General features: G+C 61.5%; 44 protein-coding genes, 4 tRNA genes and 3 rRNA genes (2 of these 51 cut by a window edge). 28 read left to right on the top strand and 23 right to left on the bottom strand.

Annotated elements, in window-relative coordinates:
- Nucleotides 1–799 carry the 5' portion of a tRNA 5-hydroxyuridine modification protein YegQ gene (gene yegQ / locus ACP7B7_RS02730; RefSeq protein WP_308923726.1) on the bottom strand. The gene continues 557 nt to the left of window position 1, outside the view, so 799 of the gene's 1,356 nt are visible here — the first part of the coding sequence; its start codon is at nucleotides 797–799; its stop codon lies beyond the left edge, outside the window.
- Nucleotides 800–974: 175 nt separating this feature from the next.
- On the opposite strand from yegQ, the gene ACP7B7_RS02725 reads away from it, so the two are divergent.
- From ACP7B7_RS02725 to ACP7B7_RS02710, 4 genes are all read left to right on the top strand, one after another.
- Nucleotides 975–1,463: a sigma-70 family RNA polymerase sigma factor gene (locus tag ACP7B7_RS02725; protein ID WP_308923727.1), complete on the top strand. Its 489-nt coding sequence runs from the start codon at nucleotides 975–977 to the stop codon at nucleotides 1,461–1,463.
- Nucleotides 1,454–2,422, top strand: coding sequence for a FecR domain-containing protein (locus tag ACP7B7_RS02720; protein WP_308923728.1), 969 nt, complete (start codon nucleotides 1,454–1,456; stop codon nucleotides 2,420–2,422). The genes ACP7B7_RS02725 and ACP7B7_RS02720 overlap by 10 nt, the downstream gene beginning before the upstream one ends.
- A gap of 76 nt (nucleotides 2,423–2,498) precedes the next feature.
- A complete protein-coding gene (locus ACP7B7_RS02715; protein ID WP_308923729.1) occupies nucleotides 2,499–5,339 on the top strand; it encodes a TonB-dependent receptor plug domain-containing protein in 2,841 nt (946 codons plus the stop codon).
- A gap of 1 nt (nucleotide 5,340) precedes the next feature.
- A complete protein-coding gene (locus ACP7B7_RS02710) occupies nucleotides 5,341–8,151 on the top strand; it encodes a M16 family metallopeptidase (RefSeq protein ID WP_308923730.1) in 2,811 nt (936 codons plus the stop codon).
- Nucleotides 8,152–8,215: 64 nt separating this feature from the next.
- Here ACP7B7_RS02710 and ACP7B7_RS02705 read toward each other — a convergent pair whose 3' ends face one another.
- Nucleotides 8,216–9,643: a sugar porter family MFS transporter gene (locus tag ACP7B7_RS02705; protein ID WP_426075646.1), complete on the bottom strand. Its 1,428-nt coding sequence runs from the start codon at nucleotides 9,641–9,643 to the stop codon at nucleotides 8,216–8,218.
- 204 nt (nucleotides 9,644–9,847) lie between these two features.
- Between ACP7B7_RS02705 and ACP7B7_RS02700 the strand changes: the two genes are divergently transcribed.
- On the top strand, nucleotides 9,848–10,534 hold the full coding sequence (locus tag ACP7B7_RS02700) for a hypothetical protein (RefSeq protein ID WP_426075645.1): 687 nt from the start codon (nucleotides 9,848–9,850) through the stop codon (nucleotides 10,532–10,534).
- A 132-nt stretch (nucleotides 10,535–10,666) separates the two neighbouring features.
- Here ACP7B7_RS02700 and ACP7B7_RS02695 read toward each other — a convergent pair whose 3' ends face one another.
- Nucleotides 10,667–11,809, bottom strand: a complete 1,143-nt coding sequence (locus ACP7B7_RS02695) for a serine hydrolase domain-containing protein (protein ID WP_426075644.1) — start codon at nucleotides 11,807–11,809, stop codon at nucleotides 10,667–10,669.
- A gap of 150 nt (nucleotides 11,810–11,959) precedes the next feature.
- Nucleotides 11,960–12,035, bottom strand: a tRNA-Phe gene (locus ACP7B7_RS02690).
- A 164-nt stretch (nucleotides 12,036–12,199) separates the two neighbouring features.
- Between ACP7B7_RS02690 and ACP7B7_RS02685 the strand changes: the two genes are divergently transcribed.
- Nucleotides 12,200–12,925: a hypothetical protein gene (locus ACP7B7_RS02685; protein ID WP_308923734.1), complete on the top strand. Its 726-nt coding sequence runs from the start codon at nucleotides 12,200–12,202 to the stop codon at nucleotides 12,923–12,925.
- A gap of 6 nt (nucleotides 12,926–12,931) precedes the next feature.
- Here the strand turns inward: ACP7B7_RS02685 and ACP7B7_RS02680 are convergent, their stop codons facing one another.
- The 3 genes from ACP7B7_RS02680 to ACP7B7_RS02670 all read right to left on the bottom strand — a co-directional run bounded on the left by ACP7B7_RS02680 (nucleotide 12,932) and on the right by ACP7B7_RS02670 (nucleotide 18,192).
- The gene (locus ACP7B7_RS02680) at nucleotides 12,932–13,339 is read right to left on the bottom strand and encodes a hypothetical protein (protein WP_308923735.1); all 408 of its coding nucleotides are present in this window, start codon (nucleotides 13,337–13,339) and stop codon (nucleotides 12,932–12,934) included.
- Between the two features lie 82 nt (nucleotides 13,340–13,421).
- Nucleotides 13,422–15,800: a prolyl oligopeptidase family serine peptidase gene (locus tag ACP7B7_RS02675; RefSeq protein WP_426075643.1), complete on the bottom strand. Its 2,379-nt coding sequence runs from the start codon at nucleotides 15,798–15,800 to the stop codon at nucleotides 13,422–13,424.
- 94 nt (nucleotides 15,801–15,894) lie between these two features.
- Nucleotides 15,895–18,192, bottom strand: coding sequence for a putative bifunctional diguanylate cyclase/phosphodiesterase (locus tag ACP7B7_RS02670; protein WP_426075642.1), 2,298 nt, complete (start codon nucleotides 18,190–18,192; stop codon nucleotides 15,895–15,897).
- 147 nt (nucleotides 18,193–18,339) lie between these two features.
- Between ACP7B7_RS02670 and ACP7B7_RS02665 the strand changes: the two genes are divergently transcribed.
- On the top strand, nucleotides 18,340–18,750 hold the full coding sequence (locus ACP7B7_RS02665; RefSeq protein WP_308923738.1) for a hypothetical protein: 411 nt from the start codon (nucleotides 18,340–18,342) through the stop codon (nucleotides 18,748–18,750).
- 151 nt (nucleotides 18,751–18,901) lie between these two features.
- Here the strand turns inward: ACP7B7_RS02665 and ACP7B7_RS02660 are convergent, their stop codons facing one another.
- Nucleotides 18,902–19,213, bottom strand: a complete 312-nt coding sequence (locus ACP7B7_RS02660; protein WP_308923739.1) for a PsiF family protein — start codon at nucleotides 19,211–19,213, stop codon at nucleotides 18,902–18,904.
- A gap of 213 nt (nucleotides 19,214–19,426) precedes the next feature.
- On the opposite strand from ACP7B7_RS02660, the gene ACP7B7_RS02655 reads away from it, so the two are divergent.
- On the top strand, nucleotides 19,427–19,966 hold the full coding sequence (locus tag ACP7B7_RS02655; protein WP_308923740.1) for a DUF2058 domain-containing protein: 540 nt from the start codon (nucleotides 19,427–19,429) through the stop codon (nucleotides 19,964–19,966).
- 111 nt (nucleotides 19,967–20,077) lie between these two features.
- On the opposite strand, the gene ACP7B7_RS02650 is transcribed toward ACP7B7_RS02655, so the two are convergent.
- Nucleotides 20,078–20,153: transfer RNA gene (locus ACP7B7_RS02650), tRNA-Phe, on the bottom strand.
- A gap of 273 nt (nucleotides 20,154–20,426) precedes the next feature.
- Here ACP7B7_RS02650 and ACP7B7_RS02645 point away from each other — a divergent pair.
- From ACP7B7_RS02645 to ACP7B7_RS02610, 8 genes are all read left to right on the top strand, one after another.
- Entirely contained in the window at nucleotides 20,427–21,356 is a 930-nt protein-coding gene (locus ACP7B7_RS02645) for a TIGR03571 family LLM class oxidoreductase (RefSeq protein WP_308923741.1), read from the top strand.
- Between the two features lie 67 nt (nucleotides 21,357–21,423).
- A complete protein-coding gene (locus ACP7B7_RS02640; RefSeq protein ID WP_426075641.1) occupies nucleotides 21,424–22,650 on the top strand; it encodes an FAD-dependent monooxygenase in 1,227 nt (408 codons plus the stop codon).
- A gap of 72 nt (nucleotides 22,651–22,722) precedes the next feature.
- Complete coding sequence (locus ACP7B7_RS02635; protein ID WP_426075640.1) at nucleotides 22,723–23,448, top strand: DsbC family protein; 726 nt, start codon at nucleotides 22,723–22,725, stop codon at nucleotides 23,446–23,448.
- A gap of 126 nt (nucleotides 23,449–23,574) precedes the next feature.
- Complete coding sequence (locus ACP7B7_RS02630) at nucleotides 23,575–24,039, top strand: (2Fe-2S)-binding protein (RefSeq protein ID WP_426075639.1); 465 nt, start codon at nucleotides 23,575–23,577, stop codon at nucleotides 24,037–24,039.
- On the top strand, nucleotides 24,036–24,608 hold the full coding sequence (locus tag ACP7B7_RS02625) for a nucleotidyltransferase family protein (RefSeq protein WP_426075638.1): 573 nt from the start codon (nucleotides 24,036–24,038) through the stop codon (nucleotides 24,606–24,608). Before ACP7B7_RS02630 ends, ACP7B7_RS02625 begins: the two co-directional genes overlap by 4 nt.
- Nucleotides 24,609–24,621: 13 nt before the next feature.
- A complete protein-coding gene (locus ACP7B7_RS02620) occupies nucleotides 24,622–26,466 on the top strand; it encodes a M61 family metallopeptidase (RefSeq protein WP_426075637.1) in 1,845 nt (614 codons plus the stop codon).
- A gap of 209 nt (nucleotides 26,467–26,675) precedes the next feature.
- Nucleotides 26,676–27,818, top strand: a complete 1,143-nt coding sequence (locus ACP7B7_RS02615; protein ID WP_426075636.1) for a diguanylate cyclase — start codon at nucleotides 26,676–26,678, stop codon at nucleotides 27,816–27,818.
- A 74-nt stretch (nucleotides 27,819–27,892) separates the two neighbouring features.
- On the top strand, nucleotides 27,893–29,086 hold the full coding sequence (locus tag ACP7B7_RS02610; protein WP_426075635.1) for a GGDEF domain-containing protein: 1,194 nt from the start codon (nucleotides 27,893–27,895) through the stop codon (nucleotides 29,084–29,086).
- Here ACP7B7_RS02610 and trpC read toward each other — a convergent pair.
- The 6 genes from trpC to rpe all read right to left on the bottom strand — a co-directional run bounded on the left by trpC (nucleotide 29,083) and on the right by rpe (nucleotide 34,735).
- Nucleotides 29,083–29,883, bottom strand: coding sequence for an indole-3-glycerol phosphate synthase TrpC (trpC, locus tag ACP7B7_RS02605; protein WP_308923749.1), 801 nt, complete (start codon nucleotides 29,881–29,883; stop codon nucleotides 29,083–29,085). The two genes, ACP7B7_RS02610 and trpC, sit on opposite strands and share 4 nt — an antisense overlap.
- Before the next feature lie 32 nt (nucleotides 29,884–29,915).
- A complete protein-coding gene (gene trpD / locus ACP7B7_RS02600; RefSeq protein ID WP_308923750.1) occupies nucleotides 29,916–30,959 on the bottom strand; it encodes an anthranilate phosphoribosyltransferase in 1,044 nt (347 codons plus the stop codon).
- Between the two features lie 68 nt (nucleotides 30,960–31,027).
- Nucleotides 31,028–31,591 (bottom strand): aminodeoxychorismate/anthranilate synthase component II, encoded by a 564-nt coding sequence (locus ACP7B7_RS02595; RefSeq protein ID WP_426075634.1) that lies wholly within the window; start codon nucleotides 31,589–31,591, stop codon nucleotides 31,028–31,030.
- Nucleotide 31,592: 1 nt separating this feature from the next.
- Nucleotides 31,593–33,089 (bottom strand): anthranilate synthase component I, encoded by a 1,497-nt coding sequence (trpE, locus tag ACP7B7_RS02590; RefSeq protein ID WP_308923752.1) that lies wholly within the window; start codon nucleotides 33,087–33,089, stop codon nucleotides 31,593–31,595.
- A 246-nt stretch (nucleotides 33,090–33,335) separates the two neighbouring features.
- Nucleotides 33,336–34,049 carry a phosphoglycolate phosphatase gene (locus ACP7B7_RS02585; protein ID WP_308923753.1) on the bottom strand — a complete coding sequence of 238 codons (714 nt, stop codon included), beginning with the start codon at nucleotides 34,047–34,049 and terminating at the stop codon, nucleotides 33,336–33,338.
- On the bottom strand, nucleotides 34,049–34,735 hold the full coding sequence (rpe, locus tag ACP7B7_RS02580) for a ribulose-phosphate 3-epimerase (protein ID WP_308923754.1): 687 nt from the start codon (nucleotides 34,733–34,735) through the stop codon (nucleotides 34,049–34,051). Before rpe ends, ACP7B7_RS02585 begins: the two co-directional genes overlap by 1 nt.
- 149 nt (nucleotides 34,736–34,884) lie before the next feature.
- Between rpe and apaG the strand changes: the two genes are divergently transcribed.
- On the top strand, nucleotides 34,885–35,259 hold the full coding sequence (apaG, locus tag ACP7B7_RS02575) for a Co2+/Mg2+ efflux protein ApaG (RefSeq protein WP_308925648.1): 375 nt from the start codon (nucleotides 34,885–34,887) through the stop codon (nucleotides 35,257–35,259).
- Between the two features lie 15 nt (nucleotides 35,260–35,274).
- Here the strand turns inward: apaG and ACP7B7_RS02570 are convergent, their stop codons facing one another.
- Nucleotides 35,275–35,421 carry a hypothetical protein gene (locus ACP7B7_RS02570; RefSeq protein WP_308923755.1) on the bottom strand — a complete coding sequence of 49 codons (147 nt, stop codon included), beginning with the start codon at nucleotides 35,419–35,421 and terminating at the stop codon, nucleotides 35,275–35,277.
- A 10-nt stretch (nucleotides 35,422–35,431) separates the two neighbouring features.
- On the opposite strand from ACP7B7_RS02570, the gene ACP7B7_RS02565 reads away from it, so the two are divergent.
- Complete coding sequence (locus ACP7B7_RS02565; protein WP_308923756.1) at nucleotides 35,432–36,652, top strand: murein transglycosylase A; 1,221 nt, start codon at nucleotides 35,432–35,434, stop codon at nucleotides 36,650–36,652.
- 15 nt (nucleotides 36,653–36,667) lie between these two features.
- On the opposite strand, the gene ACP7B7_RS02560 is transcribed toward ACP7B7_RS02565, so the two are convergent.
- Together ACP7B7_RS02560 and ACP7B7_RS02555 are read right to left on the bottom strand one after the other, a co-directional pair.
- Nucleotides 36,668–37,105, bottom strand: coding sequence for a universal stress protein (locus tag ACP7B7_RS02560; protein ID WP_426075633.1), 438 nt, complete (start codon nucleotides 37,103–37,105; stop codon nucleotides 36,668–36,670).
- Nucleotides 37,106–37,239: 134 nt separating this feature from the next.
- Nucleotides 37,240–38,433 carry an MFS transporter gene (locus tag ACP7B7_RS02555; RefSeq protein WP_426075879.1) on the bottom strand — a complete coding sequence of 398 codons (1,194 nt, stop codon included), beginning with the start codon at nucleotides 38,431–38,433 and terminating at the stop codon, nucleotides 37,240–37,242.
- 188 nt (nucleotides 38,434–38,621) lie between these two features.
- On the opposite strand from ACP7B7_RS02555, the gene ACP7B7_RS02550 reads away from it, so the two are divergent.
- From ACP7B7_RS02550 to rrf, 6 genes are all read left to right on the top strand, one after another.
- Complete coding sequence (locus ACP7B7_RS02550) at nucleotides 38,622–39,398, top strand: enoyl-CoA hydratase (protein WP_308923758.1); 777 nt, start codon at nucleotides 38,622–38,624, stop codon at nucleotides 39,396–39,398.
- A 401-nt stretch (nucleotides 39,399–39,799) separates the two neighbouring features.
- A 16S ribosomal RNA gene (locus ACP7B7_RS02545) occupies nucleotides 39,800–41,330 on the top strand.
- Between the two features lie 98 nt (nucleotides 41,331–41,428).
- Nucleotides 41,429–41,505 (top strand) — tRNA-Ile (locus tag ACP7B7_RS02540).
- A gap of 17 nt (nucleotides 41,506–41,522) precedes the next feature.
- Nucleotides 41,523–41,598 (top strand) — tRNA-Ala (locus ACP7B7_RS02535).
- Nucleotides 41,599–41,851: 253 nt separating this feature from the next.
- Nucleotides 41,852–44,727, top strand: a 23S ribosomal RNA gene (locus tag ACP7B7_RS02530).
- A gap of 139 nt (nucleotides 44,728–44,866) precedes the next feature.
- Nucleotides 44,867–44,979 (top strand): 5S ribosomal RNA (rrf, locus tag ACP7B7_RS02525).
- The 16S, 23S and 5S rRNA genes sit together here with 2 tRNA genes alongside, the layout of an rRNA operon.
- Before the next feature lie 168 nt (nucleotides 44,980–45,147).
- Here the strand turns inward: rrf and dacB are convergent.
- On the bottom strand, nucleotides 45,148–46,650 hold the full coding sequence (gene dacB, locus ACP7B7_RS02520) for a D-alanyl-D-alanine carboxypeptidase/D-alanyl-D-alanine endopeptidase (protein WP_426075632.1): 1,503 nt from the start codon (nucleotides 46,648–46,650) through the stop codon (nucleotides 45,148–45,150).
- A gap of 8 nt (nucleotides 46,651–46,658) precedes the next feature.
- Nucleotides 46,659–47,897: a nucleoside recognition domain-containing protein gene (locus ACP7B7_RS02515; RefSeq protein WP_308923091.1), complete on the bottom strand. Its 1,239-nt coding sequence runs from the start codon at nucleotides 47,895–47,897 to the stop codon at nucleotides 46,659–46,661.
- A 195-nt stretch (nucleotides 47,898–48,092) separates the two neighbouring features.
- Between ACP7B7_RS02515 and ACP7B7_RS02510 the strand changes: the two genes are divergently transcribed.
- From ACP7B7_RS02510 to ACP7B7_RS02495, 4 genes are all read left to right on the top strand, one after another.
- On the top strand, nucleotides 48,093–49,898 hold the full coding sequence (locus ACP7B7_RS02510; protein ID WP_308923090.1) for an ABC transporter substrate-binding protein: 1,806 nt from the start codon (nucleotides 48,093–48,095) through the stop codon (nucleotides 49,896–49,898).
- A 217-nt stretch (nucleotides 49,899–50,115) separates the two neighbouring features.
- A complete protein-coding gene (locus tag ACP7B7_RS02505) occupies nucleotides 50,116–52,869 on the top strand; it encodes a TonB-dependent receptor (protein ID WP_308923089.1) in 2,754 nt (917 codons plus the stop codon).
- 70 nt (nucleotides 52,870–52,939) lie between these two features.
- Nucleotides 52,940–54,016: a S66 peptidase family protein gene (locus ACP7B7_RS02500; RefSeq protein ID WP_426075631.1), complete on the top strand. Its 1,077-nt coding sequence runs from the start codon at nucleotides 52,940–52,942 to the stop codon at nucleotides 54,014–54,016.
- Between the two features lie 96 nt (nucleotides 54,017–54,112).
- Complete coding sequence (locus ACP7B7_RS02495) at nucleotides 54,113–55,009, top strand: YihY/virulence factor BrkB family protein (RefSeq protein ID WP_308923087.1); 897 nt, start codon at nucleotides 54,113–54,115, stop codon at nucleotides 55,007–55,009.
- A 465-nt stretch (nucleotides 55,010–55,474) separates the two neighbouring features.
- Here the strand turns inward: ACP7B7_RS02495 and ACP7B7_RS02490 are convergent, their stop codons facing one another.
- The 3 genes in view from ACP7B7_RS02490 to ACP7B7_RS02480 are tightly spaced (at most 34 nt apart) and all read right to left on the bottom strand, a layout consistent with a single transcriptional unit that may run on beyond the window.
- Nucleotides 55,475–56,602 carry an acyl-CoA dehydrogenase family protein gene (locus tag ACP7B7_RS02490; RefSeq protein WP_308923086.1) on the bottom strand — a complete coding sequence of 376 codons (1,128 nt, stop codon included), beginning with the start codon at nucleotides 56,600–56,602 and terminating at the stop codon, nucleotides 55,475–55,477.
- Between the two features lie 8 nt (nucleotides 56,603–56,610).
- Nucleotides 56,611–57,279, bottom strand: a complete 669-nt coding sequence (locus tag ACP7B7_RS02485) for an SDR family oxidoreductase (protein ID WP_308923085.1) — start codon at nucleotides 57,277–57,279, stop codon at nucleotides 56,611–56,613.
- 34 nt (nucleotides 57,280–57,313) lie between these two features.
- Nucleotides 57,314–57,671, bottom strand: partial view of an acetyl-CoA C-acyltransferase gene (locus ACP7B7_RS02480; RefSeq protein ID WP_426075630.1) — the final stretch only. 839 nt of this gene lie beyond the right edge of the window; 358 of the gene's 1,197 nt are visible here — the last part of the coding sequence; the start codon falls outside the window, past its right edge; its stop codon occupies nucleotides 57,314–57,316.

The following is a 57,671-nucleotide window of genomic DNA, read 5'->3' as shown; positions in this document are numbered from 1 at the left end:
GGATCGGCATCAGCTGGCCCGGGCGCTGCGCTTCCTCGATCAGATAGGGCTGGTCGGCCAGCGGATGGCGCGGCTGTTGGTGCAGGGCCGAGAAGGAATTGGCCTGTTCCAATGCCTGCTCGAATTTCAGAGGGATCACCTGCATCGCGCCCAGGTCGCCGCTGGCGTCCTCGTTCGCGTTTTTCACTTTGTAGTCCCAGCGGCAGGAATTGGTGCACGTGCCCTGGTTCGGGTCGCGGTGGTTGAAGTAGCCGGATAGCAGGCAGCGGCCCGAATACGCGATGCACAGCGCGCCATGCACGAATACTTCCAGTTCCATTTCCGGGCAGCGCTGGCGGATTTCCTCGATCTCGTCGAGCGACAGTTCGCGCGACAAAATCACGCGCGTCAGGCCCATGCGGTGCCAGAATTTCACGTCGGCCCAGTTGACGGCATTCGCCTGCACCGACAGGTGTACGGGCACGTCCGGCCACTTGTCGCGCACCATCATGATCAGACCGGGGTCGGCCATGATCAGCGCATCGGGGCGCATGGCGATCACCGGTTCCATGTCGCGCAAATAAGTTTTCAGCTTGGCATTGTGGGCGAAGATATTGCTGGCGACAAAGAACTGCTTGCCGCGCGCATGCGCGCCTTCGATGCCTTCCTGCAGCGCCTGCAAGGTGGAAAAGTCGTTATTGCGCACGCGCAGGCTGTAGCGCGGCTGCCCCGCGTAGACGGCGTCGGCGCCATAGTCGAAGGCGGCGTGCATCTTGGCCAGCGAGCCGGCAGGCAGGAGTAATTCGGGAGCGTGGCGCATGGCAGGGATAGGCAAAGCCGGCGATTGTAGGCCGGTGGCGGCGCAAATGCCTTGCCTTGGATCAAGGAATTGCTGTTGCATTTCGTGATCTGCCAGTAACAAATAGTAAAGGAATGCTTGTGACAATTCCACTTTTAAATGATAATGGTTCTCATTTAATGATGGGGGGTGCCGGGTGGAGGTCAGTGTTGAGAGTCTGTATCGTGAGCATCGCGGCTGGCTGAACAGCTGGCTGCGGGCGCGGCTCGGGCATTGCTCGCATCGCGCCGCCGACTTCGTGCAGGACACTTTCGTACGCATCTTGCAGTCCGGCACCAGCGCCGCCGAGATCGTGCAGCCGAAATCCTACCTGGCCACCATCGCGCGCGGCCTGATGGTCGACCACTTCCGCCGCAGCGACCTGGAACAGGCTTACCTGGCGGAACTGGCGCACATGCCGGAAGCGCTGCAGCCTTCGCCCGAGGAGCGCGCCATCCTGCTGGAAACGCTGCTGACGATAGACCGCATGCTGGCCGGGCTGGGGCCGAAAGTACGGCAGGCCTTCTTGCTGGCGCAGATCGACGGCCTCGACTATGCGACAATTGCGCAGGAGCTCGACGTGTCTGTCAGCAGTGTCAAACAATATATGCGAAAGGCCGTCTTGCAATGTCTGCAATGTCTTTAAGCACTACGGACGTCGAAGACCTGCACCTGGAAGCGGCGGCGGAATGGTTTGTTTCGCTGGCGGAGGAGGGCGGCGCCGAAGCGCTGCGCCGCTGGCAGCAGTGGCATGACGCGGCGCCGGCGCACCAGCAGGCATGGGCAAAAGTCGAGCGTCTGCAAAGCCTGCTGGCCGGCGCGCCGTTGCAGGCGGCCCATATTCTGCGCACGCCTGTGCGCGAATCCCGCAAAAGCAAACCCGAACGGAAATCGCGGCGCCAGCTGATGGCTTGCATCGGCGTGGCCTTTACCACCGGCATGGGCTGGGCCTTGCTGCCGGCCGCACCCGAGCGCGCGCCGATCCGCTGGCTGGCCAGCGCGCGCGGCGAGCGCCGCCTGGTAACCCTGCCGGACGGCGGCCGTGCCTGGCTCGGCTCCAACACGCGCGTGGGTCTGGACTATGATGCGCACCGCCGCGATATCTACCTGGCCCAGGGCGTGCTGCAGCTCACCACCGGCAGCGATGCACAGCAACGTCCGCTACGCATCGTCTCGCGCGATGGCGTGGTGCGGCCGCTGGGCACGCGTTTGACCATCAGCCAGTTTGCCGCGCACACCATGCTGACGGTGCAGCAGCATGCGGCCCAGGTGCAAACGCCCGGCGGACCGGTGGTGACGGTGCAGGCCGGACAGCGCGTGCGCTTTGCCAGCACCGGCTGCGGCCGGGTGCAGCTGTCGCCGGTCGCCGACGATGCCTGGACCCGTGGCCTGCTGATGGCGCTCGATACGCCCCTGCCAGAATTTGCCGCTCAGTTCGCCCTGTATTCTGGGCAGGCGGTCGAGGTGGCGCCGGCGCTGGCCAGCCGCCGTGTTTCCGGCACTTACCAGATCGATGCGGCGGAACGCTCGCTCTATACCCTGGCCGATGTGCTGGCCATCCGCGCGGAACGCACGGCAGCGGGCTGGCGGCTGCGGCCCCGTTAAAATATTTTTTACTATCGACTGTCCTTTTTCGATATTGCTTCGGCCTACAGATAAGCCCATTATTTGTAGACGAAAAATGACTCTTGTTGCCGATAGCGCTGTCCCCGTTTCTTTTCCTGTACGCAAACTGCGTCCCCTGCTGGCCGCGCTGTTAAGCGCTGGCGTCATCCTGCCCGTTCTTGCCGCCGACGCGCCGCCGCGCCCGGCGCCGGCGAAAACCTATGCGCTGGGCTCTGCTCCGCTGGCCGATGTGCTGAACCGCTTTGCCGCCGAATCCGGTGTCATCCTGGTGTTTGACGCCGCCTTGCTGCAGGGTCTGCAGTCGCGTGGATTGCAAGGCAAATACGATGTGCCGTCGGGCTTCCAGGCCCTGCTGGCCGATTCCCGATTTGAAGTCGTGATGGGGGCCTCGGGCGGCTATATCCTGCGCGCCCGTCCTGTTCCAGCCGCTGTGCGCGACGAGCGTTCGGCGGCCGAAAAGCGGCCGGCGCACACGCTGTCGGAAATTACCGTCGAAGCAAAGACGCTGCCGACGGTCGAGCGCATGGACCGTGAAATGATCCGCAACATGCCGGCCATTAACGGCGACATGACCAGCCAGCTGAAACTGAACCCGAACATCCAGTACGCCGAAACGTCGCTGGCGTCGGCCACCGGCGGCGAAATCGCGCCGGCCGAGATCAGCATCCATGGCGCCAAGCCGTACCAGAATGAAATCCTGGTCGACGGCATCTCAATTTCCAACGATATCGATCCGGGCAACAAGATCACCACCACCAGCGTCGACCAGATACCGGGCGGCTCGCAGGCGCTGGCCATCGACAGCAGCATCTTGTGCGAGATCGATGTCAAGGATTCCAATGTCTCGGCCGAGTATGGCCGTTTTACCGGCGGCGTGGTCAGCGCTACCGTCTGTTCTGCACGCAAGAAGTTTGGCGGCAATGTCTCGGTGGGCTACAGCTCCTCCAGCTGGAGCAAGCTGTTCATCGATCCGGCCCGCCAGGAAGAATTCGAAGACTCGGCGAATGCCGATCTGCAGCCGCATTTCAAGAAATGGACATATAAAACCACGGTGGAAGCGCGGCCCAGCGACAGCTGGGGCGTGCTGATGAACGTGGTGCGCCGCAAATCCGAGATTCCGCTCAAGCGTTTCAATACCGAAAACGCCGGCACCACCGCCAGCCGCGAAGTCACGCAGACCCGGCAGCAAGATACCATGCTGCTCAAGGCCGACTACTCGCCGGCCGACAGCCGCCACAAGGGCGAAGTGACGGTGGTGTATGCGCCGTCGTCGAATACCTATTTCATGGAAAACTACCGCGACAGCAATTACACCATCGATAGCGGCGGTCTGAATCTGAGCGGCAAGTGGGAATCGCGCTACGACTTGGCCAGGCTGACGCACCAGGTATCGTATTCCAAGAACGAGCAGTCGCGCCGCAGCGATGCCGATTATTACCGCGCCTGGCGCTGGTCGACCGACAAGAACTGGGGCGACCCGACTGGCAGCACCAATCCGACCAGTGGCGAGGGCGCGCGCGGCGATATCGACCAGGAAATACAAACCATGCAGTACAAGTTCCGTGCCGCATTCGAGCCGTTCAACCTGGGCCAGACCCGGCATCGCGCCACGGCGGGCGCAGAACTGCGCCACCAGGAAGCCAATTACGAACGCCTGAAAGACCATTTTTACTATCTGACGCCAGCCAATTTGCCGACCACCGGCGCCGCCTCGCGCTGCACCCTGCCCGACGGCACGGTCGATACGGAAGCGTGCTCGGTCACCAGGACACCGCGCCAGAACGCAGGCCAGTATTTCGGCCGCCTGATGACCTATCACGCGGGCAAGTTTGATATTGAAAGCAATTCCTGGGCCGCCTATGCGGAAGACGAGGCGACCTGGCGCAACCTGACCCTGCGCGTCGGCGTGCGCGGCGACAAGGACAGCCTGGCCGGCGGCACCAATTTCGCGCCGCGCCTGAAATTGGGCTGGCAGGTGACGGACCCCTTGTACCTCGATGTCGGCGCCAACCGCTATTACGGCCGCAACCTGTTTGCCTATGCGCTGCAGGAAAAAGCCAATACCCTGCTGACGACGCAAACGCGCACCAACAACCTGGCCTGGGGCGCGGCCACCACCAGCAAGCCCCTGAACCGCCTGGAAGACATGAAGTCGCCGTATGACGACGAGCTGACCGCTGGCGTCACCTATGACTCGGACTTGCTGGCCGGCCCCTTGAGCCTGCGATTCACGCATCGTAACGGCAAGGACCAGGTGGTGCGCCTGGTACGCTCGGGCCAGACCGATTGCAACAGCAACAGCTGCTATATTTTCAGCAATGACGGCGGCAGCGACACCAAGGACATCACGCTCAGCTGGTCCAATGCGCGCGCCTTCAAGATCGGCGACGTGGCCAACCGCATGTGGATCGCGGTGAACAAGAGTGATGTCAAATCCAACTATGCGACCTATGCGGAAAACTACGGTTCGGCGATGTTGCGCGACGACCTGATCCGCTACGACTGCAAGGTGATCCGGTATTCGGAGCAACCTGCCGAGAACTACAACCGTCCCTGGACCTTGCGCATCGGCGCCATGAGCACCTGGCCTGCGCATAGCCTGACCGTCAGCAATATTTTGCGCATGCGCGGTGGCTACGAGAAAATTTTGCGTAACGGCACCTTCGTCCACGAAGGCGCGACCTTGGAAAACTACGAGAAGACCCGCTTGCCCCAGTCGAATGCCATCGATACCGTTGTGAACTGGAATCCGCGTGTGTACCGCAACCAGCGCCTCGATGTGAAACTGACCATCGAAAACATCACCAATGAAAAAAACAAGATGACGGTCAACGACACCTATGCCAGCTACGAACGGGGCCGCACCTTCGCGCTGGAGATCGGCTATGGTTTCTAACATGATGACTACGCGCAAAAAACTGCAGGGCATCGCTTTCTTTACCCTGTGCATCGCCATCGTGGCGCCAGCGATGGCCGCCACCGTTGAATCGTTCCGCTGGGACAGCCAGGTGCAGCGCGGTCAGCTGGCCAACGGCCTGACGTATTACATCGTCGACAGCGCCAGCGCCGCAGACCCGCAAGCGAGCAAGCAAGTGTCGCTGCAACTGCTGGTGCGCGTCGGCTCGCTCGATGAAAAGGACGATCAGTCCGGCGTGGCGCACATGGTCGAACATATGGTGTTTCAAACCACCAAGGCCCATCCGGAAGGCTTGAAGACCCATATGGAAAGCCTGGGCTGGCGCATCGGCTCGCACTACAACGCGCAGACCAATTTCGAGCGCACCCTGTATTACCTGACGGCGCCGCCCGGCCGTGTCGACGCGGGCCTGGGCGTGCTGGCCGAGATCGCCGGCGGCGCGCTGATACCGGCCGACGGCCTGGAGCGCGAGCGCCAGATCATCCTCGAAGAATGGCGCACCAAGCTGGGTGTGCGTGAACGGATGGACCGCCAGCGCCGCGCCATGCTGCGCGAGGGTTCGCTGTACCCGCAACGCCCGACCATCGGCACGGAAGCGAGCATCCGCCAGCAGCCGGTGGACAATTTGCGCAAGTTCTACAGCGACTGGTACCGCCCCGGCAATATGGCCCTGCTAATCGTCGGCAAGGTCGATGCTGCCGCCCTGAAACCTGCCATCGAACGTTACTTTGGCGGCCTGGTGCCGGCCGCTTTGCCGCAACGTAATGCGCCCGATCCCGTGCTGCGCGACCAGCTGCGCATCACGCGCCTGCAGGATGCGGAAAGCGGCACCAGCCAGGTTGGCTGGGTCACGCGTTTCACGGTCGACAAGCGCCAGGATGAAGCCGGCCTGCGCGAGCGCATCATCGACCGCATCGCCGAGCGCAGCCTGCGTGCGCTGGTGCGCGAGTCCGCCGACAGCCTGCCGGCCGGCGTTTCCTCGCTGACCGTCAGCAAGGGCGAGCTCGGCGAATCGACGGCCTCGCTGGGCTTTGCCTCCAGCGTGGCGGTCGACGCCCACCGGGCCGCCATGGAACAGATCCTGCTGGTGCAGGAACGCCTGCGCCGCAATGGGCTGAACGTAGCCGATATCGAGCGCGAAATTGCCGATGTGCGCCGCCTGAACGACAAGGGCCCGGCGCAGCAGGCCGCGCGCGACTTCAACGGCTGGCTGCAGATGCTGGGTGCCGCCGTGGAGGGCGAGCGCATCATGCAGGACCCGCTGCAAAAACAGGCGCAGATCAGCCGCATCCTGGCTGGCTTGAGCCCGGCCGATATCAACGCGCGTGCCCTGCAATGGGTCAATGCGCCCGACCGCGCGCTGTTCATGCTGGCGCCGGGCCTGAGCCCCTTGAGCCTGCCATCGAAAGAAGACGTGCTGGCCACGCAGCAAAAAATTGCCACGGCACCGCTGCCGGCCCTGCTGAAGGCGGAGCCAGTGACCACCGTGGCCAGCATGCCGCGGCTGTCGTCCAGTGGCGACATCGTGCGACAGGATGAGCTCGGCAATGGCGTGCAGCGCTGGACCCTGGACAATGGCGATGTGCTGGTCTGGCACGCCACGCCGGAAGACAGCACGATGCGCTTTGCCGCCCATGCGCTGGCCGGCTACCGCATGCCGGGCGCGCCGTCGTGGCAGTGGCAGCTGGCGGCCCAGCTGGGCCGCGACGCCGACCTGTCCGGCCAAGCGCCGGGCGAGCTCGATCGCTGGGCAAGCGAGCGCAAGGTCAAGCTGTCGCAGCAGCAAAGCCCGATCCAGCTCGGCTACACCGCGCAAGTCGCGCCCGCGCAGCTGGAAGACCTGCTGCGCCTGTATGCGGCGCGCCAGCTGCAAAGCGAGATTGGCCTTGAGGCGCTCACCAGCGTGGGCCAGCAACTGGCACGCCAGGCGGCGCGCCGCCCGGACAGCGCCGGCGAACGCGCGGGCCGCGAAATGAGCGTGCTGCGCTATGGCGAGCTGCCGCTGGACGGCTATCCCGATGCCGGCGCCCTGAAGCAATTGATGACGGAACAGGGTTTGCAGACGGTGCGCGGACAATGGCTGCAGCTGCGCCGCCAGCCGGTGACGTATTTTGTCAGCGGACCGCTGGACGCGGCCCAGGTCAGGGAACTGGCCGAGCGCTACCTGGCCGGCATTCCGCGCCAGGCCGCCGCGCAGGCGCCAACCGCGCTGGCGCAGCGCAAGGGCTACCGCGAAAGCCGCCTGGCCATCAGTGTCGAGCCGCAAGGCAGCGTGCGCGCCGAAGGCAGCCAGGACATGGAATGGACGCCCGAGCGCGCCATGCGCACGGCGATTCTGTCGCGCATCATCTACCGCAGCCTGCGCCAGGAACTGCGCGAAAAAGAAGCCGGCATCTACCGCCTCAACTACAAGCTGAGCCTGGACCCGCACAACCATGCCAACAGCGAACTGTCGTTCACGGCCGCGCCGGAACGCCTGGACGCCTTGTGGTCATCGGCCAAACGCGTGCTCGAACGCCTGCCTGCGCAACTGGACACGGCCATGCTGAAGGAAGAAATCGCCAAGATGCGCAGCGACGAGTCGAAACGGGTGGCGGACAGCACCACCCAGTTCAACCGCTTGCAACTGAGCTACACGCAATTTGGCGACGCCCGCTACCTGGCGGACAGCAAGCAACTGGCCGGTACGTTGACGCCCGAGAGCATGCGCGCGTTTGCGCAGGAGTTCAGGCTGGCGCAGGATATGGCGGTGGTGAAGGTGTTGCCGAAGAAGGCAGAGAAGGGGAGTTGATGCCGCATAAAACGCCAACCTGTACAGGGTTGGCGTTTTTTTGGAAACACCGTTCAATTCCTGTTCAAGCCGGCTTGCCCAGCTCCTTCTCCAAAAACTTCTCCAGCGCCTCCAGCGATTTGCCCTTGGTTTCGGGCAGGCAGGTGGCGACAAAGATCAGCGACAGCACATTGATGCCGGCAAACACAAAGAAGGTGGCGCTGCCGAACTGCGCCATGGCGATCGGGAACAGCAGCGCTACCAGGCCGTTGAATACCCACTGGCAGGCCACGGCCGTGCCAGTCAGCACGCCGCGCAGGTGCATCGGGAACAGTTCCGACATCAGCAGCCAGTACACGGGTGAAATCAGCATCTGCATGAACAGCAAAAAGCACAGGATGCAGGCCAGTGCGGCGTAGCTTTTCATCAGCCCCTCGGGCATGAACAGCAGCACGGCGCCCAGCGCGGCCTGGGTGGCGATGACGAAACCGAGGCCGGTGATCAGCATGGAGCGGCGGCCGTGCTTGCCGATCAGCCAGATACCGATAAAGGTGGCGATCAGCGCCACCACGCCGTTGCCGATGGTGGCGGTCAGAGCCGCATTGGTACCGAGGCCGGTCGACTTCAGAATGATGGGCGTGAAATACATGAAGGCGTTGACGCCGGTAAATTGGGCCACGAAACCGAGGCCGATACCGATACACAGCAGTTTCCGTATCCATGGCGTACCGAGCACGGCCGACCAGCCGGTCTGTTCATGCTCGATCTTGTTGAGCTTGACCATCTCGTCCAGCTCCAGTTCGATCTGCTTGTCGCTCGAACGGATCTGTTCCAGCACGGCGCGCGCTTCCTTCATGCGGTTCTTGCTGGCCAGCCAGCGCGGCGAGGCGGGCACGAACAGCATGCCCAGTCCCAGCAGGATGGCCGGCACGGCGGCGATCGCCAGCATATAACGCCAGACGTGCGGCGAACCGGAAAAATGCGCCAGCGCCGCGTTGAGGATATACGCGATCAGTTGTCCACCGACGATCATCAATTCGTTCTGGCTGACCAGCCTGGCGCGCCTGCTGGGCCCTGCCATCTCGGCGATAAATACCGGCACTGTCGACGAGGCGCCGCCGACGGCAATGCCCAGCACGAAGCGCATGACGACCATGATGGCCACCGACGGCGCCAAGGTGGTGCCGAGCACGCCGATCAGGAACACCAGCGCCAGGCCCAGCAAGGTTGTGCGGCGGCCGTATTTGTCCGACAGCGTGCCGGCCATCAATGAACCAATGGCGGCGCCGAACACCAGCGCCGACGTGACAACACCCTCCGTGACCGGGGTCAGGCCAAGGCCGCCCTCGGCCAGCGGCGTGCTCATGAAGGGCAGCGCGCCCGAGATCACGCCGGTGTCGTAGCCGAAGGCCAGCGCGCCCATGGTGGCGGCGATGGCGACCTTGAATACAAAGCGGCTCTCCTTGGTGTCGGGCGGCGTCGCCGTGGCGGACGGTTGTGTAGTGGAAAGCATGAATCGAGATCCTTCTGGAATGATGTGGCTGAAGCCCGCGTGACCAGAGAGGCGGCGTTGACAATCTCAGCATTAATGTTGTACAGAATAAATGAAATTGCCGTGGGTGACAGTTAGTTACCGGACATAAACGCCCTGCGGAGCCATCCGTACCCAGCCGATTCTGTACACTGCATCGTATCGACAGTCAGTGGCGAGGCCGGCATGCGCAATATCGATTTCAGTTCCTGGGAAGCCGCCATGACCACCATCATCGGCCTGGCCGTCTTTACCTTGCTGGGGGTGGGCATCCGCATGCTGATGATGCAGACCATCCAGCAGCGCCGCGAACGGATGAACCGGCAGATCAATGAGCGCGTGAAAACGTTGATGGCTGCCTACCGCACTCTGGGCGGCTCGTTTACCGGGCAACTGACGGTCGATCCGACCCACCTGCGCGACCTGCGCGACCTGCGCGAGCGCGCGCTAGCGGGTGGGGAAGGGCAGTACGACATCGGAACGACCAGTTCCGAGCGCGCGCGCCGCATCCGCGATGCGGTCGAAGCGGCGCTGGCGGACATATTGCTGCTCGGTACCGAAGAACACTGCCGGCTGGCCGGACAGGCAGCGGCCGACCTGGCGGCGGGCCGCCCCATCCATACTGCCGAACTGGTGATCAGCCTGCGCAGCTTTATCCGCAGCGCGCTCGACCTGGGGCCGATGCCGGACGATGTGCTGATCCCGTTGCAGGGACCGACGCGCACGCAGGGGAGTGCGGGACGGGGCAAGGGCGATGGGGACAAGTCGGGGAATAAAGGCGCGGGTGGCGGAGGTGGCGGCGGCAATGGCGGCGGTGGCATGGGCATGGACACCGCGCATGGGACGGATGCCGTGCCGCCGCATGCGACGTGAATCTTGCATAGCTGCCGCAGAAATAAAAACGCCAACCCGAGGGTTGGCGTGTTTGATCCGTACCGCTCAATTCCTGGTGGCCCGGGGCGGAATCGAAGCACCGATACACGCATTGTCAAAACAAGGGCCGGCCTAGTTCGCGCTTTCCATGGATTCCACTGTGTCGAAAAGATGCGCCAGCGCGCTTTCCATGGCGCCGGCGGTAGCGTCGCCGCTCTGGTTGGTGATGATGAAGACCCCAAGCTGATAGTTGGGAACGACGTAGGCGTAGCTTTGCGCGCGTGGCACGCCGCCATGGTGCACATAATGCGTGCCCAACTGGCGATTGGACCCGATGTTCCAGAAATAGCCTATGCTGAAGTCGTCCTGAAAGCGCACCAGCGGCTTGTGCGATTCGACGACGGCGGGATTGGCGCCCAATTGCAGGCGCAGGTACTTCGCCATATCCGGCATGGTCGATTTCAGGTTGCCGGCTGCCCCCCAGGGCAGTTGTGGCATCGGTGTTGTCACGACGGGATTGTCGCTGTGGTAGCCGGGCGCCAGCCGGCCTATATCCTTGGCTGTGATTCTCAGCCTGGTATCTTGCATGCCGGCTTCGCGCGCGACGAATTGCGCGAGCAGGACGTCATAGGGCAGTCCGTAGATTTTTTCGAGCGTGTGCGCAATCAGTTCGGTCCCGGCGCTTGAATAGGCGTAGTCCTTGCCCAGCGGACCTTTGATGCTGACTGTGTGCAAGTCCTCCCAGAATTGCTGTTGTCCGTAGTTGGCGTAGGCTGCATTGAGCTTGGCCGGCGTGGCGTGTGCAGTGAACTCCGTCAAGATGGTGTTCACCGGCAATGGCAGCATGCCCGGCATATTGCTGGTGTGCGTGATCAAATGGCGCAAGCGAACTGGCTGCCCCTGCGACTGCAGGTTCGGATAGGCGGCCGCCAGGTACTTTTGTATGGGATCGTCGAGCGCCGCCTTGCCATCAAGCACAGCGTTCGCCAGCAGCAGGCCAGCAAACGTTTTGCTGATCGAGCCGATTTCATACAGCGTTCTATCGTTCGGCGGATTGGCTTTGCCGGTCTCCAGCTCGCCTTGATGCAGGATGAATTCCTGGCCGCGATAAACCACGGCAATCGAGGTCGCGTGTAACAATTTTGACTGCAGCAGGATGGTCGCGGTCTGGCGCATTGCCGCAGGAATGTCAGGCGCAGGTGTTGCGGCTGCGGGCTTGCAAGCTGTCAGCACGAGTGTCATTACAGTTGTGATTGCGGCGAGTTTGGTCATCATGCGCACCATCCAGGGGGAGGGGCATTCTCGCATAATGGAATCAGCGGTGACGGAAAAAGTCGCCCGCATGGTTTTTCCAGAGATGAGCGGCGGCGCCTGATAAAAGAAAACGCCACCCGAAGGTGGCGTTTTGCTTTGCTGCTGAATTCTTGGTGGCCCGGGGCGGAATCGAACCACCGACACAAGGATTTTCAATCCTCTGCTCTACCGACTGAGCTACCAGGCCAAGGCGGCGAATTATAGCAGAAAGAGTTTCTACCTGACCAGTGCATCCTGTGTTCAAATGCAACAGATGGCCAAAACATGGTGTTTTGGCATCCTTGTACGACCTGAAGGGATGCGACGATGCAGTTACGTTGTGGTGTGCGATGCCTGGCTGCGGCCGGGTTGATGAGTGTGATTTGCGGGACTGTGCGGGCCGATGGGCTCGATGACCTGAAGACGGCGCTGGCGAAATTGCAGGGGCAGTCGCCCGTGAAAGCGCAGGTGGAGTCAAAGACCTGGCGCCGGGAGGGCGAGGGCAAGGACGCCGAGGAGGATAGCGGCCAGGCCAGCGTGGTGGTCGACAGCGGCGCGGCGGGATTGCAGGTGTTGTACAGCAAGGAGTTGCTGGCGAAAGTGGAGGCCGAGCAGCGCGCAAAAGTGAAAGACCCGAAGGCGAAGACCTCGACCGACTTCGCGCTGGGCGAACTGAAGGGGACGGAATTGCGCGCCATGGTGTCGGCGGCGGGCGCCTTGTCGCGTGAGTTGGACGAGGCCGTGTTCAGCGGCGAGAAGATGGACAGCTACAAGGGCAAGCCGGCGCGCAAGCTGAGCTTTAGCTTGTCGATCGACAAGGTGCCCGAAAAAGACCGCAAGTACGTGAAAAAGTTCGATGGCGGCATCGATGTGTGGATCGCGGCCGATGGCACGCCGCTGGGCAGCAGTTTCCGCGTCGATGTCAGCGGCCGCGCCTTTGTGGTGGTCAGCTTCGCGCAGAAGACGGACGAGACGCGCCAGTATGGCGTTTCTGGCGACCATCTGCTGTTGCTGCGCAAGGAAAGCCGGCACGCGATCTCGGGTGCGGGCGAGAAAGTGGAAACCAAACTCGTCAAGACCTTGCAGCTGCAGTCCTGACGCGCTTTACATGATCGGGGCGATACCCTTGTTCAGCACGCAGCGGCCCGCCTCGCAGGTCGCACCGGGGTCGGTAACGATGGCGCATGTGCACATCATGCCGTCCGCCTGCTGCAGCTTGCGGCTGGCCTCGGCCTGCGCCTGGACCAGCGCCGTCAATTGCTTGCCGTCGCTGCTCTTGTTCGACCACGCCAGGTAGCGCTCGGGGCCGCCGCAGGCCTTGGCGCCGATGGCGATGGTCTCGCATTGTTTGGGCGCGTCGCAGGCGGCGTCGCCGACTTCCTTCTTGATCTGTTTGGCCAGGCTGGCGCTGCCCGGCGCCGGTGCCGGCGTGGCCGTGGGGGCGCTGCCGCAGGCAGTGATGATCAGCATGACAAGGCTGGCGCAGGCGGCGCGCAGCAGGGTGGGGAGCATAGGGGTTTTCATCGTTGCATGATGTGCCAGAGTCGATGGCGTGGCAAGCGCGATTTGCTAACCCCAAACGTGACCCCCGCCCTTATTTCAACGTCCGCTGGAACAGCTGATAAATCCGGCGATACTCGTCATACCACGCCTCCGGCTGCACGAAGCCGTGGCGTTCCATCGGGTAGCTGGCCATTTCCCAGTTGTCCTTTTTCAGCTCGATCAGGCGCTGCGACAGGCGTACCGAGTCCTGGTAGAACACGTTGTCGTCGATCATGCCGTGCGCGATCAGCAGGTTGCCTTTCAGCTGCTCGGCGTATTCGATCGGCGACGAGATTTTATAGGCTTGTGGATCGACTTCGGGCGTGTTCAGGATATTGGCCGTGTATTCGTGGTTGTACGTCGTCCAGTCGGTCACGGGGCGCAGCGCGGCGCCGGACTTGAACAGCTCGGGCGCGCGCATCAGGGCCATCAGGCTCATGAAGCCGCCATAGCTGCCGCCGTAGATGCCCACGTTGTTGATATCGCCCTGGTGCTGCGCCGCCAGCCAGTGTGCGCCATCGATGAAGTCCTCCAGTTCCGGGTGGCCCATCTGGCGGTAGATGGCGGTGCGCCAGGCGCTGCCATAACCCATCGAGGCGCGGTAGTCGACATCGAGCACGATGTAATCCTGTTCGACCAGCAGGTTGTGGAACATCTGCTCGCGGAAATACACCGGATAGCGCTCGGTGACGTTCTGCAGATAGCCGGCGCCGTGCGCGAACATGACGATCGGATAGCGCTTGCCCGCTTCCAGCTGCGCCGGACGATACAGCTTGGCCCAGATCGGCGCCGCGCCATGCGTGGACGGCACTTGCACCAGTTGCGGCATGACCCAGTTGCGCGCCTTGAAGGCGTCGCTGCGGGTATCGGTCAGGATATTGGCTTTGCCGCCTGCGGCAGGCACGGTGGCCAGCTGCGCCGGCAGGTAGCTGGCCGAATAGCGCACCAGCAGCTTGCCCGCATCGGGCGACAGGGCAAAGCTTTCCACGCCTTTCAACGATGTCACCTCGCGCGCGCCGCCGTCCTTCCCGGTCGATGCGCACACTTCATAGATACCTGGCTGCTGCGGGTTGCACAGGAAATAGGCACGCTCGCCGTCGCGGGTCCATTCCACATTGCTCACTTCCCAGTTGCCGTGGGTGAGGGCGCGCGCGGGCGCGGCACCCGTCTTGGCATACAGATGGGCGTAGCCGCTTTCCTCGGACAAATACCACAGGGTGGCGCTGTCGGGCAGCCAGCCGAATTCGTCGGCGCGGCGGTTGACCCAGGCCGCGTCGCTGATGCGGTGCATCGGCACCAGCGCGGCGTTGGCCAGATCGACGGTGGCCAGCCAGCGGTCCTTGTTGTCGACGGCGCGCACGCGCACTGCCGCTTGCGCGCCGTCGGCGCTCCACACGATGCCGTCGCGCAAGGCGTCCACGCGTACCGGACGGTTGCCTTTCAGGGGCGGCAGTTTCTGCTCGGCGCTCAAGGCGGCCAGCGGATCGGTGGCGATGCCGGGCAGGGTGTCCATGGCGATCTCGCGCACGGCGCCGGTGCGCAGGTCGGCCAGCCTCAAGGTTTGCGCAATCGGCATGTTGCGGCCCACGCGCGTGCGCTCATCGTCCGCTTCCGGGTAGCCGGTTTCCGTCACATAGCGCGCCAGTTTGCCCAGCTTGCCCTTTTCGGCCCCCTTGTCCTGCGTGACGAACAGCAGCCAGCGGCCGTCCGGCGACAGCACGCTGCCGGAAATCGTCACCTTGTCTCCCAAATAGATCGGCTCGGGCGCGCGCGTGGCGTCCAGGCGGCGCTCTTCCTTGCGGCGTTCCAGGCTGGTCTCGCGGTTCTCTTTCTGGCGCGCCAGGTTGACGATCAGGCGCAGCTGCAGTTCGCGCTGGCTGTCCGCCTCGGGCTTGGCGTCCGGGTCCTTGGCCGCGCGCAGCAGCGCCACCGGCGCGCTCAGGCGGTCAAGCCGGTTCCAGCTATGCCAGTCGTCGCCGCTGCGGTATTGCACCGCTGCGCCGTCGCTGGAATACTGCGGGTCGCTGATGGCCGGCACGCCGCGCGTGATCTGCGTCAGCACGCCGCTTTTGAGGTCGCGTTCGAACAAATCGCCATTGCGCAGCAGGATGGCGCGCTTGCCGTCGCGCCGGTAGACCATCTGCTCGCCATCGAGATTGGCCAGCTGCGCGTCGGCCACCGGCTTGCCGCTATTGAGCGCGGCGCCGGCGCCGGCCAGCTGATAGATGTCGCGCAAAGGAGAACCGAGGCGTTTTTGCTTGTAATAGACCTGGCCATTCCAGCCCCACCACGCCGTTTCGACGGGCGTGCCGATCCAGTCGGGATCGGCCATGGCCTGGTCCAGCGAAATCGGCGTCGGGGTGGCGGCGGGGGCGGCATGGGCGAAAGAGCCGGCAAGGGCGGACAATAGCAGGGGAAGTACCAGACGCATTGGAGATCGCTTAGACAGGAAGTGAAAGGCGGCAGAGCCGGGCCGGAAGCCCGGTATTCTAGCGAAAGGGTTTCGCTAGGGAAATGGCGGAAAATCAAGAAGGCCGTTGCGCCAGCCAGCCGATCAAGTCTTCCAGGGGCATCGGCCGCGCATACAGATAGCCCTGCAAGCCGTCGCAGTCGTGCGCCACCAGGAAGTCGGCCTGCTGCCGCGTTTCCACGCCTTCGGCCACCACCCGCAAGCCCAGGTGGCCGGCCATGCCGAGGATGGCTTGCACGATGGCCGTGCCGCGCGTGTCGTGCGGGGTGGCGTCGACAAAGCTTTTGTCGATCTTGAGTTCGTACAGCGGCATCGAGGTCAGGTAGGCCAGGCTGGAATAGCCGGTGCCGAAATCGTCGATGGAAAAACGGATGCCCAGCGCGGCCAGTTCGCGCATGCGCGCCAGCGCCGCGTCGCGCTTGTCGACCAGCAGCCCTTCCGTCAATTCCAGCACCAGGGCCCCGGCCGGCGCACCCGACTCGCTCAGGGCCGCGCGCACGCGGGCCGCGAAATCGGGCTGGCGGAACTGGGCCGGGCTGACATTGACCGACAGCGCGAAGTGGTGGCCGGCCTGCGCCAGCCGCACCGCGGCCTGGCAAGCCTGCTGCAGCGCCCAGTTGCCCAGCTTGAGGATCAGGCCGGTTTCTTCGGCGATCGGGATAAACAGCGACGGCGCGATCATGCTGCCGTCCGCCTGCGGCCAGCGCATCAGCATTTCGGCGCCCGTCACCTGGCCGTGGCGGTCCAGCTGCGGCTGCACGTGCATGCGTAATTCGCCCGCGTCGAGCGCGCGCGCCAGCGCCCGTTCCATGGTCAGGCGGCGTTCCACGCCAGCCTGCATGGCCACTTCAAAAAAGGCAATGCCGTTGCGCCCTTCGGCCTTGGCGCGGTACATGGCGATGTCGGCCTCGCGCAGCAGATCGTGCGCCTTCTGGCCAGTCTTGGGCAGCAGGGTGACGCCGATGCTGGCCGAGCAGTGATACGACTGGGCGCCGATCTCGAAGTCGCACGCGATCGCGGCGCGGATTTTTTCCGCCACCAGGCCCGCCGCCTGGGCCGCGCTGTCCATGTCGTTGGCCAGGTGGGCCAGCAGCACCACGAATTCATCGCCACCGATGCGCGCCACCGTGTCGGCCTTGCGCATCAGCTGCGCCAGACGTTCGCCCGCCATGCGCAGCAGCGCGTCGCCGGTGGCGTGGCCGCGCGCGTCGTTGATGTACTTGAAGTGATCGAGGTCGATGAACATCAGCGCGCTGATGCCATGTTCGCGCGGCGCCGCCGCCAGCAGCTGGCCGATGCGGTCCATCAGCAGGCGCCGGTTCGGCAGCCCCGTCAGCACGTCATAAAAGGCCAGCTGGTGGATGTCCTGTTCCGACTTCTTGCGCTGGCCGATCTCGCGCTCGACGGCCACCCAGTGCGTGGGCGCGCCGCCGGCATCGGCAAACGGCACCAGTTCGGCCTCGATCCAGTAGGCGCGCCCGCCGCTGGTGTAGTTCAGCAGTTCGGTGCGCACCGGCTGCGACTGGCCCATGGCGTCGCTGATGCGGGCCAGTTCGGCCGTGTCCGTGTCCGGTCCGCGCTGGAACAGCAGGCTGCGGCCCAGCACGTCGTCGCGCGCGTAGCCGCTGCTGCGCTCAAACGCGTCATTGACGAAGATGATGCGCGTGGTTGGCGGCGTGCCTTGTCCGACTACGGCTTCGGCGATGATCACCATGTCGTTCAGGCGCGCCACCGCCATCGCCGTCAGGCGCAGCTCGGCATTGCGCTGGGCCAGTGCGGCGCTGCTGTGTTCGAGCGACAGCGCGCTGGCGTGCAGGCTGTCCAGCGAGTGCTCGAGGTGGCGCAGCAAGAAGGCCGACGACAAGGTCAGTATGGCGGCGATCAGCAGGAAGTTGAGCGTGACGATCAGTGAGCGCAGCAGCGGCGAATCGGGCACGCCGTGCAGATGCAGGCTGATGTCGGGATGCAGGCCCAGCAGGAACAGCGAGGTGGACGTCAGCACCAGCATCCACAGCGCGGGTTGCAGGCCCAGCAGCAGTGACGCCAGCACCGGGATGGCCAGCAGGTAGATCTGGCTGACCGGGCCGATTTTCAGCAGCAGGCCGACGCCGACGATGTAGATCACGGCCAGGAACTGCCACACGCGCCAGTGGTAGGAGGCACCGCTGCGATACCAGAGGGCGGCGATCCAGGCGATCGACGTCATGTCCAGCGCGACTATCGTCCAGATACCTTCGCGTGCCGCCAGCAGGGCGCTGGGGATGGCGGTAGCGATGCCGAGCAGCAGCACCGCCTGCAGCAGGCGCGCAAAAATCTGTCTGCGCCAATGCGCGAGATCATTCGATACCGCCACGCTGCCGTCCTCTCTCGGGAGTAGTGCTGTGTCGCCGCGCCGTGACGGCCATTGAATAAATATTACGCCTTATCAATCCTCAAGTCATCTTGAACATTCAGCATGGTTGCAGTCAGATAATTCTTGACTTGCCTGCCACGGCCTGCCATGACCATGCCTCCATATTGTTTGGTTTTACAGCGGTATTGTCTTGTCAAATATGCGGTGATGGCAAAAATATGGGTATCCGGATTGCCGCGGCAATGGTCCGGTCTGTCGGCCGGCGAGCAGATGGTGTGTCAATTCGCTACGGCTAATCACTTCCTGCGATGTCTACCCGTGATTTTAAGTCAACTGCTCTTTTTCTTCAGCGCCCTTGGCGCGGCCAATGGCTTCTTCCTGGCATGCTACCTGTTCAGCCGTCGATCCCATCGCCTGGCCAATGGCATGCTGGGCGCGCTGTTATTGGCGATTGGCGTACGTACCTTCAAATCGACCATATACCACTTCAATGCCGATCTCGCCGTCGGATTTCTTCAGGTCGGCCTGTCGGCCTGCCTGCTCATCGGTCCATTGTGAGGTTCGATACCTGGAATTTGCAAAGATGCGTGTGGCCGCAGACCGAAGATTGCCGCTGTAGCCGATTGCAGGCCTGCCAGTTTGCGCATCAGGCCCAGCCATGCGGCTGGGCCGAGCGCCATTTTTTCGAATGCTTATTTCTTCGGCGCGCTTATTTTTTTTGCGCACTCAGGCACGACTTCATGAAGGCCTTGCGCTCGTCGCCCTTCATGTCTTTCGCGTCGGCATTGCACGTCTTCATTTTATTTTGCTGGGCCGTACCCGTGGCGGGCACGGGCTTGGCGCTCAGGCATTCCTTCATGAAGGCCTTGCGTTCGTCGCCTTTCTTGCCGGCGGCATCGGCATTACAGGTGGTCATCTTGTTTTGTTGCGCCGTCTTGGCGGCCGGGGCCGCATCTTGCGCGACGGCAAACCCTGCGCTGGCAAACGAGGCGGCGATACAAAGAGCAATCAGTTGTTTCATGGCAGTTCCTTGCAAGAAGGCGGTGGAGTGAGTGCGGCTTGAGCGTGCGTATCAATATGCGGTACGTAACTAACTATATGACATTTATCAACAACTTTGGCAGGGAAGTCGGCTTCTTTGTCTCTTTTTTGTGAGCGGGCCGTTTTGTCCTGCGCTATGCTTACGTCTTTCCGCCGGTCACCGCCGACGCATCTTCAATACGGAGTAGTAATCATGGTCTCGTTGCAAGAGCAGTTTTTAAAGGCCGGCCTGGTCGACAAGAAAAAGGTCAAGCTGGCCAACCAGGACAAGAGCAAGCAAAAGAAGGATGAGCGCAAGAGCGGCACGCAAAGCGTCGACGAAGTGCGCCTCGCCGCACTGGAAACCCAGCGCAAGAACGCCGAGCGCGCGCGTGAACTGAACGCTCAGCGCGACGCGGCCGCCAACCAGAAAGCCATCATCGCGCAGATCGCGCAGATGGTGCAGAAGAACCGCCAGAGCAAGGGCAACCACGCCGAAGTGCCGTACAACTTCACCTTCAACAACAAGATTGAACGCATCTACGTCACGCCGGCCGTGCAAGGCCATCTGGTGGCAGGGCGCCTGGTGATCGTCTGCCTGGCGGGCGCGGTGGAACTGGTGCCGCGCATTATTGCCGACAAGATCGCCGAGCGCGACCCGGCCATCGTTGTGCGCGTCAAGCAGGCCAGTACGCAAGTGGAAGAGGATGATCCGTATGCGGCGTTCCAGATTCCTGATGATTTGATGTGGTAACTGGCAGTCGCCAACGCCTGTGCCCCCGGCATAGGCGCTGGGCCAGCAAGTGGAGCGCCAAACGCAAAAACGCCACCCGAAGGTGGCGTTTTTGAACGTAAAACCAATTCTTGGTGGCCCGGGGCGGAATCGAACCACCGACACAAGGATTTTCAATCCTCTGCTCTACCGACTGAGCTACCAGGCCAAGGTGGCGAATTATAGCAGACCAAAACATGAATGCAAGAGCCGGCGGCGATTTCGCCTGTTTTTTTATGCGGCAGCGCATTTCATTGCATCCAAGTCAAATATGAATTGATATAAACGGTATTTTTCTCAATAAAAGATGGGTGCATAGTGCGGTGATCGGCACCGCTGCCATTGGCAGGGACCTTGCACCATCATCCATGGAGAAAAATCGCATGAACGCCCCATCACCGCACCACGCCGGCCAGGACACATCGACTGCAGAGGCATCGGCATGAGCGCCCTGCACAAGCTGGGGCAACAGGGCTTGAGCATCGGCCTGGAACTGCCGCTCGATAATGACTGGTCGTCGATCGGGCGCCAGGCCAATGCGGCCTCCAGCCGCGTGCCGGGCGAGCCGGACCTGCGGCGCCACGCGCAGCTGGCCAGGCTGGCCGACCGCCTCGGTTTTCGCGCGCTGTGGCTGCGCGACGTGCCTTTGTACGACCCGTCGTTCGGCGACGCGGCGCAGGTGTTCGAGGTGTTTACCTATCTGGGCTACCTGGCCGGCATCACCGAGCATATCTTGCTGGGCACTGCCGCCGTGGTGCTGCCGCTGCGCGAGCCGGTGCTGACCCTGAAGGCGGCCGCCAGCGTCGACCAGTTGAGCGGCGGGCGCTTGCTGCTGGGCGTGGCCAGCGGCGACCGGCCGGTGGAATATCCGGTATTCGGGCGCGATTTCGAGCAGCGCGGCGCGGCCTTTCGCGAGCAGGTCGCCATGCTGCGCGACTGGGGTACGGCGCACCTGCCGGCCGGCATCCGCTTGCTGCCCCGGCCGGCCACGCGCTTGCCGCTGCTGGTGGCGGGGCTGGCGCAGCAGTCGCCGGCCTGGATCGGCGAGCAGATGGATGGCTGGCTCGCGTATCCGGGCACGCCCGACGACCATGCGCGCCGCGCGGCACAGTGGCGCGCGGTAGCGGGTGAGGGCAAGCCTTATGTCAGCTTTATCCACCTGGACCTGGACCAGGACCCCGCCATGCCGCTGCAGCGTTTCCGCTTCGGCGCCCGCACGGGGCGCGATGGCTTGATTGCGGAACTGGAGGCGATGCGCGAGGCGGGCGTGCGCCATATCGGCTTGCAGTTGCGGCAGAACCGCCGGCCGCTGGACGACACCATGCAGGAAATCGCGCAATATGTGCTCCCCGTGTTTCATGGCACCGCTTGATCCTGAGGTCGCCGCACTGTACTTCCGGACTATCTGAAAGGGCCGGTGCAAACGCTATAATGGCCGCATGAACAGTCCATCCTCCCCCTCCATGCGGCGCTTCATGCACAGCCACAGCGACGTTTGCATCGTCGGCGACGGCGCCATCGCGAAAACCACGGCGCTGGCGTTTGCCCAGGCCGGGCAGAGCGTCACCCTGCTGTGCCCGGCCAGGCCGTCCGCGCCGCTTGACGACGCCAGCTGGGATGTGCGCGTGTTTGCGCTCAATCACACGGCCCACCAGCTGCTGTCGTCCCTGAAGGTATGGGGTGCGCTCGACGCCGCCCGCGTGGCGCCGGTCGACGCCATGCTGGTCAACGGCGATGGCGCGCAGGCCGGGGCGCTGGGCTTCGACGCCTACGGCGCCCACGTGGGTACCCTGGCCTGGATCATCGAAGACCGCAACCTGGGCCAGGCACTGGACGCGGCCCTGAAATTCGCGCAGAACGTCAACCTGGTGCAGGGCCACGCCACGCGCCTGGAATGGACGGCGGACGCCGCCATCGTGCACCTCGAAGGCGGCGACAGCATCACCTCCTCGCTGGTGGTGGGCGCCGACGGCGCGCAGTCGTGGGTGCGCGGCCAGTGCGATATCGGCCTCGATTACCGCCCGTATGGCCAGCGCGGCGTGGTCAGCAACTTCGCCTGCGAAAAGCCGCATCATGGCGCGGCCCACCAGTGGTTTACGGGCGCCGACGGAATTATCGCGCTGCTGCCGCTGCCGGGCGACCGCGTTTCACTGGTCTGGTCGGCGCCCGATGCGCTGGCCGATACCCTGCAGGCCGAATCGGCCACGCAGCTGGCCGCGCGCCTGTCCGCCTGGTGCCACGACAAGCTGGGCACCCTGACGCCCTTGCAGCCCGAATTGATACGCGCCTTCCCGCTGCGCCTGATCCGTCCGCACGCCATGGTGGCGCCGCGCGTGGCGCTGGTCGGCGACGCCGCTCACGTGGTCCATCCGATGGCGGGCCACGGCATGAACCTCGGTTTTGCCGATGTGGCGCAGCTGGTGAAAACCATCGGCGAACGCGAAGCGCACCGCGGCATCGGCGACGAGCGCGTGCTGGCCCGTTATGCGCGCGCGCGCAAGGAAGACGTGATGCTGATGCTGATGGCGACCGATGGCCTGGCGCGCCTGTTCGGCACCGATCTGGAGCCGCTGCGCGTGGTTCGCAATTTGGGATTAAACTTGCTGGATAAATTGCCGGCGCTGAAGCGGAAAATGATTTCGCATGCATTGGGCAATCAGCGCTGACAGCAAATCCGCATCAAGATCGCCGCAGCTGGAAGGCTGCGGCGATTGTTTTGTGATCAATTGGAGAAGTAAGTGATTAAAATAAGCAAAATGGCATTGCTGGTGACGTCCGGCCTGCTGATGTCGTGCGCCGGCGCCGAGACCCCGGTGGAAGCGACTATCAAGAAGCTGATCGAGCCACGCCTGGGCGAAGGCGCCACGGTCGACTCGATCAAGGAAACCCCGTACGCCGGCCTGTACGAAGTGCGTACCGGCGGCGATATCCTGTACACCGACAAGAATGCGCAATACCTGTTCGTCGGCCACGTGTTCGACGCCAAGACCTCGCAGGACCTGACCAAGGAACGCCTGGACGAAGTCAACCGCATCAAGTTCTCGGACCTGCCGCTGGGCTCGGCCCTGAAAACCGTCAAGGGCAATGGCAAGCGCGTGATCGCCGTGTTCGAAGATCCGAACTGCGGCTATTGCAAGCGCTTCCGCCAGAACGCGTTGAAGGAAATCGACAACGTCACCGTCTACACCTTCATGTACAACATCCTGTCGCCGGACTCGATCACCAAGTCGCGCAATATCTGGTGCGCACCGGACCGCAACAAGGCCTGGGACGACTGGATGCTGAACGGTAAAGTGCCGGCCACGGTGGCGGCCAGCTGCGCCAACCCGCACGACAAGATCCTGGCGCTGGGCCAGCAATTGCGCGTCTCGGGCACGCCGGCGATCTTCTTTGCCGACGGCAGCCGCATTCCGGGCGCGATCGATACCAAGACGCTGGAACAGAAACTGTCGACCGTCAAGTAAGCAACGGTAGGCAGGACCGACAGGCGCGCCCTCGCAGGCGCGCTTTTTTTCGCCATTTTTTTCGCGCTTTTTGGGTATCATGGAGCGTTGGCGCCATGCCATCCCAATAAAGAGCCAGAGCCGCAGATGATCACCTTGAATATCAATGGTCGCGACATGCAGGTCGATGCCGATCCGTCCACCCCGGTGCTGTGGGCGCTGCGCGACAACCTGAACCTGACCGGCACCAAGTTCGGCTGCGGCGCGGCCCTGTGCGGCGCCTGCACCGTGCACCTGGACGGCCAGCCGATCCGCGCGTGCATCACGCCGATATCAATGGTGGGCCGGCAAAAGATCACCACCATCGAAGCGATGGAAAACGACCAGGTGGGCAGCGCAATACAGGCGGCCTGGGTGCGCCACGACGTGCCGCAATGCGGCTATTGTCAGAGCGGCCAGGTGATGAGCGCAACGGCGCTGCTGCGCGCCAACCAGTCGCCCAGCGACGCCGATATCGACAGCGCCATGAGCGGCAATATCTGCCGCTGCGGCACCTATCAACGCATCCGCGCCGCCATCAAGGATGCCGCCACCACCCTGGCGCAAGCATGATCGGCATTTTGCTGGCGGCCGGCAGGGGACGGCGTTTCGACCCTTCCGGCGTGCAGAACAAATTGCTGCAGCCGCTGCCCGAAGGTCCGTACGCGGGCCAGGCGGTGGTGGTGGCGGCGGCCCGCAACCTGCTGGCCGCGCTGCCGCGCGTGATCGCCGTGGTGCGCCCGGACGACACGCAGGTCGCGCGCCTGCTCGGGTCCCTGGGCTGCGAAGTGCGCGTCTGCCATGATGCCGATACGGGCATGGCGGCGTCGCTGACCTGCGCCATCGATTACGCGCGCGGCGCGCCGGGCTGGCTGATCGCGCTGGGCGACATGCCGTACGTGGCGCCGGCGACCATCGCCGCCCTGTCGCAGGCGATCGGCGACGGGGCGCACATCGCGGTACCGGTGTGCCAGGGCCGGCGCGGCAATCCGGTGGCGTTCAGTGCCTTCCACCTGCCGCTGCTGCTGGCGCTGGACGGCGACCAGGGCGCGCGCGCCATCGTGCGCAGCCATGTGGCGCGCGAAGTGGCCGTGACCGATAATGGCGTCTTGCGCGACATCGATACGCCAGACGATTTGTAATCACGAGGAAAACATGAAAAAAGCACCAGTCAAAAAAGTCATCGCCAGAGCGCCCGCCGCCGGCATCATCTACACCATCGCCGCGCTGGACCTGGCCGGCCACCTGTTCCGCGTCAGCCTGACAGTCAGCCAGCCGGCCGCCATCGGCCAGGTGCTGTCGCTGCCGGCCTGGATCCCGGGCAGCTACATGATCCGCGAATTTTCGCGCAATATCGTCAGCATCCGCGCCGAATGCGGCGGCAAGGCCGTGGCGCTGGCCAAGCTCGACAAACACTCATGGCAGGCCGCGCCCTGCGACGGCGCCCTGACGGTCGAATACGACGTGTATGCCTGGGACCTGTCGGTGCGCGCCGCCCACCTGGACCAGAACCACGGCTTTTTCAACGGCACCAGCGTCTTTTTGAGCGTGCTGGGTCAGGAATCCGAACCGCACGAAGTGAACATCGTGCAGCCGAAGGACGCCGCCTGCAGGAACTGGCGCGTGGCCACCACCTTGCCCGAACTGAAAGCCAAGCGCTATGGCTTCGGCAGCTACCAGGCCGCCAATTACGACGAGCTGATCGACCACCCGGTGGAAATGGGCGACTTCGCGCTGGCCACTTTCAAGGCGCATGGCGTGCCGCACGATATCGTCGTCACCGGCAAGGTGCCGAACCTGGACCTCGACCGCTTGTGCCGCGACCTGAAAGCCATCTGCGAAACCCAGATCGCCTTTTTCGAGCCGAAGAGCAAAAAAGCGCCGATGGACCGCTATGTGTTCATGACCATGGCGGTGGGTGATGGCTATGGCGGGCTGGAGCACCGCGCCTCGACCGCGCTGATCTGCGCGCGCGCCGACCTGCCGACCACGGCTTCCACCAGCGCCGAGATCGGCGACGGCTACCTGAAGTTCCTCGGCCTGTGCAGCCACGAGTATTTCCATACCTGGAACGTCAAGCGCATCAAGCCGGCCGCGTTTGCGCCGTACCAGCTGCAGGCGGAAAGCTATACGCCGCTGCTGTGGCTGTTCGAAGGCTTTACCAGCTATTACGATGACCTGATGCTGGTGCGCGCCGGCCTGATCGACGAAGCGGCCTATTTCAAACTGCTGGGCAAGACCGTCAACAGCGTCTTGCGCGGCAGCGGCCGCACCAAGCAGAGCGTGGCCGATTCGAGTTTTGACGCCTGGGGCAAATACTACCGCCAGGACGAAAATGCGCCGAACGCCATCGTCAGCTACTACACCAAGGGTTCGCTGATCGCGCTGGCGCTGGACCTGACCATCCGCAGCAAGTCCGGCGGCGAGCAGTCGCTCGATGACGTGATGCAGGCGCTGTGGCAGCGTTATGGCCGCGATTTCTACCAGGGTAAAGGAAACAGGAAAGGCGAAGGCCGCGGCGTGACGCCGGCCGAGGTCGAGGCGCTGTTCGATGAAATCAGCGGCACGCGCATGAAACCGTTCTTCGAGCGCTATATCCGCGGCACCGACGACGTGCCGCTGGCGCGCCTGCTGGCGCCGTTCGGCGTGAAATACAGCGATGTGCGCAAAGGCGAAAAACCGAGCCTGGACGTGAACCTGGCCAGCGACGCGAAGCTGGCGCAGGTCCACCAGGGTGGCGCCGCCCACCAGGCCGGCCTGTCGGCAGGCGATGTGCTGGTGGCGCTGGACGGCCTGCGCGTGACGGGCAGCAACCTGGACAACCTGCTGTCGCGCTACGCGGTCGGCGCCCAGGTGGCGATCCATGCATTCCGCCGCGACGAGCTGATGACCTTTACGGCCAGCCTGCAGGGCGACCGTGTACCGAATGTCAATTTTGTTATCTTGCCGGCATCGAAAAAATTATCGGCTTGGAAACGGCCGACGGCGCAGATGTTGTAAAAGCTGGTAAATGGCGGGGCAGCGTATCACTGCTATGGCAAGATTGGACCCGCCAGTAGTTTTAATACGGAGTTTCAAGGTACAATTTCTGTCGCGAAATTTATCATGCTTTTCGGCATGTTTGGCGCGACTTTCCGCCACCGTATCCTCTCCCTGTGAAACTCGACCCCGCCACTATTATTTTAATGTTCACTGTGATGGCGATAGCCATGGCAGTGGTCATGTTTTCCGCGCAGCGCAGCTTCCCGCTTTCCGTGCGCGGCCTGCGGGACTGGGTGCTTGGCCTGTCGGGACTGATACTGGCCAGCGCCTTGTTCGCGCTGACCGGCCTGGTGCCGGAACTTATTTTGTTGCCGATTGCCAATTCTGTTTTCCTGTGGGGCGCCGGCATGCAGATGATCGGCACCCAGCGCTTTTATGGCCAACCGCCGGGGTGGGGCCTGTTCCACGTGACCTGGCTGCTGGGCCTGGTGGTGATGCTGATCTGGCTGGTCTGGCGGCCCGACTTTCCCACCCGCGTGGCGATGTATTCCTTCCTGATGATGGCATTGCTGTTCAACCAGGCGGTGGTCATCGCGCGCCATGGCGAGCGCCACTTGACCACCTGGCTTTTCTGCGCCTTGAGCCTGCTGCCTTCGCTGGCCTTGCTGCATCGCGGCATCACGGCCTTGCAGGCGGGCGGTGCCGGCTATGACATCCTGCATGGCGGCCCCCATCACAGCATGTATCTGGCCATCCTGTCCTTCATGACCTTGCTGCTGCCGGTCGGTTTCATGACGGTGGCCACGCGCCAGCTGCACATGTTGCTGGAACAGCGTTCGAACCGCGATCCGCTGACATCGGTATTGAACCGGCGCGGCTTTGGCGAAGTCCATGCCAGGCAAAGCGCGCGGGCGCGGCGCGGCGGCATGCCGATCGCCGTGATGAGCATCGACCTGGATTTTTTCAAGGCCATCAATGACGTGCATGGCCATGCCGTGGGCGACCAGGTGCTGATCGACGTGGCAGCGGTGATCAGCGGCGTGCTGCGCGGCAGCGACGCGGTGGCGCGTTTCGGCGGCGAGGAGTTCGTGGTGCTGCTGTCCGATACCCGGCAGGCGCGCGCCGAACTGGTGGCGCAGCGCATCCGGCATGCATTGCGCCAGCCGCGCGCGGTACCGGGCTTGCCGGCCTATACGCTCAGCATCGGCATCGCCTGCCAGCACGTGCAGGGCGAAGAGCTCGACAGCCTGCTGCTGCGCTCCGACCGGGCGCTGTACCGGGCCAAGCAACTGGGCCGCGACCGTGTCGAAATCGCCGGCGATGCCAGTGTTGCCTTCGCTCTGCCGCCACCCATGAGCTTGTGCGGTTGAGAGCGCAACATGATATTTTCCTGAAACTGGCCATAACTGAACTAAAATCATTGTAATTACTCTTTAGGCTCTGCATGACCGTGGAAACACTCGATCCTCGCACCATCATGCTGATGACCACCCTGATGTGCGCAGCCATGACGATCGTCATGTTTTCCGTGTATCGCAGCTTCCGGCGCGAAGTGGACGGCCTGGGCCACTGGTCGGCCGGCTTGCTGCTGCTGGTCTGCGCTTCCGTGCTGTTCGGCACGCGTCACGTCCTGCCCGATGCGGTCTCGCTGCTGGGCGCCAATGCCAGCCTGTTGCTGGGCATCGGCCTGTCGATGCTGGGCACGGAAAAATTCTACGGCCAGAAGCCCAGCCTGCGTTTTTATGCGCTGGCCTGTGTCCTTGGCACGGCCGGCCTGGCCTGGTGGCTGCTGGCGCACAGCGATTTTTCCATGCGCGTGGCGATTTTTTCGCTGACCGTCTTCCTGTTCTATGCGCGCCAGGCGCAGCTGGTGTGGTCGCACGGCGAGCGGCACTTTTCGAGTTTTTTCTTCGGCGGCTTGATGCTGGTGCAAGCCGGCGTGGTGCTGACGCGCGGCGTCGCGGCGCTGTTGCAGGGCGGCGTCAGCGTGGTCGACATGCTGGCGGCCGGCACGCGCGCCAGTATCTACCTGGCGGCCGCCAATTTCATGGCGCTGCTGCTGACAGTGGGGTTCATGACCATGGCCACGCGCCGCCTGCAGACCATCCTGGAGCGTCGTTCGACCCACGATCCGCTGACGCAGGTATTGAACCGGCGCGGCTTTGGCGACTGCTATGCGCGCGCCAAGGCGAGCCTGCGGCGCCATCGCCGTCCGCTGACCTTGCTCAGTATCGACCTCGATTATTTCAAGTTGATCAATGACCGGCATGGCCATGCCGTGGGCGACCAGGTGCTGGCGCATGTGGCCATGGTCATCAGCGGCGCGCTGCGCGAAGCCGACTGCGTGGCGCGTTTCGGTGGCGAGGAATTCGTCGTGCTGATGCCCGACATGGCGCCGCATCATGCCCTCAGCGCGGCAGAACGACTCCGCGGCCTGCTGTGCGCACCGAATGGCAAGGGACTGCCGTCCTGCACCGTGAGCATCGGCGTGGCCTGCCAGGCGTCGGAACATGAAGAACTGGAGCAGTTGCTGTCGCGCGCCGACGCGGCGCTGTACCTGGCCAAGGAAAATGGCCGCGACCGCATCGAATTCGATATCGGCGGCCTGAGCGTCGTCAAGGCCGCCGGTGTGATTTAACTGAACAAACGCGCCAGTTCCACGCCCGGGTCCGGTGCGCGCATGAACGCTTCGCCCACCAGGAAGCTGTGCACATTGGCCGCGCGCATGCGCTGCACGTCGGCCGTGCCGAGGATGCCGGACTCCGTAATGATCAATTTGTCCTGCCCGATGCGTGGCAAGAGACCGATGGTGGTCTCCAGCGACGTCTCGAAGGTGCGCAGGTTGCGGTTGTTGATGCCGATCAGCGCGCTCTTGAGTTTTAAAGCCGCATCGAGTTCGGCGCCGTCGTGGCTTTCGATCAGCACGCCCATGCCCAGCTCGTGGGCGCAGGCCTCCATCTCGGCCATAAGGCCATGGTCGAGCGCGGCGACGATCAGCAAAATGCAGTCGGCGCCCATCGCGCGCGCTTCATAGATCTGGTACATGTCGACCATGAAGTCCTTGCGCAGCACGGGAATCGCGCAAGCGGCGCGTGCCTGCCGCAGGTATTCGACCGAGCCTTGAAAGAACTGCACATCGGTCAGCACCGACAGGCAGGCCGCGCCGTGCTGGGCATAGCTGGCGGCAATGTCGGCCGGGCGGAAGTCGGCGCGGATCACGCCTTTCGACGGCGAGGCCTTTTTTACTTCGGCGATGATGCCAGGTTTGCCATCGGCGATGTGCTGGCGCAGGCTCGCTTCAAAATTGCGCAGGTCGGCGCGCAGGGCGCTGTCGTTTTCGACGTCGCCGCGCAGGCTGGCCAGGCTGCGGTAGGCCTTGGCCTTGGCCACTTCATCGGCTTTCACGGCCAGGATTTTATCGAGTATGTCGGACATGATGGTCGCTATTCCATAGGTTGCGGTGAGGATTACGCTTGCGCCGGGGCGCCCAGCTGCTGCGTGACGCGCACGAACTGCTCGAGTTTCGCCAGCGCCGCGCCCGAGCTGACGGCCGTGCGCGCACGCGCCAGGCCATCTTCGATCGAGCTGGCCACGCCGGCCGCATACAGCGCCGTGCCCGCGTTCAGGGCCACGATATCGGAAGCGGCGCCAGGCTCGCCGCGCAGCGCTTCCATCATCTTCGCTTTCGATTCGACCGAGTCGGCCACCTTCAGGTTGCGGCTGGCGATCATCTGCAAACCGAAATCTTCCGGGTGGATTTCGTATTCGCGGATCTCGCCGTTGACCAGTTCACCCACCATGGTGCCGGCGCCCAGCGACACTTCGTCCATATTGTCGCGGCCGTAGACCACGATGGCGTGCTGCGCCCCGAGGCGCTGCAGCACGCGCACCTGGATGCCGACCAGGTCGGCGTGGAATACGCCCATCAAGATGTTCGGCGCGCCGGCCGGATTGGTCAGCGGACCCAGGATGTTGAAGATGGTGCGCACGCCCAGTTCGCGGCGCACCGGCGCCGCATGCTTCATGGCGGCGTGGTGGTTCGGCGCGTACATGAAGCCGATGCCGGTCTGCGCGATCGACTGGGCGATCTGCTCGGGCTGCAGGTTGATGTTGACGCCCAGCGAGTCCAGCACGTCGGCGCTGCCGGACGAGGACGAGACGCTGCGTCCGCCATGCTTGGCCACGCGCGCGCCGGCCGCCGCCGCCACGAACATCGAGGCGGTGGAGATATTGAAGGTATGCGCGCCGTCGCCGCCGGTGCCGACAATGTCGAGCAGGTTGGTGGTGTCGGCCATCGGCACCTTGGTGGAAAACTCGCGCATCACTTGCGCGGCGGCGGCGATTTCGCCGATGGTTTCCTTTTTCACGCGCAGGCCCATGGTCAGTGCCGCGATCATGGTGGGCGACATTTCGCCGGACATGATCTGGCGGAACAGGTACAGCATTTCGTCGTGAAAGATTTCGCGGTGTTCGATACAGCGCAGCAGGGCTTCTTGTGGGGTGATCGGCATGATGCTTCCTTCTTCAATGATGGCGCAGGAGGACACTGAGGGCACGCCGGGGGCGTGCCGGGAAAAAATCAGCGCTCGAGAAAATTCTTCAGCAGGGCGTGGCCGTGCTCCGACAGGATCGATTCGGGGTGGAACTGCACGCCCTCGATATCGAATTCCCGGTGGCGCACGCCCATGATTTCGCCGTCGTCGGTCCACGCCGTCACTTCCAGGCAGGAAGGCAGCGAGGCGCGTTCGATTGCCAGTGAGTGGTAGCGGATCACTGTGAAGGGGGAGGGCAGGTCCTTGAAGACGCCCACGCCGGTATGCGCGATGACAGAAGTTTTGCCATGCATGACCTGCTTGGCGCGGATCACCTTGCCGCCAAATGCTTCGCCGATGGCCTGGTGGCCCAGGCAGACGCCCAGTATCGGTTTCTTGCCGGCGAAGTGTTTCAGCACTTCCACCGAAATGCCGGCCTGCGCTGGCGCTTTCGGGCCGGGCGAGATGCAGATGCGGTCCGGGTTCAGCGCCTCGATTTCGGCGATGGTGATTTCATCGTTGCGGTACACGCGCACGTCTTCGCCCAGTTCGCCGAAATACTGCACGATGTTGTAGGTGAAGGAGTCATAGTTGTCGATCATCAGCAGCATCTTAAAACTCCCCATCCAGGCCATCTTGTACTTGTTCGGCGGCGCGCAGCACGGCGCGCGCCTTGTTTTCGGTTTCCTGCCATTCCATTTCCGGGATCGAGTCGGCCACGATGCCGGCCGCGGCCTGCACGTACAGCATGCCGTCTTTGATCACGCCGGTGCGGATCGCGATCGCCACGTCCATTTCGCCGCCAAACGACAGGTAGCCGCAGGCGCCGCCATAGATGCCGCGCTTGGTGATTTCCAGTTCGTCGATCACTTCCATGGCGCGCACTTTCGGCGCGCCGGTCAGGGTGCCGGCCGGGAAGGTGGCGCGCAGCACGTCGAGGTTGGACAGGCCGTCTTTCAGGGTGCCTTCCACGTTCGAGACGATGTGCTGCACATGCGAGTATTTTTCGATCACCATGCGGTCGGTGACCTGCACGCTGCCCGTCGTCGCAATGCGGCCGATGTCGTTGCGCGCCAGGTCGATCAGCATCACGTGTTCGGCGATCTCTTTCGGATCGGCCAGCAGTTCGGCGGACAGTTCCGCGTCGCGCTCGGGCGTGGCGCCGCGCGGACGCGTGCCGGCGATCGGGCGCAGGGTCACTTTCTTGCCGCCGTCCGGCGTGGTCTCGTTGCGCACCAAAATCTCGGGCGAAGCGCCGATGATCTGCATGTCGCCGAAGTTATAGAAGTACATGTATGGCGACGGATTCAGCGAACGCAGCGCGCGGTACAGGGTCAGCGGAGAGTCAACGTAAGGCTTGCGGATGCGCTGGCCGATCTGCACCTGCATCAAATCGCCCGCCATCACGTATTCATGCGCCCTGGCGACCGCCTTCAGGTAGTCTTCTTTCGAGAAATCGCGGATGGTTTCGGTGCGCACCGAGCTGCTGGTGACGGGGGCGTCGACGCCGCGGCGCAGCATCATGCGCAGGTCTTTCAGGCGCTGGCGCGCTTTGCTGAAGGACTCGGGCTGGGTGGTGTCGGCATAGACGATCAGATACAGTTTGCCGGACAGGTTGTCGATCACGGCCAGTTCTTCGGTCACCATCAGCTGGATATCGGGCAGGCCCAGGTCGTCTTTCGGCGCACCGCCGGCCAGCTTTTTCTCGATATGGCGCACCGTGTCGTAGCCGAAGTAGCCGGCCAGGCCGCCGCAGAAACGCGGCATGCCGGGGCGCAGCGCCACCTTGAAACGCGACTGGTACTGTTCGATGAAGTCGAGCGGATTGCCTTCGTGCACCTCGATCACGGCGCCGTTCTTGACGATCTCGGTGCGGTTGCCAAACGTGCGCAGCACGGTGGTGGCGGGCAGGCCGATGAACGAAAAACGTCCGAAGCGTTCGCCGCCGACGACCGATTCGAGCAGAAAGGTGTTCTTGCCGCCCTGCTGGGTCTGCGCCAGTTTCAGGTACAAGGTGAGCGGGGTTTCCAGGTCGGCGAAGGCTTCCGCGATCAATGGGATGCGGTTATAGCCTTGCTGGGCCAGCGATTTGAATTCGAGTTCGGTCATGTGTCTCTCCATGCCGCAGGGGTGCAAGTGTGCACAGCGCCCGCAGTGGGTTATCAAAAAACCTGTCGCATGCAAGCGTGCACACGACAGCAATCATCGTACGGCTCGGCCTCAGGCCTGCCAGGATTGCCAGCGTCGCCAAAGCCAGGCCTCAATCGAGCCGGTTTGGGTGACATTGTGTTTTTTGATGAGAAACGTGTTCACGATAAGGTGTTGGGTTTGGTCAGTATGCGGTTGAGTGTCGAATCAGGGTTGAACCACTTGCATGCTTATGACATGAGCCGCTTCGAGCAGCGTATTTACTATACCATCGGAATCGGTATCGTGTATAGAGTGTCCGTGGTTGTAGCCATACGGTACCGTCAACACGGGGCAACCCGCAGCGCGGGCCGCTTGCGCGTCGTTCGACGAGTCGCCGATGGCCACCACGGTCGACGGCGCCAGGTCGAAGTCCGCGCACACCTGCAGCAAGGGCAGCGGGTCCGGTTTCTTCTTCGCCAGCGAGTCGCCGCCGTAGACGATCTCGAAGTACTGATCGAGATTTTTCAGCTTCAAGAGGGGCAGGGCGAACGCGATCGGCTTGTTGGTGACGCAGGCCAGGCGCAGCCCGGCCGCCTTCATCGCCGCCAGGCCCTTTTCCACGTCCGGGTACAGGGTGCTGTACTGGCCGTTGATCGCCAGGTAATGGCGCTGGTAGCCATCCATCGCCTGTTCGAAACGCTGCTCCACGCCGGCAGGGTCGAAGTCCAGCGCCAGTACCGTGCGGATCAGGTTTTCCGAGCCCTTGCCTATCATCAGCGAAATCGCTTCGGCGCTGATCGGCGGCAGCTCGAATTCGCCGCGCATGCCGTTGATGGCGACATGAAAGTCGGGCACGGTGTCGAGCATCGTGCCATCGAGGTCGATAATGGCGGCGCGCACGCCGGCCAGCACTGCATGTTTCACCGTGCCCGCCGCCATCAGTTGCTCACCGTCTTGGCCACTGTCTTGGCCAACTCGGCGCGCATGGCGTCGATCACGGCCTTGTAGTCAGGCTTGCCGAAGATGGCCGAGCCGGCGACAAAGGTGTCGGCGCCGGCAGCGGCTGCCGCGGCGATATTGTCGATCTTGATGCCGCCGTCGACTTCGAGCATGATGTCACGGCCCGATTCATCGATCATGCGGCGCGCTTCGGCGATTTTTTTCAAGGCCTGCGGAATAAAGGACTGGCCGCCGAAACCGGGATTGACCGACATGATCAGGATGATGTCGATCTTGTCCATCACATGCTCCAGGTAATGCAGCGGCGTGCCCGGGTTGAACACCAGGCCGGCCTTGCAGCCGTTGTCGCGGATCAGCTGCAGCGAACGGTCCAGATGCTCCGACGCTTCCGGATGGAAGGTGATGATGTTCGCACCGGCTTTGGCGAAATCCGGGATAATGCGATCGACAGGCTTGACCATCAGGTGCACGTCGATGGGCACTTGCACATGCGGGCGGATGGCTTCGCAGACCAGCGGGCCGATCGTCAGGTTCGGCACATAATGGTTATCCATCACGTCGAAGTGGATGATGTCGGCGCCGGCGGTGACGACGTTGCGTACTTCCTCGCCCAGGCGGGCGAAGTCGGCGGACAGGATGCTGGGAGCGATGCGAAATGTAGTCATGGTGAGATAGGGCCAGAGGGTAGAAGATGCAAAGTTGCGCTATTTTACGCTTGACGCCGTTGCCATGCCCTTTTGAAACACAGAATACCTCTTGCGCACCAGCCGGCGAGGCTGTGGCGCGACACCTCATGAACCAGACAAGGACGACGATGGCGACTTATGAATTTACGGTAACGGTCAAGACACAGTATTTGCCGGAGCAATCGGCGCCCGACCAGGGCCGCCATGTGTTCAGCTACACGATTCGCGTGGTCAACACGGGCACCGCCGGCGCGCAGCTGATCTCGCGCCACTGGGTGATCACCGACGCCAACAACAAGGTGGAAGAAGTGCGCGGCCTGGGCGCCGTCGGCCACCAGCCGCTGCTGCAGCCGGGCGAGCAGTTCGAATACACGAGCGGCACCGTGCTGGCCACGCCGCAAGGCACCATGCTCGGTGAATATTTCTGCGTGGCCGAAGACGGCCACCAGTTCGAAGCGCAGATTCCCGAGTTCGTGTTGTCGCTGCCGCGCACGCTGCACTAAACTACGCGCACTTCCTTATTTCAGTTTTTCGGTGGCGTCCTTGTCGGTTGCCACCTGTTTCTGCGCTGGCGGCGTGGGCTTCTTGCCCGAATACATGGTCCACCAGACGATAAACGCCAGCAGGAAAAACGCCACCATCGCTTCCATTACCAAGATCCACATACGCTCTCCTATGTCTTTACGCCTCAGTCTACTCGTTTCAAGCGTCGCCGTCGCGCTGGCGTTGTCCGCATGCACCAGCACGGTGCCGCTGACGCCCGTGCCGGCCAAGCCGCCGGCCATTACGCCATCGGTCGTCAAGCCCGTGCCGGCCAAACCGGCCGCGCCTGACGCCAAGGACGCCCAGGCGCCCACTTTTGTGCCGGTCGGCTTTGCCGCCTTGCCCGGCTGGGCCCGCGACGACGTGCGCGCGGCCTGGCCCGCCTTCATGGCCTCGTGCGCCGTGCTGGTCAAGCGGCCCGACTGGAAAGAGTCATGCACGATTGCGCGCCAGGTCAATGCCGACAGCGACAAGGCGATCCGCCAGTTCTTCGAAGCGTTTTTCGTGCCGAACCAGATGGTCGCCGCCGATGGGGCCAATTCCGGCCTGGTGACAGGCTATTACGAACCGCTGCTGCATGGCGCGCGCAAACGCGGCGGGCCATACCAGACGCCGCTGTACAAGGTGCCGGACGATCTGGTGACGGTGGACTTGTCCAGCGTGTATCCGGAACTGAAAAACATGCGGCTGCGCGGCAAGCTGGTCGGCAAGAAAGTGGTGCCATATGCCACGCGCGCCGATATCGAGCGCGCCACCTCCGTGACGGGCAAGGAATTGCTGTGGGTCGACGATGAGGTGGAAGCGTTTTTTCTGCAGGTGCAGGGCAGCGGCAGGGTGCAGCTGACCGACACCCAGGAAACCGTGCGCGTGGCCTATGCGGATCAGAATGGCCATCCCTACCAGTCGATCGGCCGCTACCTGGTCGACAAGGGAGAATTGACCATGAGCCAGGCCTCGGCGCAGGGCATCAAGGCCTGGATCGCAGGCCATCCGACCCGCAAGGACGAGCTGTTCAACGCCAATCCCAGCTATGTGTTCTTCAAGGAAGAGCGCTTGCCCGATCCGAAGGTGGGGCCGAAAGGCGCGCTGGGCGTGCCGCTGACGCCGCAGCGCTCGGTGGCCATCGACTCGCGTTTCGTGCCGCTGGGCGTGCCCGTGTTCCTGTCGACCACGCAGGCGAACAGCGATATCCCGATGCAGCGCCTGGTGATGGCGCAGGACACGGGCGGCGCCATCCGCGGGCCGATCCGGGTCGATTATTTCTTTGGCTTCGGCGCGGAAGCGGCCGAGAATGCCGGCCGCATGAAGCAGAGCGGCATGGTGTGGGTGCTGCTGCCGAAGCAGCCGCAGTAGTGCTTGCAGTAATGTTTAACGCAATACCATGACAGGCAGGTGGGTATGCGCCAACACTTTTTGTGTTTCGCTGCCCACGAACAATTTGTTCAGGCCCTTGCGGCCATGCGAGGCCATCAGGATGATGTCGCACTGATAGGCTTGCGCCGTATTGACGATTTCCTCGTGCGGGCTGGGCGACAGCGCGACCACGCCTTCGAACGGCACGTTGGCGGCGCGCGCGGCCTCGCCGATTTTCTCGATCGCGCGCTGCGCCGATTCATTCATCTGCTGCTCGTACAGGCTGGCGTCGAGCACGATGCCGCCGTCGGCCATCGGCGAAAACGGAAATGGCTGCACCACGCTGACGGCGACCAGCTTGGCCTGGTTCAATTGGGCGAAGGCGATGGCGGTATTGGCGGCCTGGTCGGACAGCGGCGAGCCGTCGGTAGGGAAGAGGATCGTCTTGAACATAATGTGCTCCTTGGAAATATTTGCAGCTTATGGATTTACCCGGAGGAAATCCTTGATATAAATCAAGTCTGGCCGGCTTCGTGTTGAATAGTGTCGGCAAAGCAATCTTATACACCCTCTATCGATTTTGTGCTTCAGCCGCGCGCCTTGCGTAGCGGCGTGCCCCACACCATCGCGATCGTGAGCAGGATGCTGCCGGCCGCGATGCAGGCCATGCCGCTGCGCACGCCGAAGTGCTCGGCCACCCAGCCGGCCGCCAGCGCGCCCAGCGGCGCCGTGGCCACCGTCAAAAAGCGCATGGTCGAGGTCATCCGTCCCAGCATGGCGTCGGGCGTGACTTTCTGGCGCAGGCCCAGGTAGGGAATAAAGAACAGCATCACGCCGCAATCGAAAAAGAACATCAGCACGGCATACGCCGCCGCACTGGCGGTGGCGCTGCCGAACAGGTTGGCCGGTATCGCCGGCGTCAGCACGAAGCACAGCGAGGTCGACGCCAGGCCGATCAGGATTACCTTGCCGGCGCCATAACGGCGCGTCAGCGGTTTGACGACGATGGCGCTGACCAGCACGCCGGCGCCGCCCAGCATTTGCGCCATGCCCAGCACGCCGGGACTCATGCCCAGGTCATGCGTGGCGAACAGCACCGTCAAGGCCATGCTGGCGTAAAACAAAAAGTGCCAGACGCCGGCGCCCCAGGCCAGCGCGCGCAGCAGCGGTTCGCGCCAGACAAACAGCAGCCCATCGGCAATATCGCGCAAGGGGTGATTATGCGACGGCGCGGGACGCGGATCGCGCACGCTCATGGCGCGCAAATTGAATACGGAAATCAGATAGCCGCAGGCCGTGCACAGGATGGCGACTGGCGCTGACAGGGTTTGCACCAGCACGCCCGCCATGCCCGGTCCGATCAGGCGCGAGGCCGATTCCGTGGCGGCAAATTTCGATTGCGCATCGATCAAGCCGTCGCGCCCGACGAGAAAAGTCAAAAACACCTGTTCGGCGCCGCCGCCGACCACGAAACCGGTGCCGATAATAAAACCCACGATATACAGCCACGGCATCGACAGCACGCCGCACCAGTACGCCACCGCCACGCTGGCCAGCGCCAGGCCCGACATGCTCTCGCTGAACAGCATGATCGGATGCTTGCTGCGCCGGTCCAGCAGCACGCCGACGGGCAGGCCGAACAGCGCAAACGGCAGCGCCTGCAAGGCGACCAGGATGCCCATCTGTTCCGGCGTCGCATGCAGCAGCAATACCGCGCACAGAGGCAGGGCCAGCGAAGTGATCTGGGCGCCAAAGCAATTGAGGCCGTTGCTGAACCACAGGCGGCGGAAATTGACGGTGGCGGCGGAACCGTCACCGCGCAGGCGGCTGGTCAGAGAGTGGAATAGGGTGGAGAAAATACGGCACGCGTCGAGGTGGGTGAGCAGGTTGATAATAATAACAGCGCTGCCGCAGTGGCGCCGCCATTAGCCGCTACAATCGTCAGCACCGTTCATCAAGAGGAGACACCATGCAATACGAAGACCTGATCATCGAAATCCAGGACAAAGTCGCGCTGATACGCCTGAACCGTCCCAAGGCCCTGAATGCCTTGAACGAGCGCATGATGAACGAGCTGGGCGACGCGCTGCTCAAGTTCGACGCCGACGAGAATATCGGCTGCATCGTGCTGACCGGCAGCGAAAAGGCGTTTGCCGCCGGCGCCGATATCGCGGCCATGGCCGACTACACCTATCCCGACACGTTTACACAAGGCTATATCAGCCGCAACTGGGAGCATATCCTGCGCGTGCGCAAGCCGGTGGTGGGGGCGGTGGCCGGCTATGCGCTGGGCGGCGGCTGCGAACTGGCCATGATGTGCGATTTTTTGATCGCTGCCGACAGCGCCAAATTCGGCCAGCCGGAAATCAAGGTCGGCGTCACACCAGGTGCAGGTGGCACGCAGCGCCTGCCGCGCGCCATCGGCAAGGCCAAGGCCATGGACCTGCTGCTGACGGCGCGCACGATTGACGCGGTGGAAGCCGAACGCATCGGCCTGGTATCGCGCGTGGTGCCGGCCGACAAGCTGCTGGAAGAAACCCTGGCGGCCGCCAGAACCATCGCCGCCATGCCGACCTCGGTCGCCATGATGATCAAGGATTGCGTCAACCGCGCCTTTGAGACCACCTTGACCGATGGTGTCGCCTACGAGCGCCGTTTGTTCCAGGCCGCGTTCGGCACGCCGGCGCAGAAAGAGGGCATGCACGCATTTTTGGAAAAGCGCTTGCCAAACTTCGATGGCCTTTGATATGATTCGCCTCCTCGCAAAACGACGCACACAAAACACCGTGTTGCAGAGTTAAACGGGGATAAAAAGAAGGTTGACGAAATGCTGAATAAGCTTCATACTCTTCCTTCTTCGCAGCTGACAAACACAACGCTTTGTCGATAGCGCGAAACACGCAGTACCGAATACCGTTCTTTAACAATTAACAGTCGATAAGTGTGGGCATTTGATGAAGTGCAGCGTTGATCTTCGGATTGACGTCAAACTTAAAATATCAAATGTTCACAAGAAATAATGAAATAGGATACTTCTTCGGAAGTAGCCTGTCAGTTTTTTGAGTGAGCAAACATCTCGCAATGCGAGGGGTTTGAACCGATTAAAAGGTTCGACCATGCCAATAAAATGGCAAAGTAACAGAGATTAAACTGAAGAGTTTGATCCTGGCTCAGATTGAACGCTGGCGGCATGCCTTACACATGCAAGTCGAACGGCAGCACGGAGCTTGCTCTGGTGGCGAGTGGCGAACGGGTGAGTAATATATCGGAACGTACCCTGGAGTGGGGGATAACGTAGCGAAAGTTACGCTAATACCGCATACGATCTACGGATGAAAGTGGGGGATCGCAAGACCTCATGCTCGTGGAGCGGCCGATATCTGATTAGCTAGTTGGTAGGGTAAAAGCCTACCAAGGCATCGATCAGTAGCTGGTCTGAGAGGACGACCAGCCACACTGGAACTGAGACACGGTCCAGACTCCTACGGGAGGCAGCAGTGGGGAATTTTGGACAATGGGCGCAAGCCTGATCCAGCAATGCCGCGTGAGTGAAGAAGGCCTTCGGGTTGTAAAGCTCTTTTGTCAGGGAAGAAACGGTGGGAGCTAATATCTCCTGCTAATGACGGTACCTGAAGAATAAGCACCGGCTAACTACGTGCCAGCAGCCGCGGTAATACGTAGGGTGCAAGCGTTAATCGGAATTACTGGGCGTAAAGCGTGCGCAGGCGGTTTTGTAAGTCTGATGTGAAATCCCCGGGCTCAACCTGGGAATTGCATTGGAGACTGCAAGGCTAGAATCTGGCAGAGGGGGGTAGAATTCCACGTGTAGCAGTGAAATGCGTAGATATGTGGAGGAACACCGATGGCGAAGGCAGCCCCCTGGGTCAAGATTGACGCTCATGCACGAAAGCGTGGGGAGCAAACAGGATTAGATACCCTGGTAGTCCACGCCCTAAACGATGTCTACTAGTTGTCGGGTCTTAATTGACTTGGTAACGCAGCTAACGCGTGAAGTAGACCGCCTGGGGAGTACGGTCGCAAGATTAAAACTCAAAGGAATTGACGGGGACCCGCACAAGCGGTGGATGATGTGGATTAATTCGATGCAACGCGAAAAACCTTACCTACCCTTGACATGGCTGGAATCCCCGAGAGATTGGGGAGTGCTCGAAAGAGAACCAGTACACAGGTGCTGCATGGCTGTCGTCAGCTCGTGTCGTGAGATGTTGGGTTAAGTCCCGCAACGAGCGCAACCCTTGTCATTAGTTGCTACGAAAGGGCACTCTAATGAGACTGCCGGTGACAAACCGGAGGAAGGTGGGGATGACGTCAAGTCCTCATGGCCCTTATGGGTAGGGCTTCACACGTCATACAATGGTACATACAGAGCGCCGCCAACCCGCGAGGGGGAGCTAATCGCAGAAAGTGTATCGTAGTCCGGATTGTAGTCTGCAACTCGACTGCATGAAGTTGGAATCGCTAGTAATCGCGGATCAGCATGTCGCGGTGAATACGTTCCCGGGTCTTGTACACACCGCCCGTCACACCATGGGAGCGGGTTTTACCAGAAGTAGGTAGCTTAACCGCAAGGAGGGCGCTTACCACGGTAGGATTCGTGACTGGGGTGAAGTCGTAACAAGGTAGCCGTATCGGAAGGTGCGGCTGGATCACCTCCTTTCTAGAGTTTGCACGAAGCAGTAATGCTTCACCATCAAATGTTCACACTTATCGACTGTTAGCTGAAGAAGAAACAGTAGTCGTTTGTAGCACCGCGTTGGGGCTGTAGCTCAGCTGGTTAGAGCACCGTGTTGATAACGCGGGGGTCGTTGGTTCGAGTCCAACCAGCCCTACCAGTTTCTATAGTATCTCAGGGGGATTAGCTCAGCTGGGAGAGCACCTGCTTTGCAAGCAGGGGGTCGTCGGTTCGATCCCGTCATCCTCCACCAAAAAGTTCAAACGTAAGTTGATCACATCGGTGATGAAATTTAGGTTTGGTCTTTTAGAGACCAAGTGCTGTATGTTCTTTAACAATCTGGAAGAAGTAAAGATTATTTATTGATCAAGTCTATGCGTGCAGGAATGCATGAGGCGACTTGATGGGTAATGATTGTATGTATCAACAAACAAGCAACAACGTTGTACTTTCTTATCCCTGTAGCGCTCTTTGATGACTTCGGTTTTCAGAGGCTAACGTTATAGGGACAAGCGAATAAGTGCACATGGTGGATGCCTTGGCGATTACAGGCGATGAAGGACGTAGTAGCTTGCGATAAGCTGCGGGGAGTGAGCAAACACACTTTGATCCGCAGATTTCCGAATGGGGCAACCCACCCTTTTAGGGTATTGCATACTGAATACATAGGTATGCAAGGCGAACGCGGCGAACTGAAACATCTAAGTAGCTGCAGGAAAAGAAATCAACCGAGATTCCCAAAGTAGCGGCGAGCGAAATGGGAAGAGCCTGTACGTGATAGTCGGACCGATAACAGAATCCTCTGGAAATAGGAGCCATAGCGGGTGATAGCCCCGTATGTGAAATCGGACCGGTGATACTAAGCGTACGACAAGTAGGGCGGGACACGTGACATCCTGTCTGAATATGGGGGGACCATCCTCCAAGGCTAAATACTCGTAATCGACCGATAGTGAACCAGTACCGTGAGGGAAAGGCGAAAAGAACCCCGGAAGGGGAGTGAAATAGATCCTGAAACCGTGTGCATACAAACAGTAGGAGCGGACTTGTTCCGTGACTGCGTACCTTTTGTATAATGGGTCAGCGACTTACATTCAGTGGCAAGGTTAACCAGATAGGGAAGCCGTAGAGAAATCGAGTCCGAATAGGGCGATCAGTCGCTGGGTGTAGACCCGAAACCAAGTGATCTACTCATGGCCAGGATGAAGGTGCGGTAACACGCCCTGGAGGTCCGAACCCACTAATGTTGAAAAATTAGGGGATGAGCTGTGGGTAGGGGTGAAAGGCTAAACAAACTTGGAAATAGCTGGTTCTCTCCGAAAACTATTTAGGTAGTGCCTCAAGTATCACCATCGGGGGTAGAGCACTGTTATGGCTAGGGGGTCATTGCGACTTACCAACCCATTGCAAACTCCGAATACCGATGAGTGCGAGCTTGGGAGACAGACGTCGGGTGCTAACGTCCGGCGTCAAGAGGGAAACAACCCAGACCGCCAGCTAAGGTCCCAAAGATTGGCTAAGTGGAAAACGAAGTGGGAAGGCTAAAACAGTCAGGATGTTGGCTTAGAAGCAGCCATCATTTAAAGAAAGCGTAATAGCTCACTGATCGAGTCGTCCTGCGCGGAAGATGTAACGGGGCTAAGCCAGTCACCGAAGCTGCGGATATCCTTTATTGGATATGGTAGGAGAGCGTTCTGTAAGCCTGCGAAGGTGTCTTGTAAAGGATGCTGGAGGTATCAGAAGTGCGAATGCTGACATGAGTAGCGATAATGGGGGTGAAAAGCCTCCACGCCGTAAGCCCAAGGTTTCCTGTTCAACGTTCATCGGAGCAGGGTGAGTCGGCCCCTAAGGCGAGGCAGAGATGCGTAGCTGATGGGAAGCAGGTTAATATTCCTGCACCGTCGTATGATGCGATGGGGGGACGGATCGCGGAAGGTTGTCTGACTGTTGGAATAGTCAGTTTCTGTCTCATAGAAGGCGCTTAGGCAAATCCGGGCGCAGGATTCAAGGGGATGGGACGAGTGAACTTGTTCACGAAGCAATCGGAAGTGGTTCCAAGAAAAGCCTCTAAGCTTCAGTCATACGAGACCGTACCGCAAACCGACACAGGTGGGCGAGATGAGTATTCTAAGGCGCTTGAGAGAACTCGGGAGAAGGAACTCGGCAAATTGGTACCGTAACTTCGGGAAAAGGTACGCCCCGGTAGCTTGATTGGTTTACTCCATGAGGGTGAAAGGGTTGCAATAAACTGGTGGCTGCGACTGTTTAATAAAAACACAGCACTCTGCAAACACGAAAGTGGACGTATAGGGTGTGACGCCTGCCCGGTGCTGGAAGATTAAATGATGGGGTGCAAGCTCTTGATTGAAGTCCCAGTAAACGGCGGCCGTAACTATAACGGTCCTAAGGTAGCGAAATTCCTTGTCGGGTAAGTTCCGACCTGCACGAATGGCGTAACGATGGCCACACTGTCTCCTCCCGAGACTCAGCGAAGTTGAAATGTTTGTGATGATGCAATCTACCCGCGGCTAGACGGAAAGACCCCATGAACCTTTACTGTAGCTTTGCATTGGACTTTGAACCAATCTGTGTAGGATAGGTGGGAGGCTTTGAAGCGGGGACGCTAGTTCTCGTGGAGCCAACCTTGAAATACCACCCTGGTTTGTTTGAGGTTCTAACCTTGGTCCGTTATCCGGATCGGGGACAGTGCATGGTAGGCAGTTTGACTGGGGCGGTCTCCTCCTAAAGTGTAACGGAGGAGTTCGAAGGTACGCTAGATACGGTCGGACATCGTGTTGATAGTGCAATGGCATAAGCGTGCTTAACTGCGAGACTGACAAGTCGAGCAGGTACGAAAGTAGGACATAGTGATCCGGTGGTTCTGTATGGAAGGGCCATCGCTCAACGGATAAAAGGTACTCTGGGGATAACAGGCTGATTCCTCCCAAGAGTTCATATCGACGGGGGAGTTTGGCACCTCGATGTCGGCTCATCACATCCTGGGGCTGTAGCCGGTCCCAAGGGTATGGCTGTTCGCCATTTAAAGTGGTACGTGAGCTGGGTTTAAAACGTCGTGAGACAGTTTGGTCCCTATCTGCCGTGGGCGTTGGAAATTTGAAGGGGGCTGCTCCTAGTACGAGAGGACCGGAGTGGACGAACCTCTGGTGTACCGGTTGTCACGCCAGTGGCATTGCCGGGTAGCTAAGTTCGGAAGAGATAACCGCTGAAAGCATCTAAGCGGGAAACTTGCCTTGAGATGAGATTTCCCAGAGCCTTGAGCTCTTTGAAGGGTCGTTCGAGACCAGGACGTTGATAGGCTGGGTGTGGAAGTGCAGTAATGCATTAAGCTAACCAGTACTAATTGCCCGTACGGCTTGTCCCTATAACCTTAGCAGGTGCAGAGGATAAGACGGTACAACGTTGCGTGTGTGTTGATACGACATTCATTACCCAAAATCTTTGCTTCTTCCAGATTCATGACGCTGCTGCCCAATCGGGAGCAACCGTCAGTACAAGTTATGCCTGATGACCATAGCAAGTTGGTCCCACCCCTTCCCATCCCGAACAGGACCGTGAAACAACTTTGCGCCGATGATAGTGCTGCAACCAGTGTGAAAGTAGGTTATCGTCAGGCTTGTTATACGCAGTAAGAGAAAAACCCCGATCAGTGATGAGTGGGGTTTTTTTTCGTCTGAAGATTCGTTATTGTTGACCCCAAGCGAAGTCTGGGGTCAGACCCTCAATGCCGCCAACGCAGAGTTCATTGCTAGCGGGCGAGGGGGCTGACCCGGCTGTTCAAGGGTTATTGGCTTGCGATCACTGGCGTTGTACCGCTTCTGGCCACCCACTCGATCAATGCATCGACTGCCGCGCGGCCATTGCCGTTGCCCACCAGGTCGCTATTGATCATGGCCACCACCACGCATTGCTGGTTGTTGGCGTCTGGCACATAGCCGGCGATCGCCACCACATTCTTTAACGTTCCCGTCTTGATGCGGGCGCGCGCTGCCACCGGACTGCCCAGCAGGCGCTTGCGCATGGTGCCGTCCAGGGCAACGATGGGCAGGCTCGATTGGAACTCGGGCGCCCACACGCTTTGCTGCATCGCCTGCAGCACGCCGGCCAGTTGCCGCGGCGCGATGCGGCCCGTGCGCGACAGGCCGGAGCCATTGTCGATCAGCATGCCGTTCGTATCGATATTGTGGCGCTGCATCCATTCCTGGATCACTTGCCGCGAACGCGTGGCCGTGTCTTCCTGCGCCGTCATGGCCACCGGGCGGCTGCCCAGCCAGCCATCGCTTTGCAGGCTGCCGATGCTGAGGAAGAGGGTACGGGCCAGGGTGTTGTCGGACGATTTGTTGATATCACGCAGCACTTCCGGCAGGGCGCGCGCCACATGGTCGGCCAGCATGCGCGTGCCGACCGGTTCGGCACTCGGCGGCAAGCCTGTGTTTGGCGCTTCGCGCACGCTGCCGCTAATCGTGCCGCCCAGCCGCTTCCAGGTCGTGCGGAACAGCTTGTCTGCATAATCATTGCGGTCCAGCACATTGATACTGAAAGCCTTGTGGCAATTCTGTGGAAAGGTGCCGTGCAAGATGACCTGCAGCTTGCCGCCCGCATCGCGCCGGTACTCGGGTGGGCGCCAGCCATCTTCCCAGCGCGCACAATTGCCTTTTATTAGCGTCATGTCGCTGCTGATGCTGACGTTCTCCAGCGCCGGCAGCATCAGCAATTTCAATTGCTGCGCGGTCGAACTGAGCTCGATATCGAGCAGATTGGTATTGAGCAGCAAGGCGTCGGGAATCACGTTGTAGCGGAACTCGGCCGACTCATCGAACGGTGGCGCGCCGATGTCGGGCCGAGCCGGCTGGAACAGCTGGCGGTCGAGGATCAGGTCGCCCTTGATTTTCACGATGCCCTGGTTGCGCAGGGTTTGCAGCATGTGCTCCAGCACGTCCGCATTGAAGTCGGTATCCGCACCACCGCGCAAAATCAGGTCACCCTTCAGCACGCCATTGATGACGTCGGCGCTGGTGCGCAGCTCCGTGCGGCCGCGGAAGGTGGGGCCCAGCTGTTCCAGGCCGACGGCCGTGGTCACCAGTTTCATGGTCGACGCCGGCTGCATGCTGCGTTCGGCCCCATGCGACATCACTACCGTATTGCCACGCAGGACGATGGCGCCGATGGCGTCTTCGGGAATATTCGCGCTGCGCAGCAGCACGCTGACGGAGTCCGGCAATTGGGCATGCGCCGTCGACAGGCCAAGCCCGGCCAACAGGGCGGCGATCAGAACAGGACGTAACATGGTGCTCCTCAATGGAAAAAGACGTAGGCGACAAACACGGCGGTGATCACGCCGGCCAGGTCGGCGATCAGGCCGGCCGTGATGGCATAGCGCGTCTTGCGGATGCCGACCGAGCCGAAGTACAGGGCCACGATATAGAAGGTGGTGTCGGCCGAGCCTTGGAACACGCAGGCCAGGCGGCCGACAAACGAGTCGACGCCATAGGTATTCATGGCGTCGATCATCATGGCTTTCGAGCCGGAACCGCTGAGCGGCTTCATCATGGCGGTCGGCAAGGCGGGCACGAAATCCGTATTGATGCCGAGGTTGGCAAAGAACCAGTTAAAGCCGCTCATGACGAAATTGAACACGCCCGCATTGCGGATCACGCTGATCGCCACCAGCATGCCGACCAGGTAGGGAATCACGGTGATCGAGGTCTGGATGCCGCCTTTCGCCCCTTCGATAAAGGCGTCATACACATTCACTTTTTTTCGCAGCGCACCGATGATGAAGATGGCGATCACGCTGATCAAGACCAGGTTGCTGACCACCTTCGACACCAGCTCGATTTCCTGTTTCGTCAGGTATTGCGTGAAGTACCAGATCATGGCGACGATGGCGGCCGTCATGCCGCCCAGCCAGCTCAGCACGACGCTGTTGAGCAGGTTGATGCGCTGCTTGATCGAGACGGTGATGATGCCGACCACGGTGGCGACATAGGTGGCGATCATGCAGGGAATAAAGATGTCGGACGGATCGGCCGCGCCGAGGATGGAGCGCTGCGCCATGATGGCCAGTGGGATCAGGGTCAGGCCCGAGGTGTGCAGCACCAGGAACATGATCTGCGCATTGGTGGCCTCGTCCTTGTTCGGGTTCAGCGTCTGCAGGCTTTCCATCGCCTTTAAACCGAACGGCGTGGCCGCATTGTCCAGGCCCAGCAGGTTGGCCGAGAAATTCATCACCATATGGCCGGTGGCCGGGTGGTCTCTCGGAATTTCCGGGAAGATGCGCGAAAAGAACGGTGCGATCACTTTCGCCAGCCAGCCGACGATGCCGGCCTTTTCGCCGATATTCATGATGCCCAGCCACAAGGTCATCACGCCGGCCAGTGGCAGCGCGATATCCATCACGCCCATGCGCGCCGTCTCGAAGGTACCGTCGATGATGCGCTTGAAGATATCGGTATCGCCCAAAAACAGCCACTGCAGCACGGCGGCCAGGAAACCTACGAGGAAAAAGCCGGACCAGATGTAATTAAGTGCCATAGGTGATCAATGTTTGTTTTCGAGACGAGGAAAATACCTGCAAGCAAAGTATAGAGGCAGCGTGCGGCGCGTTGATGAAAGAATGCAGCAGCCGCATGCCAAAAAGTTATAAGCTGGCAGCCTGTTTTCATTGGCATCCCGTCGCCCGCCCGCGTACGCTGGCTGATGCCTGCTTTCACCTGTACTGGATCATTGATGATGTTTTTGCGTAAAACCGCCTGCGCCGCCGGCCTGGCCTTGCTGACCTTGTTTGCAACTGCCAGCCATGCCGCGCCTGAGGCGCGCGCCGGCAAGACCCTGCACCTGTTCCTGAGCACCAGCGAGACGGGTCTGGACCCGGCTGTCGCCTCCGACCTGGCCAGTCTGAACCTGATGGAAAACGTGTTCGACCCGCTGCTGCGCTACGACTACCTGGCGCGTCCGGTCAAGCTGCAGGGCAATACGGCGCGCGGCCTGCCGAAGGTCGAGGATGGCGGACTGACCTATATTTTCCAGCTCCAGCCCGGCGTCTTCTTTACGCCCGATCCGGCCTTCAAGGGCAAGCCGCGCGAAGTGACGGCGCAAGATTATGTGTACAGCCTGACGCGCTTGTACGATCCCGCGCTGAAATCGCCCTGGCTGTTTTTGCTGGAAGATAAATTGGTGGGCGATGCTGCCCTGAAGAGCAACTTCAGCTACGACAGGCCGATCGCGGGCCTGCAGGCGCTGGACAAATATACGCTGCGCATCCGCCTGAACAGCATCGATCCGAACTTCCTGTTTTACCTGGCCATGCCGGCCACCGGCGTGGTGGCGCGCGAAGTGGCCGAAGCGTACAAGGCGCCAGGCCAGATCGGCAACCATCCGGTCGGCACGGGGCCATTCATGATCACGGAATGGAAACGCAGCGACAAGATCGTGCTGCAGGCCAATCCGAATTTCCGCTCCACCGTGTTTCATGTGGACGCGGCGGCACTGGCCGCGCTGCCACCGGCCGACCAGACAATTGCCAGATCGCTGGAAGGAAAGAAACTGCCGCTGGTCGAGCGCATCGAAGTGCGCATCGTCGAGGAATACCAGTCGCGCATGCTGGGCTTCCTGAAAGGCGAGTTCGATTACCTGGAGCAGGTGCCCGAGTCGCTGACCGACATGGTGCTGGCCAACGGTGGCCTGAAGCAGGACTTGGCGGCGAAAGGCATCACCCTGGAGCGTTTCCCCGTGCTGCAGACCTATTACATGTGGATGAATATGGACGACCCGGTGCTGGGCGGCTACAGCAAGGCACGCTTGGCGCTGCGGCGCGCGATTGCCCTCAGCTACAACAGCCGCGAGGATATCGCCTTGCTGAAAAAGGGCCTGGCCCTGCCGGCGCAGTCGCCGTTGCCACCGAATGTGCTGGGCTACGACAAGGCATACCGCAGTCCCGTGTCATACGATCCGGTGCTGGCGCGCGCGCTGCTGGACCGTTACGGCTACAAGCTGGGAGCCAGTGGCTTTCGCCAGCAGCCCGATGGCACTCCTTTGACCCTCACCATGCATACGGAGCCGAGCACGGTGGGGCGGCTGCGCGACGAATTATGGCGCCGCAACCTCAATGCGATCGGCCTGCGCGTGGAATTCAAGAGCGACAAGAAGACCGAAATCATCAAGGCCTCGCGCCTGGGCAAGGTGCAGATGTTCGAGACCAACTGGATCGCGGACTTCCCCGATGGTGATAACTTTATGCAATTGTTGTACGGCCCCAACAGTGGCAGAGCCAACTACGCCCGCTTTAACTTGCCCGATTACAATAAACGCTATGAGGAGGCGCGCCTGCTGTCCGATTCGCCACGCCGGCGCAGCCTGTACTTCGACATGTCTCAGCTGATCCATGCATATACGCCATGGGTGCTGCTGACCCATCCTATCTCGGCCGACCTGCAGCAAGCGTGGCTAAAAAACTACAGGCGCCATCCCGTGGAATTCACCTCCTGGCGCTATCTGGACGTCGATATGGCACGGGGCCGCCCCACGGCAAAGTAGGCCGGCGCTGAAAAAGGGCATTCATTCCAAAAAGTTATGGTTAGGAAAGCATTTTTCATTAGCTGGCGGCGGAAGCAACGCGCTACTCTGAAAATGAAAACAAATAAAGTCATGCGCAAACATCATAAGAAAATGTACTGCGAGACAGATGCAGCGATGTGACTAACAACCTGACTTGAAGAATTCAAGTATCGATTGCCCAATAAGGAGAAGGCCCGTGAAATTGAAGAAGCTAGCGCAGTTGATGGCATTGATAGGGGTGGCTGGCACGGCCGTTGCGCAAGAAGCGGCGCAGCAGGCGATACAACGGGTCGAAGTGACGGGCAGCAGCATCAAGCGCATCGCCAAGGAAGGCGCGCTGCCGGTGCAGGTGATCACCTACGACCAGATCGAAAAGCAGGGCATTACCAGCGCCGAGCAATTGCTGTCGACGATCTCCTCGAACGGCACCGGCGCGGACAATATGACGTCCGGCAATAACGTATTTGGCGCCGATGCCGACCGGGTCAGTGGCGGCGCCTCGTTCGCTTCGCTGCGCGGCCTGGGGCCGAACAGCACCCTGGTGCTGTTGAACGGCCGCCGCATCGCCACCCACGGCGCCAGCGGCAAGGCGGTCGACCTGAACTCGATTCCGATGGGCGCCATTTCGCGCGTGGAAATTTTGAAAGACGGCGCGTCGGCCATCTACGGTACCGACGCCATCGGCGGCGTGATCAACTTCATTCTGAAAACCAATTACAACGGCGTGGAAGCGTCGGCCACCACCAATTCCACCGAAGCGGGCGGCGGCATGAACCGCCGCGCGTCCTTGCTGGCTGGCCATGGCAACCTGGAAGAAGACGGCTACAACGTCATGATGAGCCTGACGGTCGACAATAACGACAAGCTCAGCTCGAACCAGCGCAGTTTTGCCAACGGTTTCCAGCCGGGCCGCGGCCTGTCGCCCGATACCACCGGCACGCCGTTCGCCAACCAGATGACCGGTGCCGGCACGGCCCTGGGTACCGCGTTTACGGTTCCCGGCAGCACCAATCAATACCTGCAAGCCAATCCGCTCAGTTTCACGGGCAAGTGCGATACGGTGGCCGGCATGTCGCAATACCAGACGGCGCTGTGGTCGAAAGTGACCTCGCCGCTGCGCACCACCTATTCCTGCGCCTATGACTATGGCGGCGACTATGTGATCTCCTTCCCGGTCGAGCGCGCCAATTTGCTCAGCCGCGGCACCTTCAAGCTGGCGCAGGACCATACCATGTTCGTCGAGCTGCTCGGTTCGCGCACCAAGGCCACGGCGGAATTCACGCCGATGCAGATTCAGACCACGGCGGCCAACGGCGGCCTGTATCCGGTGGGTGGCGCGTATTACCAGGACCTGTCGGCATATATCTCGACCTTTGACCGCACCAAGCCGATCGCCTACAAGTGGCGCGCCAACGATTTCGGCAACCGCACCCAGGAAAATACCACCGACAACCTGCGCTTGCTGGTCGGCTTCGAAGGGACGGTCGGCAAGTGGGACTACAAGGCGGGCGTGTCGCATGCGCAAAGCAAGACCAACACCAAGCTGACCGATGGTTATTCGTACACGGCGCAGCTGTTCCCGGCGCTGGCCAGCGGCGTGATCAACCCGTGGGTGGGTGCCGGACAAAGCCAGAGCCAGGCCGCCAGGGATCTGATCGAGTCGACCAAGTTCCGTGGCGATTTTCAACACGGCAAGACGACGCTGACCGCCATCGATGGCTCGGTGTCGGGCGAACTGCTGCAACTGCCGGCCGGCGCCATGTCGGCCGCCGTCGGTTTTGACTTGCGCCGCGAAAGCTATGCGTTTGGCCAGGATATCGACGCGACGCTGGTCTACCTGTCGCCGGGCAATGCGGCGCTGGAAAAAGCCAGCCGCAACGTCAAGGCCGTGTATGCCGAGTTGCTGGTGCCGATCATCAAGGACCTGGAAATGCAGCTGGCCTTGCGCCGCGATGACTACAGCCTGGTGGGCGCGTCGACCAATCCGAAAGTGTCGTTCCGCTACCAGCCGGCTTCCTGGCTGCTGTTCCGTGGTTCGGCCAACAAGGGTTTCCTGGCACCCAGCTTTACCCAGCTGTATTCGGGCCAGCTGTTCCAGGAATTGTCGAGCGGCGTAATCGATACGCTCGGTTGCGCGCGCCATCCTGGCGACCCGGCTTTCTGCGCACCGGCACGCCTGAATTATTTCTCGGGCGGCAATACCACACTGAAACCGGAAACCTCGAAGCAAGGCAGCGTGGGCATGGTGATCGAACCGGTCAAGGGATATTCCGCCTCGCTCGACTACTGGGCCATCAATTCCAAGGACCGCATCCTGAACCGCTCGGCTACCATCGTGCTGAACAATGCCGCCCTGCTGCCGCAGTACATCATCCGCAACGCGGACGACACCATCAACTATATCCAGGCGGGCTGGATCAATGCGGCCGGTTCGCGCACGCGCGGCGCCGACCTGAGCTTGCGTGGCGAAGGCAGCACCAACGGCTTCAAATGGAATGCGGCGCTCGATGGCACCTGGACCCAGAGCTTCAAGTTTGCCGAGATCGCCGGCCAGCCATACAAGGAGTACGTGGGCAATTTCTACACGCGCGACCTGTACTTGCGCTGGAAGCACAACGCCTCGTTCTCGCTGGCGCGCGGCGACTGGAGCGGCTTGCTGACGCAAAAATACAGCACCGGCTACAAGGACCAGGTACCGAACGGCGGCGCGCTGCCGTATCCGGTGGGCTTCAATCCGAAGGTCGGCAGCTATACTACCTACACCCTGTCGGGCACCTACACGGGCTTCAAGAACACCACCCTGACGGTTGGTATCCAGAACCTGTTCGACAAGGACCCGCCGTTCACCGCGCATAATGTCGACGATGTGGTCGGCGCCGGCTGGGATCCACGGGTGGCCGATCCGCGTGGCCGCGCCCTGTCGTTCCAGGTGAAATACAAGTTCATGTAATCCGCGCTGGCGGAACATGTTCGCAGCGGCGGCGCCTGGCGCCGCCGTTTTCTTTTCCAGAAAGGGCCGCATGAGCAGTCACCGCAGTTTTAGCCGGCGCCAGTTTGGCGGCATGCTGGCCGCCGCCGTCGGCGCGGCCGGCGCACCGGCCCTGGCCGCTGCCGCGCAGCCAAAAGGAGCACGCATGCAAGCACACCCCCTGATCAAACCGGCGCGCCTGCGCCAGGGCGACCTGGTCGCCATCATCGCCCCCGCCGGCTTTACGGACGACGACGCCATCGCCAAGGCCGTGGGCAATCTCGAATCGCTGGGCTTGCGCGTGACCCTCGGTACGCATATCCGCGCCGTGCATGGCAACTATGCCGGTACGGTGCAGCAGCGGCTCGATGACTTGCACGCGGCCTTCCGCGATCCGCAAGTGAAAGCCGTGTGGGCGATACGCGGCGGCTCGGGCTGCATCTCGCTGCTGGCGCTGATCGATTACAAGCTGATCCGCGCCAATCCGAAAATACTGATCGGCTACTCCGACATCACGGCGCTGCACCTGGCGATTCATCGCCACACGGGCCTGGTGACGTTCCATGGCCCCGTCGCTTCCTCGACGTTTTCCGAGTACACGGTGACGCATCTGAAAAATGTGCTGATGCAGCCGCAGGAGCAGTACACGATCCCGATGGCGCTGGAAAACCACCGCCGCGCGCAAACCCACGCCAACTTCACGATCCGCACCGTGCATGACGGCCAGGCGACGGGAAGGCTGACCGGCGGCAACCTGTGCATGGTCAGCGCGCTGGCCGGCACGCCGTATGCGGCCGAGTTTCACGACCGCATCTTGTTTTTGGAAGAAATCAACGAAGCGCCGTACCGGGTCGACCGCATGCTGTACCAGCTCGATCTCGCCGGCAACTTGTCGACCGCGGCGGCGCTGATGCTGGGCGTGTTCATGCATTGCGAGGCGGACGAGGGCGATATCGCCCTGAGCCTGGACCAGACGCTGGACCAGCATCTGCAGCCCTTGACGGTGCCGGCCGTGGCCGGCTATTCCTTCGGCCATATCCGCGACCAGTTCACCTTGCCGATGGGCATAATGGCCACCCTGGACGCGCAGCGCCAGACGGTGACCTTGCTGGAAGCGGCCGTCAGTTAGCTTGCGTACAGCGGTGGGCGTGAATTGTCCGTATGCTATGGTGCATGGGCGGCATGGCACAAGGCCATGCCGTTTCATTCACCAGGTGTACCGTTCATGATCATCAACCGCCACGCCAGCGCGTATATTCTCAGCCATCCCTTGCGCTTCGTGCTGCAGGTGTTGAAAGGCTTTCGCGCCAACCAGGGCCTGCTGCTGGCCGGCGCCGTCGCCTATTATTCGCTGCTGTCCATCGTGCCGCTCCTGATGCTGGTGGTGGTGGCCCTGTCGCACGTGATCGCGCAGGAAGAATTGCTGCGCACCATAGGCCATTACCTGGAATGGCTGGTGCCGGGACAATCGAAGGCCATCGTGACGGAGGTCGCGCATTTTCTCGATAACCGCAGCGTGATCGGCTGGCTATTGTTGCTGACCATGCTGTTTTTCAGCTCGCTGGCGTTTACCGTGCTGGAAAACGCCATGAGCGTGATCTTCAACCATCGCGTGGCGATACGCCGCCGCCATTTCCTGATTTCCGCCGTGCTGCCGTATTGCTACATCCTGTGCCTGGGCGTGGGTATACTGCTGATCACGCTGGTGGCGGGTGGCTTGCAGGTGATGGGCGACGAAAGCGTGCGCTTCCTGCGCCGGGACTGGGGGCTGGAAGGCTTGTCCGGCGCGCTGCTGTATTTGCTGGGGCTGACGGGCGAGATCCTGGTGCTCAGTTCAATTTACCTGGTGATGCCGGTGGGCCGGCTGTCGTTTACGCATGCACTGATGGGCGGCGTGACGGCGGCGCTGCTGTGGGAAATCGCACGCCATGTGCTGGTCTGGTATTTTTCCACATTGTCACAGGTCAATATTGTCTACGGTTCGATGACGACGGCGATTGTCGTCATGTTCAGCCTGGAAATCGGCGCCACCCTGCTGCTGCTGGGGGCACAGGTGATTTCCGAGTACGAGCGGGTGGCGCGCGGTGGCGAAGAAGACAAGCCACTAGAGCTAAGGACTTGATTTAAAAAGGTTGTTGCGCCGCACAAAAACGTATGCTATAATGCTTTCAGTGGTTGAGATTTGCTTGCAGATGCTCTCACTATCCAGTTTCAGTACGGCGACCGACAGGTGTAATGTCGATGGCGTGACTAGTACGAAAGAGTGGATTTTGTAATTCCGGATACGTTGGTCGATTTTACACTTGGAGTCACCATGCAGATAGCATGGGAGTCCGAAAATCAGGAGGCACTTTGCAGATAGCACTGGCGTCCATGACACGATTAAAGCATTGGTAATACATTGGAACGAAGCCCGCGCTAGCGGGCTTTTTTTTCGTCCGGATGGCGCCTTTATAAACCTACTGCGCCGCCCGCTCTCGAATCGGCGTTACTCGCCGTACCGAATGTACGGCTGCGTTACTCAATCCGATATCGGGCTTGCTCGCTACGGTTTCTAAAAGCGCTGAAACTTTTACTGCCGGGCGCTTTACAAGGCTCTTGCGATGAGTATCTTCTGGATATCGCTGGTCCCCTCGTAAATCTGGCACACCCTCACATCGCGGTAGATGCGCTCGACCGGGAAATCCGACACATAGCCATAGCCGCCATGCACCTGGATGGCGTCGGAGCACACTTTTTCCGCCATCTCGGAGGCAAACAGTTTCGCCATCGCCGCTTCCTTCAGGCAGGGCAGGCCCGCATCCTTCATGGCCGCCGCGTGGCGTATCAGCTGGCGCGCCGCTTCGATCTGCGTCGCCATGTCGGCCAGGCGGAACTGCACCGCCTGGTGTTCAAAGATGGCTTTGCCGAAACTCTCCCGTTCGCGCGCGTAGGTCAAGGCCGCCTCATAGGCGGCACGCGCCATGCCGACCGCCTGCGAGGCGATGCCGATACGCCCGCCTTCCAGGCCCGACAAGGCGATCTTGTAGCCCTGGCCCTCTTCGCCGATCAGGTTGGCGGCGGGAATGCGGCAGTTGTCAAACAGGATTTGTGCCGTATCCGACGAGTGCTGGCCCATCTTCTGTTCCAGCCCCGCCACGATATAGCCGGGTGCGCTGGTCGGTACCCAGAAGGCGCTGATGCCGCGCTTGCCGGCCGCCTTGTCGGTGACGGCCAGCACGATGGCCACGTCCGCATGCTTGCCGCTGGTAATGAACTGCTTGGTGCCGTTGATGACGTACTCGTCGCCATCGCGGGTGGCCGTGGTGCGCAGGGCCGAGGCGTCGCTGCCCGTGTGCGGTTCGGTCAGGCAGAAGGCGCCCAGCATGGTGCCCTGTGCCAGCGGGCGCAGCCATTGCTCTTTCTGCGCGGTATTCGCGTACATCATGGCGATGCTGCAGACGGGGCAATTGTTGACCGAGATAATGGTCGAGGTACCGCCATCGCCGGCGGCGATTTCTTCCAGCGCCAGCGCCAGCGACACATAGTCGAGGCCGGCACCGCCGAATTCCTCCGGCACGGCCACGCCAAACGCGCCCAGTGCCGCCAGTTCCTGCAGTTCTTCCTTCGGGAAATGGTGTTCCTTGTCCCAGCGGGCCGCGTTGGGCGCCAGGCGCTCGCGCGAAAAACTGCGCAGCGCGTCCTGGATCATGCTTTGCTCTTCATTGAGTATCATGGATTTTTTTACCAGCCGATAGGGCTGCCGTCGTAATTGCGGAAGACCGCCTGCTTGCTTGCGGGCAGGCTGGCCAGGGTGGCGCGGATGCCGGCCGCGCTTTCTTCAGGGGAAATATCGGCGCCGGCGCCGCCCATGTCGGTACGCACCCAGCCCGGGTGGAAGGCCACGCAGCTCACGCCCTGCGGACCATGCACCAGGGCGGTGTCGATCAGCACGGAGTTCAGGGCCGCCTTGCTGGCGCGGTACAGCGAACCGCTGGCGCTGCTGCGCTCGCTGAGCGATCCCATGTGCGATGACAGCACGGCCAGCTTGCCCTTGGCATTGCCCACCAGCGGCGCCAAGATCGGCAGCAGGCGCATCGCCGCCAGTACATTGGTGTGCATCACGGCATCAAAATCGGCTTGCGCGGGAAAGCCGTCGTGGCGCGGACCATATACGCCCGCGTTCAGGATGGCGACCTCGAGTTTTTCATCGTCGAGCTTCCAGCCCAGGCCGGCGCAACCTTCCACATCGGTCACGTCGAGCTGGTGCGCTTCGGCGCCCAAGGCCTTGAGGGTGTCGCAATCCTCGGGCCTGCGCGCGGTGGCGATCACGCGCCAGCCATCCTGGCGGTATTGACGGACGATTTCATGGCCGATGCCGCGCGAGGCGCCGATGATCAATGCTGTAGGCATATGCTGCTCCCTGGAGTGATGGAAAAAGCCCAGCTTATACCAGTTCGATCGCCATTGCCGTCGCTTCGCCGCCGCCGATGCACAGGGCCGCCACGCCGCGCTTGCCGCCCGTCTGCTTCAGCGCGCCCAGCAGGGTGACGATAATGCGCGCGCCCGAGGCGCCGATCGGGTGGCCCAGCGCGCAGGCGCCGCCGTGGATATTGATCTTGCTGTGTGGAATATCGAGGTCATGCATGGCGGCCATCGGCACGGCGGCAAACGCCTCGTTGATTTCAAACAGGTCGACAGTGCTGCTGCTCCAGCCGGTCTTGGCGTACAGTTTTTTCACGGCGCCGATCGGGGCGGTGGTAAACAGGTTCGGTGCTTGGGCATGGGTGGCGTGGCCGTGGATC

Origin of the sequence: Janthinobacterium sp. PSPC3-1 (assembly GCF_049896105.1) — a bacterium.
In the GTDB taxonomy this organism is placed as follows: Bacteria; Pseudomonadota; Gammaproteobacteria; order Burkholderiales; family Burkholderiaceae_D; genus Janthinobacterium.
Note: the sequence above shows the minus strand (reverse complement) of the source record. Positions and strands in the feature narration are given on the sequence as shown.

Coding starts and splice junctions, on each gene's coding strand:
- ACP7B7_RS02720 (WP_308923728.1), top strand. CDS start 1,454: ATGTCTTTAAGCACTACGGACGTCGAAGACCTGCACCTGGAAGCGGCG.
- ACP7B7_RS02715 (WP_308923729.1), top strand. CDS start 2,499: ATGACTCTTGTTGCCGATAGCGCTGTCCCCGTTTCTTTTCCTGTACGC.
- ACP7B7_RS02710 (WP_308923730.1), top strand. CDS start 5,341: ATGATGACTACGCGCAAAAAACTGCAGGGCATCGCTTTCTTTACCCTG.
- ACP7B7_RS02705 (WP_426075646.1), bottom strand. CDS start 9,643: ATGCTTTCCACTACACAACCGTCCGCCACGGCGACGCCGCCCGACACC.
- ACP7B7_RS02700 (WP_426075645.1), top strand. CDS start 9,848: ATGCGCAATATCGATTTCAGTTCCTGGGAAGCCGCCATGACCACCATC.
- ACP7B7_RS02695 (WP_426075644.1), bottom strand. CDS start 11,809: ATGATGACCAAACTCGCCGCAATCACAACTGTAATGACACTCGTGCTG.
- ACP7B7_RS02685 (WP_308923734.1), top strand. CDS start 12,200: ATGAGTGTGATTTGCGGGACTGTGCGGGCCGATGGGCTCGATGACCTG.
- ACP7B7_RS02680 (WP_308923735.1), bottom strand. CDS start 13,339: ATGCTCCCCACCCTGCTGCGCGCCGCCTGCGCCAGCCTTGTCATGCTG.
- ACP7B7_RS02675 (WP_426075643.1), bottom strand. CDS start 15,800: ATGCGTCTGGTACTTCCCCTGCTATTGTCCGCCCTTGCCGGCTCTTTC.
- ACP7B7_RS02665 (WP_308923738.1), top strand. CDS start 18,340: ATGACCATGCCTCCATATTGTTTGGTTTTACAGCGGTATTGTCTTGTC.
- ACP7B7_RS02660 (WP_308923739.1), bottom strand. CDS start 19,213: ATGAAACAACTGATTGCTCTTTGTATCGCCGCCTCGTTTGCCAGCGCA.
- ACP7B7_RS02655 (WP_308923740.1), top strand. CDS start 19,427: ATGGTCTCGTTGCAAGAGCAGTTTTTAAAGGCCGGCCTGGTCGACAAG.
- ACP7B7_RS02645 (WP_308923741.1), top strand. CDS start 20,427: ATGAGCGCCCTGCACAAGCTGGGGCAACAGGGCTTGAGCATCGGCCTG.
- ACP7B7_RS02640 (WP_426075641.1), top strand. CDS start 21,424: ATGAACAGTCCATCCTCCCCCTCCATGCGGCGCTTCATGCACAGCCAC.
- ACP7B7_RS02630 (WP_426075639.1), top strand. CDS start 23,575: ATGATCACCTTGAATATCAATGGTCGCGACATGCAGGTCGATGCCGAT.
- ACP7B7_RS02625 (WP_426075638.1), top strand. CDS start 24,036: ATGATCGGCATTTTGCTGGCGGCCGGCAGGGGACGGCGTTTCGACCCT.
- ACP7B7_RS02620 (WP_426075637.1), top strand. CDS start 24,622: ATGAAAAAAGCACCAGTCAAAAAAGTCATCGCCAGAGCGCCCGCCGCC.
- ACP7B7_RS02615 (WP_426075636.1), top strand. CDS start 26,676: ATGGCAGTGGTCATGTTTTCCGCGCAGCGCAGCTTCCCGCTTTCCGTG.
- ACP7B7_RS02610 (WP_426075635.1), top strand. CDS start 27,893: ATGACCGTGGAAACACTCGATCCTCGCACCATCATGCTGATGACCACC.
- trpC (WP_308923749.1), bottom strand. CDS start 29,883: ATGTCCGACATACTCGATAAAATCCTGGCCGTGAAAGCCGATGAAGTG.
- trpD (WP_308923750.1), bottom strand. CDS start 30,959: ATGCCGATCACCCCACAAGAAGCCCTGCTGCGCTGTATCGAACACCGC.
- ACP7B7_RS02595 (WP_426075634.1), bottom strand. CDS start 31,591: ATGCTGCTGATGATCGACAACTATGACTCCTTCACCTACAACATCGTG.
- trpE (WP_308923752.1), bottom strand. CDS start 33,089: ATGACCGAACTCGAATTCAAATCGCTGGCCCAGCAAGGCTATAACCGC.
- ACP7B7_RS02585 (WP_308923753.1), bottom strand. CDS start 34,049: ATGGCGGCGGGCACGGTGAAACATGCAGTGCTGGCCGGCGTGCGCGCC.
- rpe (WP_308923754.1), bottom strand. CDS start 34,735: ATGACTACATTTCGCATCGCTCCCAGCATCCTGTCCGCCGACTTCGCC.
- apaG (WP_308925648.1), top strand. CDS start 34,885: ATGGCGACTTATGAATTTACGGTAACGGTCAAGACACAGTATTTGCCG.
- ACP7B7_RS02570 (WP_308923755.1), bottom strand. CDS start 35,421: ATGTGGATCTTGGTAATGGAAGCGATGGTGGCGTTTTTCCTGCTGGCG.
- ACP7B7_RS02565 (WP_308923756.1), top strand. CDS start 35,432: ATGTCTTTACGCCTCAGTCTACTCGTTTCAAGCGTCGCCGTCGCGCTG.
- ACP7B7_RS02560 (WP_426075633.1), bottom strand. CDS start 37,105: ATGTTCAAGACGATCCTCTTCCCTACCGACGGCTCGCCGCTGTCCGAC.
- ACP7B7_RS02550 (WP_308923758.1), top strand. CDS start 38,622: ATGCAATACGAAGACCTGATCATCGAAATCCAGGACAAAGTCGCGCTG.
- dacB (WP_426075632.1), bottom strand. CDS start 46,650: ATGTTACGTCCTGTTCTGATCGCCGCCCTGTTGGCCGGGCTTGGCCTG.
- ACP7B7_RS02515 (WP_308923091.1), bottom strand. CDS start 47,897: ATGGCACTTAATTACATCTGGTCCGGCTTTTTCCTCGTAGGTTTCCTG.
- ACP7B7_RS02510 (WP_308923090.1), top strand. CDS start 48,093: ATGATGTTTTTGCGTAAAACCGCCTGCGCCGCCGGCCTGGCCTTGCTG.
- ACP7B7_RS02500 (WP_426075631.1), top strand. CDS start 52,940: ATGAGCAGTCACCGCAGTTTTAGCCGGCGCCAGTTTGGCGGCATGCTG.
- ACP7B7_RS02495 (WP_308923087.1), top strand. CDS start 54,113: ATGATCATCAACCGCCACGCCAGCGCGTATATTCTCAGCCATCCCTTG.
- ACP7B7_RS02490 (WP_308923086.1), bottom strand. CDS start 56,602: ATGATACTCAATGAAGAGCAAAGCATGATCCAGGACGCGCTGCGCAGT.
- ACP7B7_RS02485 (WP_308923085.1), bottom strand. CDS start 57,279: ATGCCTACAGCATTGATCATCGGCGCCTCGCGCGGCATCGGCCATGAA.